This window comes from Bradyrhizobium daqingense (assembly GCF_021044685.1).
GTDB lineage: Bacteria > Pseudomonadota > Alphaproteobacteria > Rhizobiales > Xanthobacteraceae > Bradyrhizobium > Bradyrhizobium daqingense.
Genome location: NZ_CP088014.1, coordinates 1,477,111 through 1,530,954, shown reverse-complemented (window position 1 = coordinate 1,530,954; position 53,844 = coordinate 1,477,111). Strand labels below are relative to the sequence as shown.

The window sequence follows — 53,844 nt, the reverse complement described above, 5'->3', positions numbered from 1 at the left end:
CGAGCAGTAACGCCGTCGTGGTCTAGTCATCTGGAACGGAAGTTCGTGACATTAGTTGATCGCTCGGATCTCTAGAGAGGAGAGCGCTCGTGGCGAATGCAGGTGTGAAAGGCCGGCCGATCGCGCCGTTGGTGCTGAGTTCGCAGGAGCGGGCGTACTTGGAGAGGCAAGTTCGTCGTCATCGTGTAGCCCGATCGCTATCTGAGCGATGCCGCGCGATCCTGCGGTGTGCAGTTGGTCTGCCAAGCAAGTCTGTGGCTGCCGAACTTGGCATCCATGAACACACCGTCGGCAAGTGGCGCCGCCGATTCTTGAAGGATCGTTGTGATGGCCTGCTTGACGAAGCCCGCCCGGGCCGCCCTCGAACCATCGACGATGATCAGGTTGCCGAGGTAATCGAGCGGACATTGCGTACGACGCCGCCCGACGCAACGCACTGGTCGATCCGCTCGATGGCTGCGGATACTGGCTTTTCTCACACCACGATCCGCCGAATGTGGACGGCGTTCGGCTTGCAGCCGCACCGCAGCCAGACATTTAAACTATCGAGCGATCCGCTATTCGTCGATAAGGTGCGCGATATTGTCGGGCTTTATCTGTCGCCGCCTAACCGAGCCGTTGTCCTCAGTGTCGATGAGAAAAGCCAGATCCAGGCACTCGATCGCGAGCAGCCGGTCTTGCCGATGATGCCTGGGGTGCCGGAACGTCGCACGCATAGCTATGTGCGGCATGGTACGACCACGCTGTTTGCCGCGCTCGATGTCGCTTCCGGCTTCGTCATTGGCAAATGCTACAAGCGCCATCGGGCGCTCGAGTTCTTGAAGTTTCTCAAAGAGATCGACGCTCAAATCCCTGAGGGGCTCGCTGTCCATATCGTCATGGACAACTACGCTACCCACAAGACCCCCAAGATTAAAGCGTGGCTCGCTCGCCGGCCGCACTATCATGTCCACTTCACGCCGACTTCCGCGTCGTGGATCAATCAGATCGAGCGCTGGTTCGCTGAACTCACCAGAAAGCAGATCCGGCGAGGTGTTCACACCTCCGTCAGGCAGCTCGAAGCCGACATCCGTACCTTCATCGAATTGCACAACAACAACCCGAAGCCCTTCAAATGGACCAAGTCCGCAGACCAGATCTTGGCTTCCGTCAAACGCTTTTGCCACAAAGCCCAGCAGACTCTATGTGGCGAACTTTAGATTCATGTGACTAGCTGCTGTTGTTAGTTGGTAAACTCACCGCCGTTTGTCGTGCTGGTGATTGCAACGCCGTTAACGCATGTTGTCAACAGCCGTTAACGTAAGCGGATCAACTTTCCGGACACGATGCAACCGCAGGCATAAATACACGTTCGTCTGCCTATTTTATAAGGCAGGCCGATCGTCGCAGCCAAAAACCTTTCCGAACATCGAATAGCGGCGAACAAGCGTAAACATCGACACGCACTGCTTTTGGCGACAATCAAAACGACCATCGACTCGTGCTCGTGACGATGACGAACGATGGTCAATCAAGCCACATCGGCATGGGATTCTGAGGAGGTGTCGCTTCTGCAATGCATGTGGAGCGCGGGCCACTCGGTGTCTGCGAGGGGTGGCGATGCGTATCTCGCAACGCCATCATCGGCAAGGTCAAGCGCATGAGAGCTCGCCGAGGCCAAGCAACGCAACAGGGACAAACGACGGCAAAGTCAGCAGCAGTCGCTATCGACTTTGATCCGGCGCTCGTGCAGGAGATGCTCGCCAAGATCGATGGCTATCACGCCGATCTCGCATCCGAACGCGGTTCGTCGATGGCGCGGTGTCGCAACATCCGCGATGTCGATCAGCAACGTCTACAAGGAAGTCAAAGCGCGGAGCTCATCGGCAACCCAACCATCGGCCGTCGCCCCGCGCGAGGGCAAGCGCCTCGAACAGCCGCGGCAGCCGCTGACAGAGCACGGAGCGGTTGTCGCGGCAGGCCTTGTGGCCCAAGGCGCAAGCAATCCAGCTCTTGCAGACGCCGGTCGGGCCGATGATGAGCAGGTTCTGATGCCGGTCGATCCACTCGCCGGCGACGAGCTTTTGGAACAGCGGCTTGTCGAGCCCGCGCGGCGCCTTCATGTCGATAGTCGATCCAGTCCCAATTGATCTTGCCGGCGTGCTGAACCAGTTCGTGCTCCATGTTGATGACCTGCTTGAGCCTGGCCCGGAACAGATCACCTTCGTCCGTCGCCTTCGGCTTCTTCGGTCGCATCGGCTCCTCCCGATACGAGCGCCGAATCATGCCGTGCGATTCGAGGGAATCTCAAACTGCAAATTGCAGGTTCCGAGCTACCGCACTGTCAAAGCCTGCAATCACAAAATCGCCGCAGCCGAAAAACAACGACTCCAGATCAGCCCCTTACCTGTTCTTCACGGACGACTAAGGAGGCACGGATGAATCGATCCATGAGTCAAAAACCAGGCGCACGCTTTACCGAGAAGCAGGGCCATTATCTGGCGTTCATCTATACCTATTCGCACATGTCCGGACGGCCACCCGCCGAATCCTGCATCCCCAGAAGCATCGAAGTCCTTGTGCCGCCAGAAAACTTGCCTATCCTAAGCTGGCCGGTATCAAACCATCAAGATCACTGTGACGAGCCACTAGCTAGTTTCGCCCTCACCTCGTGGCAAGAGGTTAATCGGATGCGTGTGGCGAGAATAACATCAAGCCGAAAGAACACCGAATTCCAGAGTACGCCTAAAGGTTGCCTGGAAGATCGGCGCGAACGTTTGATCCGCGCCTTGGCGAGTCCGAGCCGTCACGGCGCAGGACAGCGCTTCTCTATCCGAGCGAAGCCGCAGCGTCCGCTGCCTTAATCACCTCAGGTGATATTTATTGAGTAGTTCGCCAAGCTCAGTCGCTTCAATCTTTTTTAGAATGAGCTCGCGCAGGAACGCAGGTCCCGGGATCTCAATTTCATTGCCGTCGCGCAGTCTACCCATTGCTGCAAGCAGCTTGCGAATATCATAGGTCGAGTTGAATACCTCGGGCACGCCACGTTCAATCTTGAGGAGGATATACACGGCTTCCATCGCGGTCCGAACGGAGTATTCCGTCGTGAAGATACAATCCCGTTCACCCGACTCCGCGAACTGGCCGATGAAGGCGAAATTGACCGCATCTTTCGGCACAACATCTGGCCGGTCGCCCGCCTGCCGCGGCATGAAGAAGGAAGTGACGTAGGGCATCATCACCGGGACCGTCTTGGCGGCCCCAGCGGCGAGTTCCGGTATACTCGCAACCGGCACACCGAGGTGATAAAGCCATTCTTGCGTGATTTCCTCGCCCGTACAATCTTGCATCGGTTTCCTCACGTAGTCGCCGGCTTTATCGACGAATAGCGAATAGACCCAGACGACGACTTGATCGCTGGGCTGGCGCTTGAAATGCGGCTGGCGATTTGTGGTCCAACTGAGCAACCAGCTCGAATCTTTCACCGTAACGATGCCTCCTGTGACAACCTTGCCGCTGAACGGATCGCGTTTGGCGATCTTGCGGATGTATGCTGGAATGCGTTTGTCCAGGGTCGTGATCGTCGCCGATTCCCATTTGCTTGCAGGAATATTGCCGCAAAAGACATTTGGGCGTCCAAAGGCCGCATCTTTGGCCGCAATACGCCGCCACAGATCCCAGGCGGGCGCCGGTCCTTCGTTGAGCCTGGCGGCCGTGTGATGGTCCCCCATGTCCGAGTTTTCGGTCAGCGACCCGATCGTCATGAAAACAAGATCGTCGGCGCCAATAATGAGACTGCCCTCAATGCCATTCTCCAGCCAGCGGATGGCTGTGGCTTGCTTGCGGCCACGCTTTATGTCGAAATCGATATCGGTGACTCCGACCCCGTAGCGAAAGTTGACGCCTTGCGCCAACAGCCATTTGGATAACGGCAGAACGAGCGATTCATATTGATTGTATTTGGTAAACTTCAGCGTACTGAAATCCGGCAGGCCGCCGATATGGTGGATGAATCGATGCAGATAAAGTTTCATCTCGAGGGCTGAATGCCATTCTTCAAAGGCGAACATGGTCCGCCAATAGAGCCAGAAATTGCTGTTGAAGAAATCTCTTCCGAACACTTCGTCGATGCGCTTGGTCTCCATCTGCTTACGAGTGGCAAGAAAAAGGGCAATCAGCTCTTTCTGGGCCTGTTCGCTCAGTGTGAAGAGGCCATCGGTATGGGCATCCTGCCCCTGCTTCACCGTCGCCCGCCGTAGTGTGTAGTTCGGATCATCCTTGTTCAGCCAGTAAAACTCATCGAGCACGCTGGCGCCTTCAAGTTCGAGCGATGGGATCGAACGAAACAGATCCCAGAGACACTCGAAATGATCCTCCATCTCTCTACCACCTCGAATCACGAATCCCCTTTCCGGATCCTGACAACCGTCCAACGCGCCCCCCGGAACCGTCTGTCGTTCGAGGATGGTGATACGGTCGCCACGCAACTGCCCGTCGCGGATCAAGAAGGCCGCGCCGGAGAGCGCAGCCAACCCCGAACCAACGAACCATGCTGTCTTGCTATCCACGCCGGCGGGTTTGCGGGGCCGAGCAAAAGCTTCGTAATTTCCACTGGTGTAATACATCGCGACATTCGATCTCGTTTGATGTGACAATCCGTCCGCTGATAGTCAGAAGATGTTTTCGACCGCCTGACCCTTCTGCGGGACGCCGATCGTCAGACCGCCATCGACGACGATTTCGGAGCCGGTAAGATAAGAGGACTCGTCGCTAAGCAGGAACAAGACTGCCTGTGACACTTCCTGCGGCTCGGCTGGCCGCGCGAGCGGAATTGGAAAACTGGAAAGATCGATGTTCTCTGTCATCCGAGTGTTGATGAAGCCCGGATGGATAGAGTTTATGCGAACGCCGGACGCGGCGGCCTCCAAGGCAGCGGACTTCGTTATGCCCCGCACGCCGAACTTGGAAGCAACATAGGCGTGAAGCCCAGGACTACCCCTCATCCCCTCGACCGACGAGATGTTGACGATCGAGCCTCCGCCCGCGCGGCGCATCGCAGGTAGGGCAGTCTGCATTCCCAAGAATACACCGGTGAGATTGACAGCCAGGGTCTTCTCCCACTGCTCGAGCGGGAACCGCTCGATGGGAGCCATACTCGCTATGCCTGCATTGTTGACGAGGCCGTGCACCGCGCCGAACTTGCCCTCCGCAGCCGCAATCGCCTGGCACCATTCCCCTGGCTGAGCGACGTCTTGACGCACATAGATCGCGGATGGGCCAAGTTCGGCCGCGAAAGTCGCTCCTTCATTGTCAAGAATATCGGTGATCACGACTTTCGCGCCCTCGGCTACCAGCAGGCGCGCATGAGCGGCCCCCATCCCTTGAGCCCCGCCGGTTACCAAAATGACTTTTTCGCTCACACGTCCCATAACTCTTGGTTCCCTCGATCAGTGGCGGTGCAGGGGTTTTCAGCATCAAAAAGGATGACGGGCGTGTTGATCAAAATGGTTGAGAACGAGCATTGAAAGTCGGGCAAGCCAAGAGTTGCGGTCTGCACCACGCCCCGGACTCTTGGCGATCTGCCCTCTGCTACGTATCATCTTTGATTCCCAAAGCCTGTGCGCAGTACCCGTGTAAATTGGCGCTAAAGCACTTCGATAACGATTTCACGTCGCGAACATGCTTCCGCCGCTCAGGCGTTAGCCATCCTTTGGATTATTGCATTGGCTTTGCCGAACTACCCCGCCTTCTAGACGCCGACAATTTGCGACCGAATTTCCTCCGGTTTCGGAGATAGGATCGGTACCCGCGAGCGGAGCGATACCGGTGCCGAACGGTGCTGAGCTCCTTGTGGATCGAAAAGTGGGGCGCAGAACGCATGAGGTTCTCCTTAGTCTTGCGAATTGGAGTATCCATTCCGTGCAATCGGCGCGCCGAGACTCTGATGGGAAGTCAGCCTCACGTGACTCTTGCACAGGCGCCGGAGGTCTTCCGACTCTCCACCGAGACGGCGATGTCAGGGCCTGCGTTTTCGACCATGCGCAGCGACAATGTTACGCTGATCTGGTTTAATCGAGGCTGTTGCGAAAACTCGTGAGAGAGCCTCATCGACTTTCTGTCCGGATACTTGATCATGTCGGGCTTTCGACATCGCGTCGTCAATCGGACAAGCGAGGAAGGCAACAGAACAAGGGTCGAAAGTTGTCGGGTCACTCGTACCCAATTTGACGTCAGCCAGTGAGCCGTATAAACCGCACGAGGTGCCTGGCATCGACGTTGCATAACGACTGATAGACAAATAGGAATCACCCACTCGCCTTGACGTCATCATCGGTGAGCAGGCTCCGCCGGAATGGATGCACAATCAGGCGCATCCGGCAGCACAGGACAGCTGCCGGCTTCTAGAATGGAAAAGGTCAAGCGTGTCGGATGTTTTCGGATCGTTTAATCCGGCGGATTGAGGTGCAAGGCGCAGAAACGGCACTGCGGCCTCGCGTAGCGAAGATCGCTATCACCGGATCGATGTGCCGCACGGACTACCGAACCCACATCGCTGCCAGCGCAGTACAGTCGCTTCAGGGGCGCTTCAACAACCGGAGAGGCGCGGTGAGATGAATAGCTCAATCTCCAACCGCGCGAATTGTTCTGAGATCAAGGAGGATGCGATGCCCGACGTCAAAGGCATTCCGCTTGATGCGCCTCTTTACCATGGGGGCAAAAATCGTGGCGGTGCGTTTCTCGGCTGCCAAGCCATAAACCTTATGTTCAGCGTGGGGCACGAGGCGAATTGTTTATTGCCGAAGGAACTAGCACCTGCAGCAAACCCTGCAATCGCCATTGTGGGGGTCGCGAGCTATCGCTCAAGCACTGTCGGGCCATACTTGGAGTGCTATTCAGGAATTCAAGTTCGTGATCCCGACGGCGAGACTGGCTACTACATCCCTTACATTTACGTGACGGTAAATGATGCAGCTCTCGCCTCGGGACGAGAGGTTCTTGGTGCTCCAAAAAAGCTGGCGCACATTAGACTGATCAGAGAAGGCGGTCTAATTCAGGGTACGCTCGAGCGTCCGAAAGGCAAGCGCCTGCTGACCCTTACCGCTCAACCAGACGAGCGCATGAGCTCGGATTCGCGGCAGATGTATTCTGCGCGGACGAATTTCTACTCGGTTCGGCAGCTGCCGCCCATCATTGAGTCCGGGAAGGGAGAGGTCACGCAACTCGTCAAATGGTGTACGGACCGAACGTTGCGACGCGACGAGCGTGGCGAAGAAGTTCTATTTACTGGACCAACCTCCCTAACTTACGACTCCCCCTCGATTATCGATCCCGTGCACAACTTGACAGTTGGCCAAGCCCTGCTCGGCACATACGAGGAGTATGACGCAAGGCTCGAGGCCATTGATATCCTTTCGGAGGAATCAAACCCGGTAAACGATGATCGACGAGCTTGAAGAATTCATCCAATCCTAAATTGCTGCCAGCGCTGTCGGTTTGCCAGCTGACGGGCGGTATGTGGGGTTCACCTCCCCGGCGACTCATTCTGGAAGATGGTCGACAAGGCCGGCTTCAAGACCCACGTCTACAACAAGAATAGCGGCAATAAGGAGAAGAAGGCCGACGTGGCGATCGCCACAGCCATGATGGATGGGCGTTCAACATCATCGACAAGGACAACGACGATATCCTGCTGGTTGCCTCGTCAGAAGCAGACGAAAGAGCTGCGCCGGACATGTCGGCTACGGGCCCAAAAGCGCAAACCCGCATTTCTCTGCAGCTCGCTTCGCCCGCCGCAACGTGCTTTCAAGAAAAACGACATAGCAGTTGACTCTTTCTGAATACACTTTCCGATGGCGCGGACTTGATGATGCGCCTAAATGGTTTGCGATGCGCAATACAGCGCGGCGCGATATAGCCGCGGGGAGGCAACATGGGGAACACCCTTGTTGTACACGCGAAACGTCTGCCTCAGTCGCAGAAAGCGCGACGGGCGGCGCAGTATGTCCGCATGTCGACGGATTACCAGCAATACTCGATTGAGAATCAGGCAGTGGTCATCGCGACCTACGCCGAACTTCACAAGCTAACCATCGTCCACACCTATCGTGACGAGGGAGAAAGCGGCCTCAGAATCGAAAACCGGGGGGGCCTTACCGAACTGGTTGAAGACGTGCAATCGGGACGCGCTGACTTCGCTCATCTGCTTGTCTTCGACGTGAGCCGATGGGGACGCTTTCAGGACGTTGACGAGAGCGCGCACTACGAGTTCATCTGCCGCAGGGCGGGCGTCGAGGTTGCTTATTGCGCGGAGCAATTCGACAATGACGGAAGCCTTCTCGCCAGCATCATGAAGAATATTAAGAGAGTGATGGCGGCTGAGTTCAGTCGGGAACTCTCCGCCAAAGTTTTCGCAGGGTCAGTCCGGCTGACGCATCGCGGCTTCAAAATGGGCGGCCCTACGGCTTACGCGTTCCAACGACGTCTCGTCGACGATCAATGCAGACCGAAGGGCATTTTAACGATCGGCCAGCGCAAATCTTTGCTTACCGACCATGTCAAGCTCATCCCCGGTGCGCCCGATCAAGTCGAGATCGTGAATTGGATTCTCCACGAATATCTCCGTCACAAATCGCAGGCCACCATTGCCCGAGAGCTCAACCAGCGAGGGATCTTGAATAGCCAGGGAAGACCGTGGCTTGGAAAGGCTGTCGGTGACCTCCTCCGGAACGAAGCTTATATCGGCGTTCTGACCTACAATCGCAAAAGCAGAAAACTTGGCGCCAAGGTGACGCGCAACCCAAGGGAGCTCTGGATCAGAAAAGAGAATGCCATCGAACCTATCGTCCATCGCGACGCATTCCGGCGCGCGCAAAAGATTATGGGTGAGGGGCGCGTCAGCATTCCCGAAGAGGAAATGTTGCTTCGGCTCCGTAAGGTCCTGATGAAGAAAGGCAAGCTTAGTAAGACGATTATCAATTCAAGTCCGGGACTGCCGTCCATGTCATCGTATGTTTTGCACTTCGGCGCGCTGCGGAACATCTACCGTCTTATTGGGTACAACGGCAATCAAGAATGGTTTGACAAATACGCGTCGCACCAACGGTGGGCCGCCCTTCAGCTTAGCAATGCTGCTCGCCTTCGAGACGCCTTCGAGAGACTTGGTCGCAGTGCCACCCTCAATGCTTCGACTGAATGTCTTCGAATCGACAATGTCGTGAATGTCGTCTTTCGGGTCGCGAGATGCCGCAACTATGAAAACCGGCCCTTGCGCTGGACGCTGCAATACCGCGTGAGGTGGCCGAAGGGATGGGTTGTCGCGGTTCGGCTGGACGAGAAGAACGAAGCGATCTTCGACTATGTCTTGATGCCCTCGGCGTGGCTCACCTTCAGTCGTCGCATGTTCTGGTTCTCAAAGGAAGTCTATAAGGGCCGCACCATAAACCGATTTGACACGTTCGAAGCGCTGTCACGCTTCCTCATCGAATGCGTCGGCAAGGAAAAGCCTTCGTGAGTCTAACACCGCAGATGAAGAAGCCGTTGAAGGCGGCAACTCGCCACGCGACATCGCAACTGCCTTGAACAAGAAAGGCGTACCCGGGCCACGTGGCGGCGCCTGGAACGCCTCGACCATTGACGGTAGCCGCAAGCGCTTGAACGGCATCCTTCAGTACGCCGGGCGGATCATCTGGAACCGCCAAAGGTTCATAAAGGTCCCGGAGACCGGCAAGCGCATCAGCCGCGAAAACCCGCGCGAGCAGTGGATGACTGCTGAGGCAAACGATCTGCACGCGCATGAAGGAAACTGGTTTCTGTGATAACCGGCGCACGGTGCCGCTCGAAGCGATTGAAGCCACGGTTCTAGAGGGGCATCGAGCAGATACTCGCGGTCTGCTGAGATCATGCGTCGGTTTCTTCCAGCTCGGCGATACGCTTGCGCAGCGCGGCGACTTGGCGGCCCAGCTTCCATATCTCGTCGCCGGCCCAGTAGGCGCCGCGCTGGGCGATTTCCTTGCGAACGTCGTCTGCTTCCGCGATCTCGCAGCGGATGACGCTGTCAAAGGCTTCGATGATCAGGTCTCGCACGGGTTATTACCACCTTTTCGGAGCGTGCCGGGGCCATCAGATGCCGGCTTTTGCCGGCCGCGTTGCTCAAATACGTAGAGCGCTCCCTACGGAGCGCTCTACGATCGTCAGTTACGCCTTCGGCAAACTGCCGGCGCGCAAGATGGCTTACGCCTGCCGTACGAGGTTTTCTGGATGCGACGATAGGAAATACCATTCGGCCATGTCAACGTTTAAGTTGTATTCTTTTGTATAACACGTATTGAGTCATTAATTATATCGACACACAAAGGTGCACCGTGTTTGAATCGCGCGATGAAGCGTAGAATCAAACCGAACTCGCAGATGGCGGACTATGAAGTCGTCCTCACCTTCGATGACGGACCGCGGCCGCCGAACACGGATAAGGTGTTGGCTGCGCTCGCACAGGAATGCGCGCGAGCCACGTTCTTTCTGGTGGGCCGATCCTCGGCGGAATTTCCCGAGCTCGTGCGGCGTATGGCCGCCCAGGGCCACACCGTAGCGCACCACAGCTGCCGATCGACGTGATAAGCAGATTGCCCATCCCGGGCCACGAAAACACCGTCTCAACAAGGATTGAGCCCGTGACCACTCCCCCAACAAGCAACCCGAGCACCGTCAATATGGCACGGCCGCGTTCGGCAACGCATGATGGATCAAGATACGCCAGACCGGGATGTCGCGTAGCGGACCGAGTTTGAGCTTCGTCATGGCGTTCCTCCCTTGCCGTAGGGTGCCAATACCAAATTGCCGCGCGGCGAACAGGATGGAAGTGGAGCGTCGACCATGATGAGAGGGCTACGCCGGGCTCGTGACGCAGGGAGGGCGTAGCCCGACCGGAGTTACGAGCCCGGCGTCGGCGCGATCCACAGCGGACCGCGCCGACTGGTGATCGCGGCCGGCTGGTTATGCAAGTGGTTCTTCCGCCAAGAGGAATCACTCGCGTGCCAGGCCGACACATTACCGATCACCAAATGAGGCTCTACATGAAGTACCGTCAGACCGATAGCCCACCCGTGGCCGCCGCCAAGGCTTCGTTCAGCACCTCGACCGCTTACCGGATCGAGAAGGATCGACGCCTTCCGTCGCAGAAGAAGGCTCCCCGCGGCCGTCGCCGGCCAGATCCCTTGGCCCGCGTATTTGAGACAGATATCGCGCCGATGCTGAAGGCCGCCCCCGGTGTGCGGCCGGTCACGATCTTCGAGGAGTTGCTCCGACGCCATCCCGAGCTCGGCGCCGGCATCCGTCGCACGCTGGAGCGCCGGATCCGGGCCTGGCGGGCGATCCACGGCGAGGAGCAGGAGGTCATCTTCCGCCAGACCCACGAACCCGGTCAGCGCGGCCTGTCCGACTTCACCGACATGGGCGAATTGGGTGTCACGATCGCGGGCGTACCGCTCGACCATCGTCTCTATCACTTCCGGCTGGCCTATTCCGGGTTTGAGCACGCCCATGTCGTGCTCGGCGGTGAGAGCTTCGTCGCTCTGGCCGAAGGCCTGCAGAATGCCTTGTGGTCACTCGGTGGGGCGCCACGGGAGCATCGCACCGACAGCCTGTCGGCCGCCTTTTGCAATCTCGACCGCGACGCCAAAGACGATCTGACGCGGCGATACGAAGACCTCTGTGCCCATTACGGCATGCGGCCTTCCCGCAACAATCGTGGCATCGCCCACGAGAACGGGGCGATCGAGAGTTCGCATGGTCATCTCAAGCGAGCGATCGGCGACGCGCTGTTGCTGCGTGGCACCGCCGACTTCGACGATCTAGCTGCCTATCGTGGCTTCATCGATGAGATCGCCAGCCGCCGCAATGCCCGCAACGCCAAGCGGATCGACAGTGAACGTAGCGCACTTCAGGATCTGCCGGACCGCCGCACGTCGGACTATGAAGAGGTGATCGTCCACGTGACGTCGTCCGGCGGCTTCACCTTGCGCAAGGTGTTCTACACGGTGCCGTCGCGCTTGATCGGCCATCGGCTGCGGGTGCGCCTGTATGACGATCACCTCGACGTGTTTGTCGGCGGCACGCATCTCCTCACCTTGCCGCGCGGGCGGCCGCATCCCAATGGCAAGCACGATCAGGTCGTCGATTATCGGCACGTGATCCATTCCTTGCGGCGCAAGCCGATGGCGCTCCTCAACCTGGTCTACCGCGACCAGCTGTTCCCCCGGGAAGCTTACCGCCGAGCCTTCGACGTCTTGCGCAAACGCTTACCGGACAAGAAGGCCTGCCGGATCATGGTCGATCTCCTCGCACTCGCCCATGAGCGCGGTTGCGAGGCCGAACTCGCCAATCAGCTCACGGCTGACCTGAACGACGGCCGGCTGCCCGACCTCAACCGGCTACGTACTCACTTCGCCCCGGATCCCGCCCAGGTGCCGAACGTCGTGGTACGCCTCGCACCGCTCGCCACCTATGAATGCCTCATCGGTACCGCCGAGATCGGAGGCGCCGCATGAGCACAACCAACGTAGTCGACACCGCGCGCCTCAATCTGTTGCTCAACGAGCTGCGGCTGCCCGCCATCAAGGCGCTGTGGCCGCAATTTGCCGAGCAATCCGATAAAGAAGGCTGGCCGGCGGCGCGCTTCCTCGCCACCATTGCCGAGCACGAGATCGCTGAGCGCGGCCGCCGCCGCATCGAGCGCCATCTCGTCGAGGCGCGGCTGCCTACCGGAAAGACCTTTGACAGCTTCGACTTCGAGGCCGTGCCGATGATCTCCAAGGCGCAAATGACCGCACTCGCCGCCGGCGACGGCTGGCTCGGCAAGGGCGCCAATCTGCTGCTGTTTGGTCCGCCCGGTGGAGGCAAGAGCCACTTGGCGGCAGCAATCGGCTTGGCCCTCATCGAGAACGGATGGCGCGTCCTGTTCACCCGCACCACCGATCTCGTGCAGAAGCTCCAGGTGGCTCGCCGCGAGCTCAACCTCGAGGGCGCCATCAACCGCCTCGATCGCTTCGATCTCGTCATCTTGGACGATCTTGCCTATGTCACCAAGGACCAGGCCGAGACCAGTGTGCTGTTCGAGCTCATCAGCGCACGCTACGAGCGACGCTCTTTGCTGATCACCGCCAATCAGCCCTTTGGAGAATGGAACAAGGTCTTTCCGGACCCAGCTATGACCCTCGCGGCGATCGATCGCCTTGTTCACCACGCCACCATCGTCGAGATGAACGTCGAGAGCTATCGCAGGCGGACTGCCCTCGAGCGAAAGCGTGGTCCAGGGCGGCCACCGGAGCACGCGACACAAAAAACGCTCGCTTGATTGACGCTCCGCGACAATCAAAGCAAACAAAACTCTTGCGCGCGACAATCATCGCGGCGATCATCATCGCGCCGCGACACTGACTCGCCATCCTGATCGCCGCGCTCTTCCGACCCAGATCGTCGCGCTATAACCAAATCGCGGGTAACGATGACCCGCACGGGGAAACCTGGCCGGATGGTCAGCGTCGGCTGGATGTTGAGCTGGCGCTGCAGATCTGCTGGCCAGTCTGGCTGATGCTGCTAGGTCGTCCAGCGACTCGGCATAGACGACGTATCGCTCCGGGGAGGACCGCCTTGTGCGGTTTGATGGAGGATGAAGACATAGGCGTATGACTGACCATATGCCTATGCCGAAGGTTTCCCGACTTGAAGTCGTCTCGACAGGCGCTCGACGTCGTTGGACATTGGAAGAAAAGCAGCGAATCGTCACCGAGAGCTATGGCGGGCCACGTCTGGTGTCGGTCACGGCACGACGTAACGGGCTGTCGACAAGCCAATTGTTCACGTGGCGCCGGTTGGCGCGGGAAGGCAAGTTGAGCGGGGATGCCGCGCCGGTGCTTGTTCCGGTTGAGATGACGCCTGCGGCGGCTCCGATCTCGAGTGGCGCGCCACAACCGGTGTCTTCACCGCCTGCGCAACGTGCACGGGCCGGCATTATCGAGATCGAGCTTGGGGGCGGCTGTCGCGTGCGCGTTGACCGGGACGTGGACGCGGAGGCGCTGCAGCGGGTTCTTGAGCTTCTGAGACGGCGATGATCCCGATCCCGAGCGGCGTCAGGGTCTGGATCGCCACCGGCCACACCGACATGCGCCGCGGGATGCAAAGCCTGGCGCTTGCGGTCCAGGAGAGCCTGAAGCGCGATCCTCATGCTGGCGATCTCTACATCTTCCGGGGTCGCCGCGGCGATCTGGTCAAGATCCTCTGGCATGACGGGCTGGGCATGTCGCTCTACGCCAAGCGCCTGGATCGCGGCAAGTTCATATGGCCTTCGGCGTCGGACGGCGCAGTATCGATCTCGGCGGCGCAGATGGGTCCAGAAACTAAAGGTCCCAAACGTGAAAATCCTAAACATCTCGAATTTTTCAGAAGGACTCTTGGCTGTCGATAGCGATCGCGCCGACGCGTTTTGTTCGGACGACGCGATCCTCTACACTTTGCGACAAAAGCCGGCTCGCGACCGTCTGGAGGTCGTCGGCCGCCCGCTCTCCTTCGAGCCGTACGGGTTAATGATGCGCCGTGACGACTCTGCGTTTCGCTTGGCTGTCAACAAGACGCTGGCCGAGCTCTTTCGCTCGGGAGAGATAACATCTCTCTACCACAAGTGGTTTGACCAATTTGGAATTCCACTGAGCGAGAAGCTCGAGACCGTTTTGCAAGCGCAAGCAGTCCCTCAATAGCGGCTGGGTCGAATGCTCTCCTACAATTGGAACTGGAGTATTCTCTTCCAGCAGCCGCAGCTTGGATGGCTGCTGGAAGGTCTGCGTCTCACAATAGTCATGGCGGTGGTGAGCTTCCTCCTAGCGCTTGCGATCGGAACCTTAGTCGGTACAGCCCGCACTGCTCGATCGAGAGCGGTGCGTGGAATAGGCTTCGTCTACACAGCTCTCTTTCGGAACGTGCCATTGCTGATCCAGATGTTCCTGTGGTTCTACGTCTTTCCGGAGCTCCTGCCCTCAAATCTTGGACGCTGGGTGAAGCGGGATTGGGCGTGCTTGTCGTCCCTTATGGCGATCGATACGTACGGTTGGTCATCTACGCTGGAATAGGACGGGATCAGATCGATGCGGTCTTGAGCGCTTTTTCGGAGATAGGCCAAAGCTTAGAGGCGAAATACCCCGATACACTGTCGACATCCTAAGCCGCGGGCATCGTGCGAAGCGCGTGGGACGCCGACTGCCCACGTGCATCGATCACGGTCCCGGCCGCGTTTGAGGCTAGATCACGTCGAGGAACACCGACCAAGAAATAATAGCGGGATTATAGCCAGTGTTTTGAGGCCTAGCACCATGGCATGAGTTGACGTATGAAAACTCGTGCGATTGTAGCCTGGAATGTGCGTCGGATTCGCGTGAATCGGGGTATCTCGCAGGAGCAATTGGCTTGGAAGGCCGGGATCGACCGCTCCTACATGAGTAGTCTTGAGCGGCAATCGAAGAACCCGACGATTGATCTTCTCGACCGCATCGCCGAAACGCTGGACGTGCAGTTGTCCGAGTTCTTTGTTCTGCCGCCCAAAGGTGCTAGGTCTCCGAAGACCTTGCCTAAAAGCCGCAAGCCAGCGGGTCCACGTCGCAAGAAAAAATAGCGAATTTCAACGGCTTCTACGTAGCCAATTGAGGGACTTAGAACACCAATTTCGCCCGACAAGCCTTCTTTGCCGGCCGAACAGGGCTGTGATTAAATTGGAGTGCGTTTCACAGCACGGGAGTGAGTGACGACTGGTTGCCGGATGCAGGTTCGCGAAATGCATTGGCGGGCGCGGTCGCATCGGAAGAGGAGACTTCGATAATCGCAATTGCCTCGACTTTTTCAACCATTTGTACGCAGCCGATTGACCACGGCAACCGGGTTCATCCCCACTGGGGCGATCTTTCGTAGTCCACGTGTGATGTGTCCGGAGGCGCAAAGGCGCGGAGATTACGCCTCATCAGGCAAGTCTATTGGAGCGCCAATTGAGCTTGAAGAATATCTGATCGATTCGCCGTGATCTCGGGATGCCCCGGCTGTGGGAAGTCCACGCTGCTGACCGAACTCGGCCGACGCGGCTACGCGACGATAGATGAGCCTGGACGCCCGGTCGTAAGGAAGGAATTGGAGTCGGGCGTTCCCGCGTTGCCCGGGACAGGTATTGAAGCGCGCCTGCACAGTGCGTTTGATCTTTCCCTTGAAAACCTGACGCGAGCGAGTGCGTTCGACGGCTGGGTTTATTCGATCGCGGCCTGATCGACGCCGCAGCGGGTCTCGAACGCGTGACAGGCGAGCCGGCGACAAGGAACTCGGACAGGCACGCCACTATCATCGACGCGTGTTCATCGCTTCCGCCTTGGCCGGCCATCCACGCGACCGATCAAGAGACGCGTCATGATTTCGAGGATGCCTGTCGAAAACGAGCATCTTCTGAAGGTTTTCCCGATGCTCGGCTATGAAGTGGCACTACTCCCAAACTCAGCGTGGTGGAAAGGGCCGATTTCGTTCTTTGAGTGCCGACGTCCAACGAACATCACCAATTATAAACACGTGCAGTCGAACGGAAAGTCCATGGCAAGGGCCGCTATGGCGAATCAATTGTCAGCCTGCTGCCGTGAATCTGCCGAACGGGCACTGAAAACGGATCGAAGTCCTTCAGGCAACGCACGTTCACTGCCCATCCGTCGAACGGCCGAATGCCGGCTTCGCGTTCTGCTGCGGTGGGCTGGCTTGGTTTGCGGAACGGCAAAATACCGCAAACCGGGCAAAAATAGTCAGCCGCAGTGAATAAACCCCAGCGATAGACCGACAACTCCTGGAGGGGCGTCAGGAGCCGGAAGTCGCCCTCGGCGACGCGATAAATCAGCGCGCCACGCTTCGAGCAGATAGAGCAGTCGCAAACCCGCACATGGTCGATATCGGCGTCGATCTCGAAACGGACGGTGCCGCAGTGACACGAGCCGGTGTACGTCTTCATCATCGGCGGTTTGTCTCTAGAAGCCCGACCGAAGATAGATCAACGGATGGGGCCTGACAAAATCTCGTTGATCCTGTTCGCAAACACATAATAGCCGCAACTCCGCCAGCAAGTCACGGGCGCGGCGCGCTGATTGGCTCCTGGCTTACTCGCTCGATTGGAGTCGAGAAGAACTCGGGTGGAAGAAATGCCAGTCGTCGCCTTGAGACACACACCGTCTAAAGATACGCCCGCTTCAATGGCGAGGTCATTGGTTAACCAGTCTGGGAAATCGAGCGTGAATGTGCGAACACTATCCGTGTCTTCGACTGAGGCAATCTTGGCAACGCTTGTACAATTGTCGCAAACACAGGATCCCCCCTCATCCCGTTGACATCACTCGCTAGGTCGCAGTCGATCCTGGCAGGCCGTCGAGGGATATAGCTCGCATCAGACGGTCGCATACGGGGCCAGGGGGTCGCCTCTGATCGAGTTGATCCAGGGGAGGGCATGCATTTCGCAGTTGAGCACGCGGGTCGCCTAACACTTTTTGGATGGTCCACGATCCGCTCGCCGTCGGCGGCGGACATCGTTCGTCCGCTATCCTCCAACCCGCCAGACAGCCAATCGATCCAGAGCCGACCGTCGGGGTTGAGCATCACTCGCCTGGGGACGAGTCAGTCTGCTGGGCATCCTCCGGGATTTCTTGCCGCAGTTTCGGCCCTTGATTGAGCCGGCGGCCCAATGCGGCAAGGAAATTATCATAACGCGCTCCGGCCTGTGCTCTCGCGGCCTTGGCGGCGGGTTCGGGGAGTGATGGTGTTGTCGTGAGCCAGAAGCGGATGAAGAGAGCGATAGTCTCGACCGAAATCCCGACATCCCGCTCAAGGCGCGCGATCCGGCGGTCGATCTGGTCAAGACGCTTGGCAGTAGCAGCCTCTCGCCGTTCATCGGCGTCCGGCGACAGAAAGGAAGCGATCGCGGCTTCCGCGATAAGCGACAGCGACTGCTCGCGCCGGGCGGCGTAGGCCGATAGCGCCTTCATGACATCAGGATCGAGATAGACCGACAGCTGAGCCTTCTTTTTTGTCCCGATCATGGCTACCTCACAATCCGAGATCGTCGCCGGGATCGAGGGAGGCTTGGCGCGCCACGCCCTGCATCATGTCGTTCATGCGCCTGATCCGCGGGACATCTTCATCGAGCTCATCCACGAGGTCCGAAGCGAACTCGTTCTCGAGTGGTTCCTTATTCTCCACCGTGTCTCGATCGAGTTCCGGCTGCTGCCTGCGGTCGGCGGCCTTTGGATCTTCGTCATCCGTCTGGTCGTCGTTCAACGTCTCCAATGCCCTTGGGCGCGGCGGCAATGGCCTTGAGCTCCAATCGTCCAACCGGCCGCCATTGGATTTCGTCAGCATCGGCGGCGCCATGATGCGCTCCTGGAAACGTCTATCTTCGTAATAGCGCGCCTTCTTCGCCCGAATCGGATGGAGGCCCGACATCATGACGATCTCGTCGGAGGGCGGGAGCTGCATCATCTCGCCGGGCGTGAGCAGCGGGCGGGCGGTCTCGGACCGCGACACCATGAGGTGGCCCAGCCAAGGCGCCAGCCGGCTGCCGGCATAGTTCTTCATCGCCTTCATCTCGGTCGCCGTGCCGAGCGCGTCGCTCACGCGCTTTGCGGTGCGCTCGTCGTTGGTCGCAAAGCTGACCCGGACGTGGCAGTTGTCAAGGATCGAGTTGTTGGGCCCGTAGGCCTTCTCGATCTGGTTCAGCGACTGAGCAATCAGGAAACTCTTGATGCCGTATCCGGCCATGAAGGCCAGCGCAGACTCGAAGAAGTCGAGCCGGCCGAGCGCCGGGAATTCGTCGAGCATCAGGAGGAGCCGGCGCCGGCCGGCCTTGGCTTGCAGATCCTCGGTCAAGCGGCGGCCTATCTGGTTGAGGATCAGACGGATCAGCGGCTTGGTGCGATTGATGTCGGAGGGCGGCACGACAAGGTACAGCGTGGTCGCTCGCTCTCCGCCAACGATATCGGTAATCCGCCAGTCGCAGCACCGCGTCACCTCCGCCACCACGGGATCTCGGTAAAGGCCCAGGAACGACATGGCGGTGCTCAAGACACCGGAGCGTTCGTTGCCGGACTTGTTCAGCAACTCGCGGGCAGCGGACGCGACGACGGGATGAACACCGGCCTCGCCGAGATGCGCGGTTCGCATCATTGCGGCAAGCGTCGTCTCAATGGGCCGCTTGGGATCGGACAAGAAGGCTGCGACACCGGCGAGCGTCTTGTCTTCCTCGGCATAGAGGACGTGGAGGATCGCGCCGACCAGCAGGGCGTGACTGGTTTTCTCCCAATGGTTCCGCTTCTCGAGGCTGCCCTCCGGGTCGACCAGAATGTCGGCAATGTTCTGGACGTCGCGCACCTCCCACTCGCCGCGGCGCACCTCGAGCAACGGGTTATAGGCCGACGACTTCGCGTTGGTCGGATCGAACAGAAGGACACGGCCGTGTCGGGCGCGAAAGCCGGCAGTGAGCTGCCAGTTCTCCCCCTTGAGGTCGTGGACGATAGCCGAGCCCGGCCACGTCAAGAGCGAAGGGATGACGAGGCCGACGCCCTTGCCCGATCGCGTGGGTGCGAAGCACAGGACATGCTCCGGTCCATCATGGCGAAGATAGGTGCGCTCGAACCGGCCGAGCACCACGCCGTCGGGTCCAAGCAATCCAGCCTGCTCGATCTCCTTTGCCTTCGCCCACCGCGCGGACCCATAAGTCTCGGCATTCTTCGCTTCGCGGGCGCGCCAGACCGACATACCGATCGCGACCGCCGCAGCGATGATGCCGCCGGATGCCGCGATGAAGGCGCCCTCGGTGAAGATTGAGGGCGCGTAAGCATCGTAGGCATACCACCACCAGAAGAAGGCAGGCGGAAGGTAGAACGGAAAATGGAGCAGCTCGAACCAGGGCTGCCCGAGCTGCGGCTGAAAGCCGAGGCGCCAAGCCGTCCATTCCGTCGCGGCCCAGATCGTGAGCAGGACGATGCCGAAGACCATGATGACCTGCCCCCAAAGAATCTTGGTCGCCGACATGGCGGCCGCCCTCTCCTGACGTCGGTGATTGGAAGGATCACTCACAAGCCGAGCCCCCGGTTGCGCCCAAAACCCCAATCGATGCCGCCATCCGCGCGCGCGACGCCAGAGACATGCCGGCCGAGCTGTTTATCGAGTGAGGGCGTCCAAGGCACGAGCTGGAAGCCGAGACCGTCGTCGATCATGGCGAAGCGGCCGGAGGCGAGCGCGAAGCGCTGCCGATAGGTGCCTGCCACATACTCGCCGCTAGCCGACGGGTTGAACGGCTGACCGGTCTCGGCGGCGAGCTGCTTGCCGAGATCCTCTAACTCCCGACGGCGCAGCGTGCCGATAAGGTTTTTCGCGAACACCAGTCCACGCGCCTGGCGTTCGGCGAGCCCCTGCCCGATGAGCTGCTCGGGCCGCCGTTCCATAGCGTCGCGGACCTCGGCGCCGAAGCCGCCCTGGCCAAGCGCCACAGGGTCGCGCGCGACGGCCTGCCGATCGAGCCATGTCGCGCCGCTCGCGGTCACCTGCGCTTCGATCGAGAGATCGGAGCGGACGGCAAGCGCCACGCGACGCTGCCCTCTTGCGTCATCGAATTTGCGAAGCTCGACGATTGAGCCTGGCGCGCTGTCGCCGGCAGCGTCGAGGTCGGGCAGCCGGATGTGGTGGGTGCGGCCGTCGACCCCGTCGACCACGGCATAGGCGGTCGCCTTGAGCTCGTCGTCGAGACCGCGATCAACGAGACGCCCGATGACGGGGACGTCAAGATTTTCGCCTGATAACACGTAACTCGCGCTCCCGCGCTCGATGCCGCGTTCGGTCAAGCTGCGGTGGATACGCTTGATGATGTCGCCGCGTTCGCCGAGCTCGCGCAAGGTCGTTTCGGCGGCCTCGTCCATGGACCATTGGCCGGGCCCGAGTTGATGAGCGAGGCCAAGACTTTCCAAGTGTCGCAGCCGGCCAACCTTCAACGCATGGAATTGATCGGGCTGCTGCTCGGGACGCGGCGCAAGGTCGATAACACCGTGCTGGTTTGCATCGCGAACAAGCTGGCGATCGAGCTGCGTCCAGCGCTCGGCTCCGATCTGGCTCTCGAGCGAGCGACGAATGTCGAGATCGGAGCGCAGTCCAAGTTCCTGGGTGACCAGGTCCTGGGCGCGGGCGCGCATCCCTTCCTTGATGTAGTCGCGGGAGATGACGAGGTCTTGGCCGTCCTCTGCGACGCCGCGCACGATGATGTGGACGTGGGGGTGCTGGGTGTTCCAGTGATCGACCCCCACCCAGTCGAGCTTGGTACCCAGATCCACTTCCATCTGGCCGACCAATTCGCGGGCGAAACCCTTGAGGTCGGCCATGTCAGGCGCGTCCTCGGGGGAGACGATGAAGCGGAAATGGTGGCGGTCATTCTGACAGCGCTCGGCGAAGGCCTTGGGATCGGCATCCTCGGTGCCCGGGCCGAACAGGTGGGCCTTCTCCCCGTCCCGGGTCACGCCTTCGCGCCGGAGATAGCCGAGATGCGTCGCGAGCGGCGCCGACCTCGCCCTGTGCCGGACGACCCGGGTCTTGATGGTCACCAGACGCGAGCGGCCGGTGAGCAGACGGTTTGCCCGCACGCTGGCGGCTCGGCCGCGGCCGAAGCGCGAATGACGGTGGCTGACGAGCTGGCCGGCTCGCGAAATGCCGCCGCCAGCGCGTTGAGCGGCGGCAAGCGCCTGGGCGATGAAGGGCTTGGCCCGCTGGCTCCTCGAGGAGCGGATGCGGCCGGGCCGTGGTTGAAAATCGCTGTCTTCAGCCATGGCCAGCCTCGACAATGTGCGGAATGCAGAATCCCTGCAACGGGTTGATAGTCGAGCGCACATTGCGCGCCGAAGCCGCACATTGCGGACCCGAGGAAAAATAGCAGCACAAACAACCAACCGACCGAGCCGCACATTGCGGCCTTTTATCTCGCCATCGTTCGGTCGGTACTCGCGGAAGCCCCCACTGTTTGCGAGTGTTTGCGATAGCGATCGTTACGCGAAGGGCCGAGACACCCGTAGGGTGGCTCGGTGAGGAGCGAAGCGACGAGTAGAGCGCGGGCCGAAGGCATCGCCCGTATGACTGTGTTGCAGCGTTTCGAATGCAAACCGAATGTTCGTCAAGGGGCGCCAGCGAACCTGGAAACTGACAGCTGATATCGCGAGCTGCCCGATGTGCAGCCGCCGCAACAAGGGTGCCTGCAGACGTACCGCGATCCGCGCATTGACGTTGAAGATGCCGTGCAGTCATTGCGATCGCCCCATGGCCGAGAGCGCGACGAACAGGCCCTCCGACTGCGGCGCAATCGCCGAAATATCGTGCACCGTAGTGCCGACTGAGCCGCCGTGCGCGGGTTGATCGAGCGCCGCTCGCGCGCCAGGGGACGGCCCGTCAGCGTGGTCGAAGAACAGCGGCGCCCGCGTCCAGGATGAACGAGAAGAAGCCGCGAGGAGAAGAGGTCCTGGCGCTCCCTCCGCGTCGACAAAAGGGACGATGGCCGCGACATAGGCTGTCGTCTCCGCGGGCAGTGGACGGTGTCTATCCCGAAACTCCTCGTAGCGGCCGGGACCTGCATTATAGGCCGCGAGAAAGCCCGGCGAGCCGTAACGGTCGTGCAGTTCGCGAAGAAAGGCGGCGCCGGCGAGGATGTTGTCACGGGGATCGAAGGGATCGCGCCCGAGACCATAGCGCGCGCGCATGTCCGCCCAAGTCTTGGGCATGAGTTGCATCAGGCCGAGTGCGCCTTTGGGTGAGACGGCACGCCGATCGCCATTGCTCTCGACCCGCATGACGGCTCGTATCCATGCAGCCGGAATGCCAAAGCGCTGCGCGGCCTCTGCCACATGAGATGCGTAGTGATCGCTCGCCGGTTGACTTCGTGCCGGTGCTCTCTGCCCGGACACTGCTGCCGTTGGCCCGCCAATCACCAGCAGGCCGGTAAGGAGGAGAACGGCAAGGCTCGCCCTGTCTCCGCCATCATGGCGAGGCGTCTTGCTGCCTACCGGCGGTGCGCACGGACCACCGGTTTGACCGCCGCTGTGCGTGGCGGCCGCCCGACGGTTGCGTGGACCCGAGTTATGAGAGGGCTTTTCCCCGAACAAGGGGGTGGACCGTTGATGCGCCTGGTTGGCGGCACGCGCGACAGGATCCTGCATGCAATCAGTCCCGCTCGGCGCGTTGGGGCTGACGATTCCAGTTCAGCGTCCAGGCCGCTTTGTCGTTGCCCGACTGGAAGAGATTTGCGCGGATCGGCCGCGGCAGCGCCGGGTCGTCGATGACGAGCGAAACGTAATCGCCGGCCTTCTCGCCGGTCCGCTTCCAACCTGCGCCGATCTCCGGGCCATCGGCATCGCCGAGGCGGATACGGTAGTCCGGCGCGTTCTCGGCATCCGAGGATTCGGCCGGGACGAGGGTGAGAATCCGCTCGAAGAACAGCGTTTCAACGCGACCGGTGAAGCCGGACTTATCGCGCGTGAACTGGCCGATTTGTGCCATGGGAAAGCTCCTGGGTTGCTGGGTTGGAAACGGGTCAATGAGTGGCGGCGCGCCAGACGAAACGGCCGTCGGCGGCTTCGTCCGTCCAAAGCGGGACTGCGCGCGCGACGATCGAGCTGACGGGGAGCGCGCCGAAATAGCGGCCGTCCAGGCTGTCTGGGACGGTCGGGTTCATGAGAAAGACCTCGCCCGGTTCGAGGGTATGGCAACCGCTCCAACGCGGCAGCGGACGGCCGCGATGATCGTGCTCGTGTGCGGCGCCGACATCGACAGCATCGACCGTGATGGCATCGCCCGACCGGCACACGGTTTGCCCGGGCAGCGCCATCACACGCTTCAGCAGCGGCAGACCTTTTGGAAGAAAGCCGCCATCGGCAAGGAAGCTGGCGATCGGTTCCGGCAGCCGTACCGCGACCAGTTCCAAGTCGCGCAGCTCTCCGAGCGGATGCAGCGCGTAGAGCCCTATTGGCGTGCTCGCGGTAGCGTTCCAAATCAGCCGCGGCGCAGGATGAACGAGGGCCAGGGCGCCGGCGACCAGCGCCGCAAGGTAGGTCAACATGAGATAGCCGAAGCGGGTCATGGCGTGACGCTCCGGCGCTTGAGCCAGGCGATATGCTGCTCGCGCGTGTAGGCGCGCGGCACATGGTCGGCGGCGAGACGGTTGTGGAGATGCCGCCAGTATTCGGGTGCGGCGTCAGCCGGATCGATGGAGAGCGCCTCGATGGCGTCGATGGCCTGCAACACGCGCTCGACCTTCGGCCAGCTATCAACGCGCAGCAGGATTTCGCCACCGGGGCGGACGAAGGGCAGCGTCTGATAGCGCTGCCCGGCTTCCACGGCACGCACGATGTCCATGCGCGACACCACGGTGCCATAGTCGTTCGATGCCCAGCGGACGAAGCCGAAGATGCTGCCCGGCTCAAAGCTCGAGATGCTGCGGCGACGGTCGAGAATCTTCTCCTCCGCGCGGCGGCCGAAGCGCAGCCAGTGCTCGATCCGCTTCTCGATCCAGGTCAGCTCGACATGGGTGAGCGCGACATCCCGTCGATGCGAGGGCGGCACTGCACGCGGCGGCAAGGCTTCATTGTCGTTCATGACGGTTCTCCGGGGCGTCAGCGGGGAACTCTCGCGCCAGCAATTCGCGCAGCATGTCGGCGACGGTCACGCCGCGCTGGAACGCGGCGACCTTGATGCGGCCGCGCAGCGTGGGCGTGACGTCAATCGTCAGGCGCGCGGTGAATGCGGCAGCATCATTCACGCTGCGTGGCGGCGTATCACTGGCTTTGATCCAGCTCTCGGCATCGCCCGGACGCGAGGCGAAGCCGCGTTTGATAGAGCGGTCGCTCATGGCGCGAACCTCGCAACTTCTGCCGCGAGCGCGGCGATCTCGCGGGCGGCGGCGCTCTGCTCGACGAACTCGAAGACGAGCCGTCCGGACTGAGCGGCGTCGGCGAAGACAACGCGTTGGCCGATGGTGCTGGCGAGCACCGGCGGATCGTGGTCGGCGAGAGTTTCGGCAGTCTCGCGGGCGATGATCGTGCGCGCGCCGCAGCGGTTGAGCACAAAGCGAGCAGGAAGCTGCGGACGATAGATGCGAGCCTCTCGCAGCAGAGCGAGCATCTCGGCCGAGGCCCAGCCGTCGAATGGCGACGGCTGCACGGGGATCAACACGAGATCCGCCGCCAGCAGCGCCGAACGCATCAGTCCCGCGACGCGCGGCGGTCCGTCAATGACGACATGATCGGCGGTGCGTGCGATTTCCGGCGCCTCGCGGTGGAGCGTATCGCGCGCGAGGCCAACGACGCCGAATAGCCGTGCGACATTCTCCCGCGCACGCTGCTGCGACCAGTCCAATGCGGAGCCCTGGGGGTCAGCGTCGATCAGCGTCACGCGCTTTCCGCGCAGCGCCCATACGCCGGCGAGGTGCAGGGCGAGCGTGGTCTTGCCGACACCGCCTTTCTGGTTGAGCACGGCGACGATCATCGCATGCCTCCCGTCTTGCGACCTGAAAGCGGCAGAGATGGTTGGCTTGGGTGCTCGGTTGGCGGCTGAGCGCGGATGTCGGTGTTATCCGCAAGACGCGCGGCCCCACTACAACAGTTAGATTCTAAGTTAGACTCTAAGTTAGGGCAGGCGATCGTGTTTCCTGGCCAAAGCGTTAGCTGTGGTTTGCACTCCCGGAATCCCGATACCGGCACGCCCGGAGTCCCGATAGTGTGAACGCCCGAAGTCCCGAGCTGATTCACAGCGCCGTCCACAGGAGCTGTGAATGACTTCGATGGCAGGATGCGCAATAGCTCTCGGCGTTCCCTGCGTTCGATGCTCAGGCAGTAGCCTGGCAGCGGTTGACGTGCCGCGATCCGGCGGAGATCAAAGGCGAAGTCTGCAGGCTTGGCGAGGCTGCCGGATTTCTCATGGAGGTGTGCGACCTCGAACAGCCAACCTCTCGGCTGGCGGCCAGCATGCTTGCGCGCGACGCGGTAGAGCCAGCGCTCGATCCCACCAGTCAGGCTGAAATAGGCCGGATCGATCGTGAGAACGAGTGAGCGATCGATGACGCCGCGATAGAGCCAGTCGGGAAGGACGAATTCCATTCCCTGCACCCGACCGTCGCGCGTCGCGCATTCCTCCCATTCGTTGATCCATGAGAACTGGTGGCGCCGCCAATGCTCCCCCTGCCGGATGCTGGTGCGGATGACGGTCGCCTGCAGGCGGGCCAATGCCCCCTTCAAGAGCTTGTAGTCGCGGGCGCCGGTCTGCCGGCCGACTGCGGTCAGAAGCTGGTAGGGTGTGAAGCGCAGGAAGCGCGAGGTCTTCAGACCGAGGTTCTCGGCCTCGACAATCTGGCTCGCCGCCCAAATCAGCACGTCGGCATCCCAAATGGTCGCCATACCGTGCTCAGGAACTGCATAGACTTCGACACACACGTCGCCGGTCTGGTAGAGGATCGGTCTTGTTCGCTTGGCCTTGGCGAGCGAAAAGAACGGGCGCTCCATCAGGTCGCGTTGATCACGCGGGCTGGCATCACCGGTGGCGACAACGAACGGGTCGAGCTTGCTTCGCTCGCTGGGTGTGATGAGGCGACGCGACGACATGACGAGCGTTGCCTTAGCGATGCGCGTTGCCGGCGGCGCGCGCTTCGAGGTAGCGCGGATCCGACGTTGAGCTGCAGGCGGCCTGATCGGCCCAGGCTTCGAGATCGCCGATGGCGTAGACAACGCGGCCGCCGAGCTTGCGAAAAGTCGGGCCATTGCCATGGCAGCGATATTTTTCAAGCGTGCGCGGCGAGATGCCGAGGAGGCGCGCGGCCTCGGGGGTGCGCACGTAACGGGTGGCGAGTTGCGCAGGCCTGTCGAGCATGGGAGATCTCCGTCTTGCCTCGAAGTGCCGCGGCCAAGTCGCGGCATGTCCGGGCCAGAGTGGCGGAGAGTTCAGGCGTTGGGGGTGGACGAAAATTGACGTACGTTTGTGTCCCCCCATCGTCGCAACCAGGCGAAGCCAGGCGTACTACCGGGGCGCAACTAACTCATCAGGTCGATGGCTTGAAGGAATCGGGGAGCCGATCAGAGGCCGCGTAGAAGTTTCAGATAGCCGCGCTCGACCAAAGCGATTGAATCGTGAATGAGCCGGTTCGCCTTGCGGCGGGCATGAGAATCCTTCCACTCGACCGAGCGGCGCTGAGCGTGGTCGGAGGCGAGCACCTTCGCTGCCACGTCTCGCGGGCCGCCACCCAGGTCGTGGACGTCGAAGGCGTGCAGGAGCTGAATCAGTCGCCGTTTCTGAAACGACGTCAGCCGCAGCGCCGCCGGGAGAAGACCGGTGCGCTGGCCGCTGAGGCGACGCACGAAGTGTAGCGCCACGTCGGCCCGCAGTTCGCCCATGCCGTCGAGCGGCACAAGCACGGCGGGACGGCGCGCGGCCTGCTCGTCGCGCAAACTGACATGGAGCTCACCCGAGCCGTCGGCGACAACCAGCTCGCGACCGTCAGCATCTGTCCGCCCGACGATCGACAGTCCGAAAGCGTTGCGATCAATCGAATGAACGGTCTCGAAGTCCGGCGGCGCGGGCGTCAGGATCAATGTTCCCGGTGATGCCTCGGGCAGCCAAATGGCTGGTTCGGGCCAAACCGGAGAGGCGGGGTCATGGGCGACACCGCAACCTCCATCGACGTGCGAAACTGGTTCGGATGGTGTTGGGATCGGATTCGCCGCGCGCGATCTGTCGCTCAGTGCGGGCGAAGTCGCGGCGGTAGTCGGCATTGCGACGAAGGAATTCGAGGGCAAAACCCGGGCGCTCAAGACGATTCAGGCGTTCGATGGTCTCCGGCGAGCGCCAGTACTGGGTCGGCATGGTCTGTCTTCTCGTCTTTTTGTTCTGTGCCCCGCACCACGATCCCTAAAGACGCTACAAGAGACCAGACCCGGAGGTTGCATCACGCGAGATCGCAATTTGCGTGATTGGGGCGCAAATCACTGCATCCGCGGTTCCAAAAGGCCCTGATATCCGGCTTCCACCATCCATCGCGCGCGGGCGAGATGGCTATCATGGACATTTTTGGCACGATCTGGTTCGCGCGTGGGGTCGAGGCCGAAGATCACGCTGACCACCTCGCGCCAGTCGGCGCCCTCCTCTTCGGCCATCAACAACCGAACGTAGATAGCAAGATGTTTCTCGTCATAGGCGTTGACGCGATCCGTTATTGGCGGCCGGTCCTGGAATGGCGCGCCGTTCATTGCAATTGCCCCTCAGCATTGATGCAGCAATTAGAATTCATCTAAGCTCCAGAACTTTGCAAGCTGGGAAATCGTCACACTCGAATTGTGCCGTGATGCGCAGATCGCATCGCGGCGCTCCCCGGAAGCGGCACACCAGGGCCTAGCCAGACGATATGAATAGCACAGTGACGCACGAATCGGAACGATCGTTCCTGGAACGATCATTCCGATGTGAGTTCCCTTGTGGCCATGGATCTCAAGGAGGTCATGGCGGTCAATCTGCGTCGGATACGTCATGTGAAGAAAATGACGCAGGAAGAGTTGGCCGATGGCGCTGGACTAAGCGTCCGTTACGTCGGCGCAATTGAACGCGCAGATGTGTCGGCCAGCGTGACCGTGCTTGGCCGAATCGCGGAGGCGCTCGGCGTCGAAGCAACCGATCTCGTCAAGCGAACGACGGTTCATTCCCATCGGGCTCGATGACGCGACAATTTTGTGCCCCACCGCAACACCGGCACGTCGTGAATCAACTCCGCATTGCCTCACGCATAAGTTGATAGTCGGCTTTACGTAAATCTGATCTGTCTCCAAAGCGCATGCCTAGTTCAGAAACGGACGAGCATGCTGGGGAGATGGAGTAGGCCTCATGACTCTGTACGAGCACTTGCCAGCCGACATTCGCGAGACAGTGGATGCTCTGGTCACGGAACTCAGGCCGCAACCTTGGCCAACGCGGTTCTTTGCGCTGATTGGCCTGCTCGGAGAGAAGTTGGAGGCGCGGCGCGAGGCGGAGCCGTGGCATCTGATCCAACAGTGGACCGGCATAGTGACGGCAACGATGGAGCACTTGCTCCCCGACAGTTCGGTTGTCGAATGCCTGGGACTGATGAGCATTAGTTTCAACGACCAGTGGCGCGCTCAGGCGCTTGGCCAGATCGAACGGGATCCCACAGTGCTGGATCGTCTCGTCGCCATTTGTCCGGACTGGGAAGACATCGTCGAGAGCGTGATCGAGGCCAACCAAAGACGTCCAATCAAATCGGCACGCGGCCGCTGATCGGCATCGGTTACGCCCTTGCCGCTTGCGCCGTCACGGCAAACGAGGTGCCTTCGCGCTTCCTCAGCGTGGCGGTGCCCCGCCCGGGCCAGCCGGGCGGGGCATTGCGGATCGGCTCAGTCGCCGTTGCGACGGTTGGGGCGAGACCAGATCAGGCTGAAGCCCTCGCCCTCTTCATCGGCGAAGAGGTTGGCGAAGATCGGGGCGGTGAAGCTCGGATCGTCGAGCTTGAGGCCGAGATAATCGCGGCCTTCGTTGGAGCGCTTGGACCAGGCGGCCCCGATCTCGACCCGGCCGACATAGATCCGGTGGCTGGGGGCGTTGTCGCCCGAGCGGCTGGTTTCGGGGACGATGCGGACGTTCCTCGCCTGGAGCGAGAGAGTGACGATCTCGCCGTTGAACTCGTTGTTGCCGGTCTTCTTGAAGGTGCCGATGGTCGCCATGGTAGTTCTCCTTGATCTCTGTTTTCGAGCCCGCACCTTGCGGCCTCGATGGTGATCGACAGGCCGGAGGCGATCGACGGCGCACCCCGAAGGGGCTGGACAGCAAAGGAGGAACTTTCTTGTCTCGCGCGAGGAATGGCGGCGCAGCCGGCAGGGGAAGAAAGTTGTGACGCCGCTGTTGCGCCAAAGGCGGTCGAGGCTTCAGCCGTCCTTCGGCCAGATCCATCCATCGAAGAGGCCGTTGGTGCGCTCGATCCAAACAGAGCTGACATCAAGGAGAACGTGGCGATTTGGGAGCCCACCGAGAGAGCTGGCCCAACGAATCCAATGCTGCTTAGCCCTCTGTAATCGAGACGGACGGATCTCCGCTTCCGCGATCGCGCGTCGGCAGCACGCCCCATTCACGAGAGCGGCTGGCCGTAGTTGTGATCCGTCACCGTTTGGTCGATGCCGCACAACGACTGCCACGAAACTGCCACTCTGCGATGATCGGTCGTGTCTCGATGCTTGGCCGCTCTGTGTGAAGCTCACAGACTAGAATGCGAGCACGCTGGATGTCTGATCGAGTCAGCCCCTTCCAATGGACGCTGCCGGCTTGCGCCAGGCCTTCCCGCCCCTACAGGGGTTACGACAATTCGCCGCGCGGACCCAGAGGAGGATCTCGCGCAAATGATGACCGCTAAGAGCTCGAGTGAGAAGAGAACCGGATGAGCGACAAAAGCGATCTTGAAAACAGAGCCATCGAAGCGATATGGAACTATCGTGAGGCCTTCGCCGTGGTCGGCCGCCTGGAGCGAAAAGAACGTTCCGCGCATCGAGCGGTGACCAGGATACTGCCTGAATTGGGGCGCGCCTTACGCAGCCAAGACACGCGGTGTCTTAAGAATAGCATTAAGATCGGCTCGGCAGCTGTCTCGCGGCAGAACGAAGCGTGGGCCAACCTAACTGAGGCGACCGCACGTTTGGATTCAGCCCACTCGACTTTGGCCGCCCTCGAGCGCCAACTAGGATATCTTCCAAAGGTCTCAAAACCACGAGATTCAGGCTAGCTCAAAGTATGCCAGGACGTCGAGCTGCGCCTTATCCTAGGCGGAGATTTTCTGCGGCTTGTTTGCCGCTGCGGTTCATCACCAGCTCGTAGCTGACCTTCGCGCCTTCAACAAGCGAGGTATAGCCGGCCTTCTCTACCGCCGAGATGTGCACGAAAACATCGTTGCCACCGTCGTCCGGCGCAATGAACCCATAGCCTTTGGTCGGGTTGAACCACTTAACAGTCCCTAACGCCACGTCATTTGCTCCAAAAAGAAAAAACACCTTCCCATCTAAATCATTGAACGAGCCGATCGCAAGTCTCCGCGCGAAAGCGGCTCGATGGGATCCGTTGTCCCGCCCGTTCGTAGGTCTTGGACAGAAGAAATAGAGTGCCCCACTCGATGAAATGAACGAGCACGCTGAAATCGGCCGGCATTCAAGAACGACGAGGCGAAGGTCACATTTTCTTCGAAAACTCCGTGCTAACTGTCGCCTGCTTGTCGCGGCCGGATGTACGTCGTGGCATCACGGGAGCCCCGGCTTTCATGCCGGGGTTTTTCGTTTCCGGCGCGAGAAGCAGCTTGACCGGATAGGCTCGTCAAATGGCGCAGCCCACTGCGACAATTCGACTTGGATGCGTAAGAATCATCCGGAGCGGCACAGAGCGAAAAGCCGAATAGCAGGCAGATATGGCGCAGAATATCTACGACAATCCCGATTTCTTCGCTGGCTACAGCCAATTGCCCCGGCAGGTGCATGGGCTGGACGGCGCTCCTGAATGGCCGGCGATCCGGGCCATGCTGCCCGATTTGGTCGGGAAACGTGTCGTTGATCTCGGATGTGGCTTCGGCTGGGCCTCGCGCTGGATGCGCGAGCAGGGCGCGGCCTCGGTTCTGGGTCTCGATCTGTCGCAGAACATGATCGAGCGTGCCAGGGCGGACACAGCGGATACGGCCATTGAGTATCGCATCGCCGATCTCGACACACTGGACCTCCCTGAGGCGGCTTTCGACCTCGCCTACAGCGCACTGACCTTTCACTATGTTCAGGACTTTGGCCGTCTCGTACATGTGATCCGCAAAACGCTCGTTCCTGACGGGCATTTCGTCTTTACGATTGAGCATCCGATCTTCATGGCCGCGGCACATCCGCACTGGATTTCCGATGAGGAGGGCCGCAAAACCTGGCCGGTCAATCGATATTCCGTCGAGGGCGAACGTCGGACGGACTGGTTTGCCAAGGGCGTTCTGAAATACCACAGGACACTTGGCACTACCTTGAATACGCTGATCGGCGCAGGCCTTCAAATTCGGCGGATCGAGGAGTTTGCCCCAACACGCGAGCAGATCCAGCAGATGCCGCAATTGGCCGAAGAACTCGAACGCCCCATGATGCTGATTGTATCTGCGTCCACATCGATCGGCGGTAAGCTTCGAAGCCTTCGTGATATCCGGCCGGATTAGGTTCCTGCCGGGCCCGCCCCGGTATTGATATCAGCCCGGCGTCAAGCGCTATCTTGCCGGCCCGTCTGCGGCCATGCCGGTGAAGCGAGCCAAGGCCGTGATGCTGACCGCAACGGCCCCGGCGATCGCGAAGACCGTTTGCCAGGTGGGCGAAGACATCGCCATCTGGGCGATTCCATGCGTCGCGCTGTAACCGGCGACGGTCGCGGGCGCGACATAGAGGATGATGATTAAGAGCCGCAGCCAAGCCCATGTCACGAGGGCGAGCGCGAGTTGGCCGATGCCGAAGGTTACGGCGCCAGCCGCGAACGCAACCGCGATTCCGCCCAGAGCGCCAGCCCCTGTGTGGAAGGCCCGAAGACCAATCGTCACGCCGGCGAAGACGGGCACCGCGAAGACCGCAAGCGTGAAGAGTAGCCAGGCGAAGAAGCCTATGGCGAGGAAAATAAGCAGTGGTCCCAAGGCAATCATGGTGGTGGGCTCCGTGAGATAGGGGTCTGACGGTCGCGCCTTCCACCACCACCACGGCGCAAACGCAGTATAGCAGCAAATGCCAGCGACCGGAATCGTCACAAATCCGGTTGCGGGCGAATGACAAAATGACCATATTGAGCGTCAGGAGCCGATCGCCCGGGCTGCAAGCGACCCAAAAGGCGGCATCTCGATTTCCCAATCGAACACCCGAACGGCAACCATTCTGCCGGCGCGCGGTGGTCATGAAGCGCTTGTGACTGCCACTAAGACGCCGGTGTGAAATGGATTTGCCATGTCTACCATCCAAAAGAAGTGCGCAGACTTTCTGCGTATGACCTTCAACGATCTGGCCGGCGGCAAGCTCGGATCAGGTCACGCCCACGAGATCGTGGCTGCGTATTTCGGCTATGGTACCGCGGCGGCTCTAAGGGCCGAGCCGAAGTATCAGCTTGCGGCTTTGGATAAAGCCGCGATCCTGATGCCTGATCTGCGCTTGATGGATCAGCGCGTGCAGCACCTCAATGGTCTCCCTGCAGGTCTACCCAATGTTGACGAGCTGGCTTCGCTGCTCTCGAGCTTTCTTAACGCAAACGGCTACTTTTCAGGTGAGGTTTGGTACACCCGAGATCTCGAGGAGTATATCGATGTATCCTTCATTCAAGAAGATCCCATGATGATCGAGGACGCTCTCTCGGGTGAGATGGCTATGACGAATGCTTTTTTTGACGAGCTTTACATAGACAAAGTAAGCCTAGACGTCGGAGACGATGTGCTCGTGGCAAATGTCTCAGGTTCTCTCAATGGAGAGAACGATCCGGATAAGCCGTTCCACGGGGATTCGATCGCTTTCACGACGATGATAACATTTGAGCGTGTGGCCGGTCGAACCGGCTATATGCGGCCGGAGCTGGAGACGTCGGGCGCCATTGATGACTCACATTACTATGATCAGGACGCCTGAGGGCAGCTAGGCATTTCATGGCACGATTGGGCTCTCATTTCGTCTGTCGTTCTGCACGACAAGGTACGGCGGCGCTCACGAGCCGCCGTACCTCCAGACCGGGATGCCTAGCTTCTTCGCTTTGTCAGCGAGATTGTCTTGGATGCCGGTGCCAGGAAAGTGCATCACGCCGATGGGTAGCGTCTCCAGCATCGCATCGTTGCGTTTGAACGGCGCGGCCTTGGCGTGCTTTGTCCAGTCGGGCTTGAAGGCGATCTGCGGGACCTTGCGATTGTCGGCCCACTTGGCGGCAATCAGCTCGGCGCCCTTGGGCGATCCGCCGTGCAGCAGCACCATGTCCGGGTGCTTGGCGTGCACCTGGTCGAGCTTAGCCCAAATTAGCCGGTAGTCGTTGAAGTCGAGTCCACCGGTGAGCGCGACTTTCGGTCCGCGTGGCATGAGCACCTGATTTTCGGCGCGCTTCTTCGCGGCCAGGAAATCGCGGCTGTCGATCATCGCTGACGTCAGATTGCGGTGGTTGACCTTCGATCCGTTGCGCGGCCGCCATGCGGAATGGGCGTGGCGTTCGAACTCGTCGGCGGCCTGGTCGCGCATCAGCTCGAAGGCGTTGCGTCGCTCGATCAGCGTTTGCCCTTCTGCCGTCAGACGCTCCAGCTCGACGGATTTGATTTCGCTGCCGTCCTGCTCCCGCTGCGAGCGCTGCTGGGCCAGCTCGTTATCGTCGAGCTCGCGCTCGATCCTGTCGATCGCACGATGGAAGACGTTTACCATCGACCAGAGCAGGTCGTCGAGGTCGGGCTCAAGACGGGTATCGGACAGCGCCACCACCAGGGCATCGAAGATGTCGGCGACGCTGCCGGCGAGGATTCGCGCTTCAGGAAGCCCCCGGGGATCGGGATCATCGTGGAAGGGACGGTAGCCATGGAGCTGGAGTTCCTGGAGGACCTGGTCGGTCGGGGATGAGCTGTGGTGCGGCTCGAAATCGTTGTCGTGGTCGGCGGTCATTGCGGTTTTCCCTCGTCGGATCGACCGCGCCCATCGCGGCCTTCATGGCGACGAAAGCGGCAGGCGGAACGGACTTGCACCCGCAGCGCAGCGGAGGGCCGGAGCCTTGGCGGAGGACCGAAGGGGGCCGACTATTTTGTCTCGCGATGTAAAGGCGGCTCTGCCGCCGACGGAAAATAGTCGGCCCACGAGGTTGCCGGTCCGGGCCGCCTGCCGCCCGATCGCCCTCTCAGAAGGCCGTGGGGCAGTCCTCTGGCGCCGAGGGGAAACACGTTCACCGACCGTGCGGTAACGAAGCGGCCGCGTCGCCCCTCATCCCGTTTCGGCTATGCCGCCAGCTCCATAAAGCGCGCGACGTCCTGCGCCGCGATCTGTACGCGGCTTGCGGCCCGAAGGGCGTCAAATCCGAGCAGGCGAAGATCCTCGTTGAAGTCGCCAAGCTGTGGCGAGATCACGATTGCCTCGATGCCGGCCTCCTGCGCCCGATCCATCAAGGTCGCCATGGCGCCGTCACCGGCAGGATCGTCGTCCCGGGCGATGTAGAGCCGGCGGAGCGTATCCGGAAGAAGGACGGCGGAGAGATGCGCTGCCGAGAGAGCTGCGACCATCGGCATGGTCGGCAGGGCGCAGCGGAGCGACAGCATCGTCTCGATGCCCTCACCGGCCGCCATGACTTCACCAGCGACGCCAAATCGAACAGCGTGACCAAGCAGGTCGCCCATCGCCCGCTTTGGCGTGTCGATTGGCGCCTTGCCCAGCGTCGCCTCGCTGAAACCATGCGGGTCGAGCCAGGTGCGGTGTACGCCAGCCAGCTCGCCGGACAGATCGGTGACGGCGGCGATCATCGCCGGCCAGGTCTCGGTCGGGCTGTGGTCGTCGGGCCGGTAGTAGCAACGTGGGTGAAAGCGCAGGCTTCCGGTTTCGTGCAAAGACGTAATGCCGCGATTGCGGAGATACGCTTCTATGAGTGTGCGTTCGATCGGCTGCGACATGGCAAAGAGCCGACGAGCGGCCTCCGGCGATCCTCGTGCCGCGCTGGAATTGCGGAGCCGCGGCTGATTGGGCTCGGGCTCTGGATGCGGCAAGCTGAGAAACAAGCGCGCCTCGTCGAGGACGTTCTTGAAGTCGACCAGGCGGCAACTCTCGCGAATGACATCGAGCAAATCGCCATGTTCCCCGGTGGCGGCATCGGTCCATTTGCCGGCGGCTCCCTTCGCCGACTGCTTGAGCCGCACGAACATTGAGCGGCCAGGCGTATTGCGGACGTCGCCGACGAGCCAATAGCTACCTTCCCGTCGTCCGGCAGAGAGGTAGTGACGGCACACGGACTCAGCCTGCCGGCCGAGACGCCGTGCGAGATCGTGTGCGTTATCGGCCATCGTCATCCCCAAAAAGAAAAGGTCCGCCGTCGCCAGCGGACCTTGTTGTTGCTCTCGACGGCTTATTCGGCTGCCATAATCTGCTCACCGGCTCGCTGATTGTGGGCGGTCCGCTCTTCTTCGTCTTCCAGTTTGTTTTCGCTAGGCTGCTCTGGAGTTTCCTCGACTATAGATTCGACCGCCGGTTCGTCGCCAATGGCTCGGCCCAGCGTGCGAAGCGGTTCGGGCAGCCAGGCCGTGTCGGTGAGCAAGGTCTGCGCCTCGGCAGCCATGTCACCCTTCTTCAGATGCTCGATCCGATCGGCGGCGCGCTGCCCTTTTGCCTCCACCACGGCCTGGAGGATTCGCGTCTTCGTCACCCGACCGAAGAAGTTGTCTACGGTCGGTTTCCACCCCGCCGCAGCCATGTCGAGATCGACAGCCCGGGCGAGACGGTCGGCGTGAGCGAGCGCACGCGGCCGCCGATTCCAGGGTTCATGCACGGCGTTGACCGACAGGCTGACGACATGGGCAAAGAGCATCGCCTGGCTGTCGCCGTCCCACGCCTGAAGTGCGTCCCAGAGGTCGGCCGATTCCTTCGGCAAAGCCTTCGCCCAGCGCTCGTGCCGAGCGCGGATCGCCTCGGCTAAGGCGCTGTCGTTCAGGCCGAGCGCCTGGGCGCCGAAACTCACGCTCTTCAGATCCAGCTCCAGGCAGCTATCCGAGCCGTAGTGGTAGAAGGTCTTCAATGTCAGAGCATGCAGGGCCGCATGAAAGGCGACCTGCGGCTGCTCACCGAGGGCATGACGCAGGCCGAGTGTCCGATGGGTGGTGAGCTCGGTCATCAGCCGGTCGGAGATGGGCGAAAGGCCCTCGTCCTCCTCCTGCTCGGCGCCGGGCTCGACCGACACGTTGCGCTCGCCGCCTTCGTAGCTCGCGGCCTTGGCCCGTTCGGCCTCACCATCTTCTTCAGCAAGACCGGGCTCCGGCTCCGCCGACGGTTCGTCTTCGGGCCGGACGTAGCCGCGCTCAACACGAAGCTCGCCTTCAGCGCCAATGCTGACGAAGACGCCTGCGCGCACGATCTCGGCCGGGTCGAAAACAACCGGCCGGCTCTCGAGCCCCTCCAAAGCTGTTTCCAGCTCGGACAACCGTTCGTCGACCTCGTCGGGCAGTTCATCGGCGTCCGCGTGTTTCTCAGACAGCTGATCGAACTCTGCTTGCAAGGCGTTGCGGGCCGCTTCCTCCTCGGCAGTGAGGGTGACGATCTCGCCGCGAAGTTGTCGCAGACCGAAAGCGTGGCCGTAAGCGAAATCGGGGGCGACCTCGGTCCACTTCCAACCCTCGGCGGCAATCGTCTCGGATTCCGCCTTCAGCTTGTCGGCCACCATCTGGTCGACGAGCGCGACATCCTGCATCCAGCCGCCATCGTCGCCCTGAAACAGATCTCGCAGCACCGTGCCACCGGCGGCAGTATAGGCGTCAACCCCGATGAACAGCGCCCGCTTGTCGGAAGCGCGGACCGCGCCTTCTGTCAGCATGCGGCGGATGACGTAGGGCTGCTTGTCGTGGGACGCCTTCAGCCGCTCGAACACAACTTCCTGACGCTCGTGGTCGCCAGATACAGCGAAGGCCATGAGCTGGTCGAGCGTCATGCCGTCCTCCGCATAGACGTCGAGCAGCGTCGGCGAAACCGACGCGAGCTTGAGGCGTTGCTTGACGACGTTGACGGAGACGAAGAAGGCGGCAGCGATCTCCTCCTCCGACTGGCCCTTTTCGCGCAGCGCCAGGAATGCCCGGAACTGGTCGAGCGGATGAAGCGGAGCGCGCTGGACGTTCTCGGCGAGCGAGTCTTCCTCAGCGATGCCGCTATCGCGGACGACGCAGGGCACCGGGGCGGTCTTGGCGAGGCGCTTCTGCTTGACGAGCAGCTCCAGCGCGCGGTAGCGCCGGCCGCCAGCCGGGATCTCGAACACGCCGGTCTCGGCGCCGACCTGGTCGACGACGGGCCGGACACTGAGGCCCTGCAGAAGGCCCCGGCGGGCGATGTCCTCTGCTAGCTCCTCGATCGAGACGCCGGCCTTCACGCGCCGGACGTTCGACTGACTCAGCACGAGCCTGTTGAAGGGGATATCGCGCGAGGGCGAAAGGGTGATCTTGCGAACGGTAGTCGCCATGGGATGATACTCCGCGACGGGCGCCGAGAGCCTCTCTCTCGACATCAACTCGTCACGAAGCGCAGCGCCGCCCTCTCACTTTGGAGGGCGGCGTCGCAAAGCCAACGAACAGGAAAGACGGAAAGCCTCGGAACCGGAAAAGCACCGTTCCGTATCTCCGGTTGTCCGGGAATCAGGCCGCGCGGTCGAGCAGCTTCTTCGCCCGTGCCTCCATGTCGAGTCGTGCGTCCTGATGAGTCTTGTCGCGCGCGACGGCTGTGATGCCCTGGACGAAATCAAACACGCTCTCGGGCTTCCGGCCTTCCTCGGACAGAACTGTGTCGATGATCTTCGCCGTCTCGGTCTTGGAGAAGCCGCCCTTGCGCAGAAACTCGCTGCGGTCCTCGTCGGTCCGGGCGACGATCCGCTCCCGCGCCGATTTGATGCCGTTGACGAAGGGCATCGGCGAAGAGTTCGCGAAGCGTGTCAGCGCCGGCGCCGCCTCATGGGCGAAGCGCGTCGCGGCGTATTTCGAATGGCGGATGGTGATCTCCTCGAAATCCTGAACACCCCACAAATTCCGATTCTGACAGACGGCGCGAAGATAGAAGCTCGCTATGCCGAGCGTCTTCGCGCCCACCTCGGAATTCCAGCAGTAGAAGCCGCGGAAGTAGAGGTCCGGCAAGCCGTCGGGCAGCCGGCCGGCCTCGATCGGATTGAGGTCGTCGACCAGAAACAGGAAGACATCGCGATCGGAGGCGTAGAGCGTCGTCGTATCCTGGGTGATGTCGACGCGCGGGTTGTAAACGCCAGTCGACCAATCAAGCACGCCTGGGACCTTCCAGCGCGTGTCACCCGTGCCATTGCCGGCGATGCGCTGAACAGCTGCCACGAGTTCGTGGTCAAATATACGCCCATATTCCGGACCCGTCGCGGCGCGAAGCTCGAGGCGACTGCCCTGCACCTCAAGCGTTTTTATCTGCTCGGCTCGATGAAAGCTGAGGCCGAACTGCAGGTTGATGCCAGCGAGCGGTGCCGGAAGCTGACGGAGGTAAGCCGCCGGCGCTCCGACCAAGCTGGCAAGTTGACCGAAGCTCCAATGAGTCGGCGCGATCGGCGCGTCGCAACCGGGTAGCATCAGCGTCAGGCGCTCGGCATCGTCGCGGTTGGCCTCCACTCGGATCGCGGTGCTCTCGACCGTTCGGGTCCGGCTGCGCTCGCTCCGGCTGCGCACGGCGGAGTAGAGATCCGACAAGGACAGATAGCGTTCGTCCGCCGGCCGCGAGAACCATTCGGATGAAACGCGGCCGATGCGCTCGCCGCGACTCACATCCACCTTGTAGCCGCCGGCGCAGTCGTGGGCAGCGATCAAAACTTCTGCTTGGGTCATGGGACAATCTCCATGACGGGCGCCGGAGGCCTCTCCTCCGATCATCAACCCGTCACGGCGAAGCCGATCCGTCCTCTCACTCTAATGGGGGCGTTGCGGGGTCTCCCCGCAGAAGGGGGTGCGTCGGCGACCGCGGCGCCGACCAGGGGGAAGGCTTTCCCCTCAAAGGCGCACCGCCGGAATTCGCCATATCATCGGAGCAACAGGCTGCGTAACCCGATGGACCAGCTCGGAAAGTTAGTGCGCGCGCAAACAAGGGGAACTGAACATCGGAGCCAACTGGCGGGTGCTTTCGCCATTTTCATACGACAGCTTGACTTGACGTCCCACACACCGGCAGAACGATCCTCCACAGACCACAACGTCAGCGATTGAAACGAAAATGACGTTCGATATCAGGGGCAGCATCAAGAATACGAAGATCAGCTCGAACCTGTATGTCGTTTTTGAGGAACCGATCTCAAATGCGACCGACTCATTCCTTATCCGCAAGCACGAAGACGCCTCTGAAACGGACATGCTGGTTGAAATCGACGTCTAATTTATTCGAGCTGACATGCTCGACGACCGAGAGTCCATGATCGTTTCCTGCAAAGACAACGGATACGGGTTGGGAGACGATCAGCTCAAGGCATTTCTAACCAAAGACACTTCCTACAAGGACGACCTTCCGATCTTCGCGATTGGTCAGTGTACCTGCGGCCGAGAGCCGCAAGTATTTTTGCTGCGCTCCGTTACGCTATCTTGCGGCTATCAACGCAGGCTGACGCGTTAACTCGCTCGCGTTTGACGCGAGCTATGCGGGGTCATCGAGAATATCGTTTTCTTCCGTCATTCTGGGTGCCAACATCTCAGTCATCTCGACCGTGACGTTTCGTGCGGCGGAGTGATGGAGAAGACGAATGACGGAGTCCAAATTCCTGACACCGGAGGAAGTGTCTGCACGATACCGTGGCGAGGTCTCCGTGGGTACGCTGCGGAATTGGCGCGCAATGCGAACTGGGCCTGCATACATCAAGATCGGCAAAGCCGTCTTATACCCGGTGGACGAGCTTGACGCATGGGATCGGGGAAATCTGGTGATTTGTAGTGCGTCGAAAGAACTGAACGTGAGCTAGCTTGAGAAAAACAAAATCGCGCTCTAATATGATGACTCAATCCGCTGGCACGCTCGAGACAACGACTCGGTTGCTGTGCTCGGAATGATAGGGAGCTAAAATCGCGAACCGCGCTGCGTTTCCCCTGTTCAGCGGTGCACCGTCAGACCACCGCTTTCATCATAAGTCGGCTCAACACTGACGCCATGTCCTCGCGGCACTCCGTCCGTGACCAAATACTCAGCGCAGAGAAGGCGACGTTGAGTTGAGCGCTCCGAACCGGTCGGTTCAGGCAATCAGCCGTGTCCGATAGGCCTCAAGCCGCGCCAGTCGATCCTGCAGATACGTGCGATATTGGATCAGAAGATCATCTGGACTGGCGAACTCGCCAAGCACCCTTTCCGTCTCTGCCATCGCCTGATCGATGGTGAGGCAGCCCGAACCGTCGCCTGTCATCTGATCGGTCAAGTAGCGCTCGACCTCCAATCGAGTAGGTTCGGGGAGAACCGAGCGCGCTTCGAAATAGATCAACCGGAGCCCGAACCAGCGCAGTCGCTCGTCCTCCATGCCCTGGACGATCGCGAGGCGGTCCTCCCATCGCGCATCGTGGAACGCGGCAATGCGTGCCTCATCAGCAGGACCGGGAAAGCCGCTATAGATGCGCTCTTCGAGGTGCGGAGATAATGCGTAGGGCTCGCGCGCAGCCATGTAAGCAGCCACAAGCCGCGCGCACAGACCAGTGTCCGCCTTCATGAGACAGGCCCGGTCTCCGGTGGCGCCCATCGAACCGCCATCCAGCATATGCTCGGGAGCGTCGTAGAACGCCGTCAGCGTGGGCGCGGCATTGATCCTGAAGCGACGAATCGGACTTGGCTTCTGCGTCAGATGAACTTGCAGTTCGAGATCGCTCATCGCGGCAAGCCGGCCCATGTCTTCGTTGAGACTCAAGCAAAGCCGGCCATTGGCCTGATCGGGATCCCTGCCGATGCAGACGACCGACGTATGATAAGCTTGGCCGCCGAAAAACTCGGTCAACACGAAGCCGTCTTCGACCTCAATGAAATCCGCGACGGTCGCTTTGTTCGAGAAGCGCACGAAGCGCTGCCACAACTCCGGAGACCTTCGATAGACCAATCGGCTCAGTTCGAGCGTCGCAAGCACATCGGACATCGCGTCGTGTGCCCGAGCATGTGCGACGCCATTTGCCGCCGCCAACTGTTGCAAGCGAAATGTCCGCCGCCCTTCTTCGCTGACCGGCACAACTAGTTGCGCAGGCGACACGGCATCGGCGGCCATCACCAGACTGAGCGCATCGGCGCGGCAGTTTCGATGATTACTTGTCAGATATGCCGGATATAGGCACTGGAAGAGGGCGTGGCGCAGCATCTCCTCGTCGAAGCGGATGGAGTTGAAGCCGACGAAAACCGCAGGGCTCCAGGAAATCAAGGTCCGGCGAATATCTCCTACCATGGTGTAGTGCGACGGCAGGCTGGAATCAGTCAACGACTCGATCGGCAATCCGTTCGTCCGAAGCGCCGAAGGATGGGGAAGCACATGTGGCTGAAGGCGCGAGCGCGTCTCGAACCGAGCCACCTCGTTCAGGTTTTCATCGGTGCGAACAGCGGCGAAGTGGAGAATCTGATCGAAGCCACGCTTAAGCCCCGTCGTCTCGGTGTCGAAAAAGACGAAGCTCATGGGTGTGCTACCAACGAGTCAACCGGAAACGCATCGCCGCCGGGCTTACCCTAAACCGGCGCGCGAGACCCTCAATCGCTGCCTCGTCCTCGAGATCCACACCACCGCCTTCCAAGACGGCGGCTAAGAGGTCGCCGGGGATCAACAGCTCTGAGGCGAAGGCGTTGGCTTCGATCTCTATCGGTTCGGTTCCGAGCGCTGAGATATCATCTCGGAAGAGAACGCGTATCCCCTTGTCGACGTGAACGGCTTGTCTGATGTCTTCGTCGTGCAGCACATGATGGGCGAGTTCATGGGCGGCGGAAAAACGCTGGCGGTTGGGATGATGTAGCGCATTGACGCCGATGATGCCGATGCCGTCCTTGATATAGGCCATGCCCGAAAGATCCTCCTCCAGCGGTGCGTACTGAAGGACGATCTTGCGCGATTTAATGATGCGTTCGACAGGGACGGGCGGCGCTGAAACGCCGAACTCCCGAAGGATCGAGCGCGCAGCTTCGCGCGCTCGACCTGGATCAGCGTCCCTCACGATCCGACCTTAGAGCCGCGGCGTGGCGCGAGCGCGCTGCTGATCAAATCAGCGACCTGGGCGCCCGCGTTCTCGGACAGCGACTCCTTCGAAAGCTTCTCATTGACCAGCGTCATCTTCAATTCCTCCCCGATGGACTTATGCGGCATTGGCGGCAGCAGGTCGGCGACCTTCGCGAAATCAAGCGCGGTGGCGAGGGCATAGACATGGTGCAGCAATATGTTCTGCCGGCCGCTCTCGATGTTGGCGATCGACGCGCGAGACATCTTAACTTTGCTCGCCAACTGGGCCTGGGTCAGCGAAAGAGCCTTGCGCCGCGTCGAGACCGCGTTGCCGAACGCTATATAGACCGGATTGCCCGCCATCGCCGATGTTTGCGCTGCTTCGGGCATAATGTCAATCCCGCAAACATTATGTGCTTATTACAAACTTACTAGTGTGATCATTACTTGACATATTGGCCAATCTCAGGAATCCATATCCCGCCGGAGAGCGCGACGCTCACCGACGAGGCGAAGGAACCGAGATGTCGAAGCGCATTCATGTCGTGCCGCACGAATCAGGTTGGGCAACCCGACGTGAGGGGGCGTTGCGGGTGGGGTCCACCCATCACACCCAAGCCGAGGCGACGGAGGCGGCGCGTAGCACTGCGCTTCGCGAGCACGGCGAAGTCGTCATCCACCGTCCCGATGGCCGCATTCGCGACGCCAACTCCTACGGAAACGATCCCTTCCCGCCGAAAGGATAACCCAACGGATCGCTCACCAGGGCGATCCGGTCGGATCGGCGCGCGGAGGTCATTCAAAGAAGAGGACCAATATCGATGTCGAATTTTCCGTCCCTGCGCCGCGATGATCGGCCTGATGATCCCTTTGCCGACCCGCTGGACGCGGTACTCGCCGAGCTTGCCATCAATATTCAGCTTCCGCCCGGCCTGCATGCCAAGGCGGTCGAGCGATATGAGGCGGTCCGACGCTACATCGAACGACCCGGTAGTCCGCTCGAAGGCAGGGTCGCCTGCTTCTATCCCCAGGGCTCCATGGCAATCGACGCAACCACGTCGACCCGCGGCACGGACGACGAGTACGATCTCGATATCGTCGCCGAGATCGAAGGCCCCGACCTCGGTCCCGAGGCGCTGCTGGATGACCTGGAAGCCGCACTCGAGAGCTACCCGGTAAGCAAGGTCGTGCGCCAAACTCGGTGCATCACGCTCTACTACGCCGACGGCATGCATCTTGACATTACGCCGTCGCGGCGGCGGGCGCCGAAGGAGAAGGAAGGCGAGATCCCGCATGCGAAGAAGGGGACTCGCAGCGACCCGGCGCGCTATGTGCCGATGAACTCATATGCCTTCGGGAAGTGGTATTGCGCCCGAACGCCTACCGAGGAGCGGTTCGCGCTGGCGCTGAATCGTCAGCTGTACGAACAGGCCGGAATCGCCTTCGCCGCAGCGGACGTCGAGGACGTTCCGCCGCAAACGCCGCTCATCATCAAGAGCGTGACGACGGTCGCGCTGCAGCTAATCAAGCGGCACCGCAACATCGCCTACGCGACCGAGACGGGCCGGATCCCGCCATCGGTGATGTTGTCGTGCCATGCCGGCCATGCCGCCCGTCCGGGCATGAGGCTTGCGGAAATGCTGATCCGGCAGGCGCGCTGGACGGCCCGCGCGATCGACGACGCCGCGAAGCGCGGCCAGCTCCTGGTCGTGCCCAACCCCGAATTTCCGGTCGAGCGTTTCACCGACCGTTGGCCAGAATCTCAGCTGCAACAGACAACCTATTCTCGCCACCTGCACACCCTCGCTAACGGGCTCGAAGCCGCCCGCACCGGCGACGTGCAGCTGGAGGACTTGCAGGAGTGGTTGCGCGGGCAGTTCGGGGACCGGGTCGTCACGCGTTCTGTCAAAGCTTTCAACCAGCGGCTCGGGCGCCAAGTTCAATCACGGCAGCATGGTTATACGCGCTCCGGCGGCCTGTTCGTTCCCGCCGCGCCGGCGATCATCGGCGCGGCGACCAGCCTGGCGCCAGTCGCGGCTCGCGCACACACCAACATGGGAGAGCGCCGATAAGTGGTGATGACGGTCGACGCCCAGATCACTGACATGGCTTCCTTGTGGCCGAACTTGAAACTCATCGGCCGCCACGGCGCAATCGCGGCGTGGCAGGGCCCTCTCCGGCCTTTGCTTCAGACGTTTCAGGTCGAGATCACTTATCGAGCGCCGCTGGTGATCGAACGGCTCGACGTGCGCATTCTCCAGCCATGCGTCAAAGTCTTGTCACCGCCGTTACGGCACCGTCCGGGCGACCCGGAGGGTAGGCTCCCTCACGTGTACTACGGTTCGGATGGCGAAGTGACGCTATGCATGCTCGATCCCGATTCCGACGATTGGTCGCCGTTCGACAGCCTCTCGCAGACAACTGTGCCCTGGGTGATCGAGTGGCTTGCCGCTTACGAGGGCTGGCGCGCAACGGGTCAATGGACAGCGAGCGGCCGCCACGTCGTAGCAGGTGGCGTCGGTGTCTAAGAGCAGCATTCCGCAAAAGGTCCAATCGGCGCTGTGGGCGCGGGCTGCTGGCCGCTGCCAATATCGTGGATGCAATACTGATTTGGTCGGCGACCTGGTGGCCGGGCGGCAAGACGGGATCTTCGGCTTCATCGCACACATCGTGGCTGACGTCGAAGGCGGCCCGCGCGGCGATCCGATCCGGTCGACTCAGCTCGCGCGTAGTCTGGAAAATCTAATGTTGATGTGCGCCCGACATCACAAGCTGATCGATCTTGACGCCGTCGCCGATCATCCGGAATCTGTTCTGCTAACTATGAAAGCCGAGCACGAGGGCCGGATCGCGATCGTTGCCGGCATCGACGAAGACCGGGCATCTCACGTCATCAGGTTTGGGGCGAGCATTTGTGACAACGAGGCGCTTGTATCGACGCAGGCGATCTTTTCGGCGATGCCGCCCGACCGCCACCCAGCCAGCGGCCAGAGGTTGGATCTTGAAATGGTAGGCTGTGCGTTTCGAGACAACGAGCCTGCCTATTGGACGGTCCAGCGCGAGAACCTGAGACGCCAGTTCGAAGCGAAGGTGCGAGGCCGCGTAGAGCGACAGGAGATTAGGCATCTAAGCGTATTCGCACTCGCACCGCAGCCGCTGCTGATCGAGCTTGGCCGGCTGCTCTGCGATATCGTTCCGGCCGTCGTTCATCAAAGGCATCGCGAACCCGCGAGTTGGCGATGGGCGTCCGATGGCCCCCCGATCACATTCCAGGTCACCGAACCGGATATCGGGCTGTCAGGCTCGGTCGCGCTAAAGCTCGGTGTCAGCGCTACCGTGACCGACGCGCGACTCCAGGCGGTTCTCGGCGACGAAGCCGCGATCTGGTCGCTCTGCGCGGATCAACCTCACAACGACGTCTTGCGGCGAGCTGACGATCAGGCCGCATTTCGGCGCGAACTCCGACGGCTCTACGACCGCATCAAGGCTCGGCATGGCGAGGGAACGCTGCTGCATGTTTTTCCCGCGCTTCCCGCCTCCCTGGCGGTCGAGGTCGGCCGCGTCTGGATGCCCAAATCGGATCTTTCCCTCCGGCTCTACGACAACAATCGATCGCACGGGTTCATACGGACCTTCGATATTCCCTAAACCCGATGCGACAAGCGCGCGGACATCTTCCTGTCCGCAATCCTCCTCGCCGCTGCGATTACCTGGTGGATCAATTAAGTCCGGACCCAAGCCCTCTCTCGTAGAGGCATGTATCCGAACGGGAGAAGCCTATTTTTTCAGGAGGCCACCAAGCCACTTTTGAAGGCTGTCACCGTTCATCAATTCGAGACGCGTCGGCAGAAAGGGAGTTATGAACGGATCAGATATTAGCCTTGGCGGAAAGTCCGACGTTGTAGTCAGGATTCCCTTAGAGGCATTCTGCTCCCCGCTGAGTACGCCCAGCAATGCACGAATGTCATCATATGAAACCTCGTTCCTCGGCTTATACGCCTTCACCGATCCTATGATCTTGATGCAACCAACCCCCTTCGAACAGCTATGACATCCCGTCCGTGATCCCCTGAGCGTGGCGTTAATGTCACCTCGTCGAACCCCGCTTTATCGAAGGCACCAGCGACGATCTCTTCCCAACGCGTCGCAGAAAGTGAATACGCTTGGCTCCAATCCGATTGCAGGCTTGCTACAATTTCATACCAAACCGCTGAGTTTGCCTTTATTAGAAATCCCTCTGCCGTTTTACGATCTGCCAGGACGATCTTGTGATCTGGTGTAATGATTCCCGCTACTCGCAACTCCGCTTGCTTATTCCCCTCGGAAAACCGCCGAGCGATAAACGACTCGAACACTGACGGAAGCCTGTCTTCGTAGATCAAGTCAGTAATTTTGATCTTCTCTGGTGGAATTTCCAGATTCCTAAAATCCACTAGTCGTGTGAACTCTAAAAGAATCGGAAACGCTAATTTCTGCGCAATAGGAAACAGCTTAACGGGCATGTAGAATATCAGTTGCTGCGCTAGGCGAACCCTTACCTCTTCCATCTGCTGCAAAGTAAGCATGGCACGCGCTCTTTACTACAACTGCGCATAGGTTAGCAGTCAGCCGGCTGTCGGGCCTTAACAGCCGGAATAGCCAAATCGCAGTTTCGAATACCGACTCCGTGATCAGCGCCTGCTAAGTTTGACAGATCACGTATCCATGTGCGTTCATTTCGGTACACGCCGAGAAGAATGACATCAACAGCCAATAGAGCTGAACGAAGTATGGGTCTGGCGCTTGGCCGGCTGCGACTTCCTTTAGCGCCTCTTCAACAGCACCGCGGCTCAGCGAAGAGGTCACGATGAAGACCCGACGAATTGCATCCGGCGCAAGCCGCACTTGAGCGAATTCGTTCATTAGCTCGTCGGCATCGCCTCGGACAATCCTCTTGATCCGGGTTTTGACTCCGCTACCGCTTACATACTTGTTGTTCCAACCACGAATTTTCGCTTCCATCGATTCCGGCGGAAGGCTCATACGCTGCAAGTTCTTAATTGCTTGGCTCACGGAGATATGGAACGGCCCAGCACCGAGCGATAGTGGACCATGCTTTGCGTGATAAAAGGTAATTCTAGGCGGGCTGCTGGAGTTGTTTAGCCCAATATAGTCCGCCCATTCGTCGCCAAGATCGTCGCACACAAGCACATCGTCCCCGTCCGCAACACTCGCTTCGATCACACCGAAAGTGGAGTCAGCATCAAAGGTGGCCTTTCGCGTCGAAAAGTTACCCTTTTCATCAGTCACTCCGTCTAGGAGCGGATCAGAGCGCAAATGGCGCAACAGGGCTGCGCCACCATCTACAAAGCCTTCGTCGCGGAACAAGGTCCCGTCGATGTAAGCTAAAGAGAGGGCGTCGAACAGCAATATGAACTTATCCTCGCGATCGATGTAGCGTCGGAGCGAGATCCGATTTGGATCGTGACCGAGAGCATACTCTGTACTTTCGACCTCGATGCCGGCAGTGATCGGCAATTGCAAGTCACGCAATGCTACGCGAGCTTGGTTGATTGCAATTGCTCCAACCGAATCAGCACCGTCGAAGATATCCATCCTCTTTCCGTCGCCGCTGACCCTAAACGCACGATCGAGCTCATTTAACGCTGCATCGATTTCATGCTTGGAGAGTTGAGTGAGTCTACCGCTATCTTCATGTACAAGTCTGATTTCGCGATCGACATGGATCGCATCAACAAATCCCGCAACGTCGACGGCAAAACTTGTTGGACGCGCGGTGCCGCCAATACTCGCCAAATCGATAGCGCGGGCTAAGGTACGGAGAAAGCTGGCAGGTGCAGCTCTTCCACCTACCAGCTCGTCAATTACAGATTTCGCGTACTCCACAAGTGCGAGGTGATCGACCCGATCAGACCGCTGCCCTATCCTGCCGGTGCTAGGAGTTGTAGAATAGTGGTCAGTTCCCGACCGGACCGCGTACGCCTGGGGCACATACCGGTTTGCGCCAGCAGGCCCGACAACATTTTGTAGGTCATCGGCTTCGAACGTTTTACTCCTCATCACGTGCTTGGAGACCGACATGTTTCGAAGCCGAATCTTTTCGAACACCGCTCCCTGCCGTGCGACCGCACGATCCACGCGTTCGGCTGATACTCGACCGAGATAGCGGGTGAAAAATCCTGCCGGAAGATCGAGCTTGGATTTAAGAATCGCGAGATGATCGCGATATTCGATCAAAAGAATAAATCCGCAGATTCGTTCTCGGATTCCTGCGTCTTCGGTTAAGAATGAAGGCGAGCGGTCATAGAGGAAGGAGATCGCAGACCAACGCGCGCGCCCAGCTTGGACGCGCCGATGGTAGAATATGTTTTGGGAGGCCGAGGGCTGGCTTGCCCGAACTTGGCGAAAAAGGTCATCCAATGCGGCATTGCTCATCTGCCGCTTAAGAATGTGAAAATTTGCTGTTTTTGCAACGCGAAGAGAGTCGATCATCCATCCCCCGTCGCGTTTCCGCGCGGAAGTACGCCATGTCAATTAAGACGGACCTTCAATATGATCAACTTAAGCGCGAATGCCTCCACGATGCAAATGGAAAGAACATGCCCCCCGCAAAGAAGAGTTAGAAGGCTACTCGATGTCGCGCAGCTCTAGACGGCCTGCTCAATAGCAACGTTAGCCACAAAGTGTCGGCTTATCGACACGTATCCGGTTGATGGGCGTTGAAGGCTATGATCTCTTGACTACGGGGCGACGGCATGCGGAGCGTGCTTGAGGTGCTATGCGACGACAACCCAGTGATCGTTCGATAAAGATTCTGTTCGCTTCTTCGGGGGGCCTATGCGCTTTCCCGGGATGTACAACGCAGCTCGTTCAGCCTCAATCTCGCGCATTACTGGGCGAACTCTGCCACATTCGTGCGGCCTCTCCCGGGGGGCCGAGATTCGATCCCGCGCAATCCGAAGAGTCGCGCAACGACGCAGACAACTTGATCATCCTATGTCCAACGCATCATCGTTTGGTCGATCAGGATCCGACCACTTACACAGCGGATTCGTTGCTTCTCATGAAACGGCGCCATGAGAGCCGCGTCGCAGCATTTCTCAGCTCGGTTGCTGTCGAGCTTACTGACAAGCAGGCTACCGACCTCTCGCGACAGGTGGAGGACGAATCAGTCGACTTCGCAGTTGTCGTCGCGTTGCGGAAGGAATTGGCTGCGCTTAAGCATTATTTTCCTGAGCTGGTACCGATTTCGTCGACATCGGATTCGACCCGCACGTACCTTCGCGGAACGATTCCAACAAGACGCGGCGGCTCGTATCGAGTTGTTGCCACTCTCCTTCATTCGATGGGAAATCTCGATGCCGCACATGCGACATCGGACCTCATCCACAAATGGAAGCCGCGATTTGTACTTGTGAATGGAATTGCTGGTGGAATCTCTAGAAAGGATCAGGGCTTCGGCGATATCGTGGCCTCGAACTCCATTTTCTATTATGAGCTCTCGAAGGTTCGACCCAATCATCAGGAGCATCGAGCTCGGCAATTTCAGGCGGACCCCATCCTCGTGGATGGAATACTGAACTTGACCGACTCAACGTGGCGCGCACATTTGCCTTCAAGGCCCGATGGGAAAAGCGCGAGCGCCATCGAGCCGAGAATTCATGTCGGACCAATTGCCTCTGGAGAGAAGGTGATTGCTTCAAGCGAGGCTGCCCAAGAGCTTCGGTCGTTGCAACGCGATCTCATCGCAATTGAGATGGAGAGTGCAGGAGTCGCTTCTGCGGCATTCAGCGCTGTCAAGAAGGTGGGATTCTTGACGATCCGAGCCATCTGCGACTTCGCCGACGGCAAAAAGAATGACATGTGGCAAGAGTACGCAGCGTATTCCGCGGCTTCGTGCTTGCGAAGCTTCATTGAGTCGCGCCCAGTTTCCCTCTCGGAGGGGGCGTGGCCGAAGTCCGTTGCTTCGGTAGCGGCAACGAAGTCGCGTATTTCGATAGCTCAACGTAAGAAATTGTTCGATGAGCTGTGTACGGCGTTCGATATGGAAGAGTTTAAGAACCTTTGCTTTCTCCTGGGCGTGGACATTGACGAAATTCCCGGCGACCGCAAATCGGCCCGGGTCAGAGAGCTAATTTTACTGTTCGAGCGGCGCGATACGTTGCACGTATTGGAGGAAGCCGTCGATGAAAGGACACGTTAACGGAAAACCTGAGCATTCAGGCTGATGCTTTCGGCGGTGTCCGTAAGCCGTCGATACGCACTGAAATGCATGTCACGGACAGATCGGGCATTGAAACAAGGACTCCAATCGAAGCGGCCAGGACCGAGCGTGAACTCTCGTGACTATCACGAACAATCACCCACTACATGCCCCAGTCTCCGCCTCCTACAGCTCGATCAGAATCTAAAATAACAGCAAACTCAAATAGATAATAGACGCCGCAGGCTCATGCACAATCATCCATCGGGCGATCCGTCACCCTCGCAGCCGACATCCAGGTGACGAAAGCCATCATCGACATCGCAAAGCCGCTGGGAGTTGCCGTGCACGAGCACATCATCGTGGGCAAGAACGGCATGCCAGCCTGCAGGGGATGCGGTTGATCCAGGCACGCGTCCCACCGCTTGGTACCTTGGTACCGAGAGGTTTGGTGCTGATGATCATGTCCATGCGCGTACAGTCAACTGATCCGGGTCAACGCCGACGTGCATCCGACGGCTGTTCGGCGCAATGCCGCTGACGCTTGCGGACTCTCATGGCTCGACCCAGCGCTGCACGGCTTCGGCGGTATCGGCCGGCGTGGTGTTGAAGCAAATCGCAGCATCGGGCGCGAGGCGATGGACGAGGTTGAGCACTTTCTCGAACAGCAGCAATCGCTCCTTCTGCTCGCGCAGGCCGGCGCCGATCACGATGCAGTCGAAGCGCTCGTCGCGCAGCGCCGCCGTGACGGCAGCCTCGGCGGTCGCATCGAGATCGATCAGGCAGCTCGTGACCTCGAAACCGAGACCGCGCAAACGCAGCAGCTGCGCCTCGATGTAGCTACGGACATTTTCGGGCGTGAGCTGCGGGAATGCGCTGTAATCCGCATTACCGGGCTCGATGCCGATCGCGAGGACGCGCTTGGCCATGCCGGATCTCCCAACGGAATCGCCTGTTCCGTCAACGGAATGCCCTGCCGACGAGTTCCGCGTGCCGTCCGTCGTTCGGCAGCGGCGGGCCGCCTATTGACGCAGCATGATCAGGGGATCGGCGGTGTCGGGGACGCGCCGCCATTGCGCGTTGTCGTCGGCCTCGAACTGCCAAGCATCGCCCGATTTCGACATCAGGATGATCTGGCCGCGCTCGAGCCGCCATTGCGTCGGGTTGAACTGCGCGATCGACGCGTCGCATCTCGGCTTGAGGAAGACCTGGAAATTGTCCGGCCCCGCCTCGGTGTTGGTCAGCGTCAGCCCGCACACCGGCTGGCCATTGCCGCGCACCATCGACCAATCACCGATCATCTGGTCCATCGACTTGGCCATGGCGCGGGCGGCGGCGAGGTCTTGCAGGATGTAGACGCCCTCGCCCTGGCGCAGGCCCTCGAAGATGCCGGCCTCGACCTCGGTGAAGTCGATCACGGCTTCACCGGTAGCGTCCTGCAAGCGGACGATGTCGAGTCCCCTGACGCTCCAGGCAACGATGTCCTTGGTGAAGGGCAGCGCGGCCTTGCAGGCGGGCTCGAGCTCGAGCTTGAAACCCTGGCCCGCGGCGTCGCCCTTGAGAGTGACAACGCAGGTCTTGCTGCGCTCGGTGGTCGAGAGCTCCCACTGTCCGGGCATCTGCTTCTTCAGGGCCGCCGCATCCTGCGCATGCGCGATGCCGATCGCGGCCAGGCAGGCCACGACGGCGCCGATCGCGGCCAAAGAGGCCGCGACGGCGGATGCTGCGACCCGAAGAGCTCTCATCAGCGTCCCTTGAATGGTGTTTCCGCAACCGGGGTCAGCGGGGCCTTGCCGCCGAACCAGGCCTTGAGATTGTCGACCACGAGCTGATCCATCGCGTTGCGCGTCACCACCGAGGCCGAGCCGATATGCGGCAGCAGCACGACGTTCTGCATGGTCTTGAGCTCGTCCGGCACGTTCGGCTCGGCCGCGAACACGTCGAGGCCGGCGGCGAGGATGGTGCCTGATTTCAGCGCCTGAACCAGCGCCGGCTCGTCCACCACCGAGCCGCGCGCCACGTTGATCAGTACGCCGCGCGGACCGAGCGCCTTGAGCACGTCGGCATTGATCATCTTGTTCGTGCTGGCGCCGCCGGGGACGATCACCATCAGCGTGTCCACCGCCTTGGCCATCTCGATCAAGTCAGGATAGTGCTTGTAGGAGACGTCCTTGGACGGATTGCGCGAGTGATAGACCACCGGCACCAGCGAGGCATCGAGCCGGCGCGCGATGGCCTGGCCGATCCGGCCCATGCCGACGATGCCGACCTTGCGGTCGCGCAGCGAGCCGACGCTGAGCGGGTAGTTCTGCGTCTGCCAGAGGCCGGAGCGGACATAGCGGTCGGCCTTGATGAATTCGCGCAAAGTCGAGATCAACAGGCCCATCGCGACGTCGGCGACCTCCTCGGTCAGCACATCAGGCGTGTTGGTGACGATGACGTTGTGCTCGGCTGCATATTTGACGTCGACGTGGTCGTAGCCGACGCCGAAGCTCGCCACCATCTCGACCTTGGGCAATTGCGACAGCGAGTCCTTGTCGGCGCGCACGGTGTGATAGGTCACGGCGACGCCGCGGATCTTCTCGCGGATCGCCGGCGTCAGCCGCTCGAGGTCACCGCGGGTCTCGGCCTTGTGCACGACGAAATGGTCGGAAAATCCGTTGTCGAGGATCGGCCGCACCGGTCCATAAATCAAAAGATCGATC

Annotated in this window: 62 protein-coding genes and 5 pseudogenes (1 of these 67 only partly in view); 28 read left to right on the top strand and 39 right to left on the bottom strand. The window is 60.4% G+C overall.

Features of this window, described 5'->3' with window-relative positions:
- Positions 1-89 precede the first annotated feature (89 nt).
- The gene (locus LPJ38_RS07100) at positions 90-1,199 is read left to right on the top strand and encodes an IS630-like element ISBj5 family transposase (RefSeq protein ID WP_011082855.1); all 1,110 of its coding nucleotides are present in this window, start codon (positions 90-92) and stop codon (positions 1,197-1,199) included.
- 491 nt (positions 1,200-1,690) lie between these two features.
- Here LPJ38_RS07100 and LPJ38_RS07095 read toward each other — a convergent pair whose 3' ends face one another.
- Together LPJ38_RS07095 and LPJ38_RS07090 are read right to left on the bottom strand one after the other, a co-directional pair.
- Positions 1,691-1,831, bottom strand: a complete 141-nt coding sequence (locus LPJ38_RS07095) for a hypothetical protein (protein WP_016841328.1) — start codon at positions 1,829-1,831, stop codon at positions 1,691-1,693.
- Positions 1,832-1,874: 43 nt separating this feature from the next.
- Positions 1,875-2,099, bottom strand: a pseudogene (locus LPJ38_RS07090) (ATP-binding protein); the annotation flags it as partial.
- Between the two features lie 318 nt (positions 2,100-2,417).
- Between LPJ38_RS07090 and LPJ38_RS07085 the strand changes: the two are divergent.
- Positions 2,418-2,843: a hypothetical protein gene (locus LPJ38_RS07085; RefSeq protein ID WP_223153801.1), complete on the top strand. Its 426-nt coding sequence runs from the start codon at positions 2,418-2,420 to the stop codon at positions 2,841-2,843.
- On the opposite strand, the gene LPJ38_RS07080 is transcribed toward LPJ38_RS07085, so the two are convergent.
- Positions 2,844-4,604: an oleate hydratase gene (locus LPJ38_RS07080; protein WP_011082857.1), complete on the bottom strand. Its 1,761-nt coding sequence runs from the start codon at positions 4,602-4,604 to the stop codon at positions 2,844-2,846.
- Positions 4,605-4,649: 45 nt separating this feature from the next.
- The gene (locus LPJ38_RS07075; RefSeq protein WP_011082858.1) at positions 4,650-5,408 is read right to left on the bottom strand and encodes a glucose 1-dehydrogenase; all 759 of its coding nucleotides are present in this window, start codon (positions 5,406-5,408) and stop codon (positions 4,650-4,652) included.
- 1,182 nt (positions 5,409-6,590) lie between these two features.
- Between LPJ38_RS07075 and LPJ38_RS07070 the strand changes: the two genes are divergently transcribed.
- The 4 genes from LPJ38_RS07070 to LPJ38_RS07055 all read left to right on the top strand — a co-directional run bounded on the left by LPJ38_RS07070 (position 6,591) and on the right by LPJ38_RS07055 (position 9,794).
- Complete coding sequence (locus LPJ38_RS07070; protein ID WP_011082860.1) at positions 6,591-7,433, top strand: acetoacetate decarboxylase family protein; 843 nt, start codon at positions 6,591-6,593, stop codon at positions 7,431-7,433.
- Between the two features lie 96 nt (positions 7,434-7,529).
- Positions 7,530-7,817 (top strand): hypothetical protein, encoded by a 288-nt coding sequence (locus LPJ38_RS07065; protein WP_011082861.1) that lies wholly within the window; start codon positions 7,530-7,532, stop codon positions 7,815-7,817.
- A 92-nt stretch (positions 7,818-7,909) separates the two neighbouring features.
- Positions 7,910-9,490, top strand: coding sequence for a recombinase family protein (locus tag LPJ38_RS07060; RefSeq protein ID WP_011082862.1), 1,581 nt, complete (start codon positions 7,910-7,912; stop codon positions 9,488-9,490).
- Between the two features lie 64 nt (positions 9,491-9,554).
- The gene (locus LPJ38_RS07055; RefSeq protein ID WP_014490262.1) at positions 9,555-9,794 is read left to right on the top strand and encodes a recombinase family protein; all 240 of its coding nucleotides are present in this window, start codon (positions 9,555-9,557) and stop codon (positions 9,792-9,794) included.
- Positions 9,795-9,876: 82 nt separating this feature from the next.
- On the opposite strand, the gene LPJ38_RS07050 is transcribed toward LPJ38_RS07055, so the two are convergent.
- A complete protein-coding gene (locus LPJ38_RS07050) occupies positions 9,877-10,062 on the bottom strand; it encodes a hypothetical protein (protein WP_011082864.1) in 186 nt (61 codons plus the stop codon).
- A 294-nt stretch (positions 10,063-10,356) separates the two neighbouring features.
- Between LPJ38_RS07050 and LPJ38_RS07045 the strand changes: the two genes are divergently transcribed.
- From LPJ38_RS07045 to istB, 3 genes are all read left to right on the top strand, one after another.
- A complete protein-coding gene (locus LPJ38_RS07045) occupies positions 10,357-10,590 on the top strand; it encodes a polysaccharide deacetylase family protein (RefSeq protein WP_011082865.1) in 234 nt (77 codons plus the stop codon).
- A 416-nt stretch (positions 10,591-11,006) separates the two neighbouring features.
- Positions 11,007-12,521 carry an IS21-like element ISBj11 family transposase gene (istA, locus tag LPJ38_RS07040; RefSeq protein WP_039228609.1) on the top strand — a complete coding sequence of 505 codons (1,515 nt, stop codon included), beginning with the start codon at positions 11,007-11,009 and terminating at the stop codon, positions 12,519-12,521.
- Positions 12,518-13,327, top strand: coding sequence for an IS21-like element ISBj11 family helper ATPase IstB (gene istB, locus LPJ38_RS07035; protein WP_018270204.1), 810 nt, complete (start codon positions 12,518-12,520; stop codon positions 13,325-13,327). Before istA ends, istB begins: the two co-directional genes overlap by 4 nt.
- 17 nt (positions 13,328-13,344) lie before the next feature.
- Here istB and LPJ38_RS38255 read toward each other — a convergent pair.
- Positions 13,345-13,583, bottom strand: a pseudogene (locus LPJ38_RS38255) (TrbI/VirB10 family protein); the annotation flags it as partial.
- 75 nt (positions 13,584-13,658) lie between these two features.
- Between LPJ38_RS38255 and tnpA the strand changes: the two are divergent.
- The 5 genes from tnpA to LPJ38_RS07010 all read left to right on the top strand — a co-directional run bounded on the left by tnpA (position 13,659) and on the right by LPJ38_RS07010 (position 15,634).
- On the top strand, positions 13,659-14,084 hold the full coding sequence (gene tnpA / locus LPJ38_RS07030; RefSeq protein WP_011082866.1) for an IS66-like element accessory protein TnpA: 426 nt from the start codon (positions 13,659-13,661) through the stop codon (positions 14,082-14,084).
- The gene (gene tnpB, locus LPJ38_RS07025) at positions 14,081-14,437 is read left to right on the top strand and encodes an IS66 family insertion sequence element accessory protein TnpB (protein ID WP_011082867.1); all 357 of its coding nucleotides are present in this window, start codon (positions 14,081-14,083) and stop codon (positions 14,435-14,437) included. The genes tnpA and tnpB overlap by 4 nt, the downstream gene beginning before the upstream one ends.
- On the top strand, positions 14,424-14,726 hold the full coding sequence (locus LPJ38_RS07020) for a transporter substrate-binding domain-containing protein (protein WP_014490263.1): 303 nt from the start codon (positions 14,424-14,426) through the stop codon (positions 14,724-14,726). The genes tnpB and LPJ38_RS07020 overlap by 14 nt, the downstream gene beginning before the upstream one ends.
- Positions 14,727-14,738: 12 nt before the next feature.
- Positions 14,739-15,095 carry an ABC transporter permease subunit gene (locus LPJ38_RS07015; RefSeq protein ID WP_011082869.1) on the top strand — a complete coding sequence of 119 codons (357 nt, stop codon included), beginning with the start codon at positions 14,739-14,741 and terminating at the stop codon, positions 15,093-15,095.
- 257 nt (positions 15,096-15,352) lie between these two features.
- The gene (locus LPJ38_RS07010) at positions 15,353-15,634 is read left to right on the top strand and encodes a helix-turn-helix domain-containing protein (protein WP_011082870.1); all 282 of its coding nucleotides are present in this window, start codon (positions 15,353-15,355) and stop codon (positions 15,632-15,634) included.
- 109 nt (positions 15,635-15,743) lie between these two features.
- Here the strand turns inward: LPJ38_RS07010 and LPJ38_RS37915 are convergent, their stop codons facing one another.
- Positions 15,744-15,866 (bottom strand): hypothetical protein, encoded by a 123-nt coding sequence (locus LPJ38_RS37915; protein WP_256379488.1) that lies wholly within the window; start codon positions 15,864-15,866, stop codon positions 15,744-15,746.
- 166 nt (positions 15,867-16,032) lie between these two features.
- Here LPJ38_RS37915 and LPJ38_RS07005 point away from each other — a divergent pair, with 166 nt between their 5' ends.
- Positions 16,033-16,272 (top strand): AAA family ATPase, encoded by a 240-nt coding sequence (locus LPJ38_RS07005; protein WP_011082871.1) that lies wholly within the window; start codon positions 16,033-16,035, stop codon positions 16,270-16,272.
- 328 nt (positions 16,273-16,600) lie between these two features.
- Here LPJ38_RS07005 and LPJ38_RS07000 read toward each other — a convergent pair whose 3' ends face one another.
- The 16 genes and pseudogenes from LPJ38_RS07000 to LPJ38_RS06925 form a co-directional block, all read right to left on the bottom strand.
- Positions 16,601-16,996: a GFA family protein gene (locus LPJ38_RS07000; RefSeq protein ID WP_014490264.1), complete on the bottom strand. Its 396-nt coding sequence runs from the start codon at positions 16,994-16,996 to the stop codon at positions 16,601-16,603.
- A gap of 536 nt (positions 16,997-17,532) precedes the next feature.
- Positions 17,533-17,634, bottom strand: a pseudogene (locus LPJ38_RS06995) (P-type conjugative transfer ATPase TrbB); the annotation flags it as partial.
- Positions 17,631-18,071 (bottom strand): ribbon-helix-helix protein, CopG family, encoded by a 441-nt coding sequence (locus LPJ38_RS06990; RefSeq protein ID WP_011082874.1) that lies wholly within the window; start codon positions 18,069-18,071, stop codon positions 17,631-17,633. The pseudogene LPJ38_RS06995 and the gene LPJ38_RS06990, both read right to left, overlap by 4 nt.
- Before the next feature lie 7 nt (positions 18,072-18,078).
- Entirely contained in the window at positions 18,079-20,061 is a 1,983-nt protein-coding gene (locus tag LPJ38_RS06985; protein ID WP_018269525.1) for a conjugal transfer protein TraG, read from the bottom strand.
- 41 nt (positions 20,062-20,102) lie between these two features.
- Positions 20,103-21,842 (bottom strand): relaxase/mobilization nuclease domain-containing protein, encoded by a 1,740-nt coding sequence (locus LPJ38_RS06980; RefSeq protein WP_018269524.1) that lies wholly within the window; start codon positions 21,840-21,842, stop codon positions 20,103-20,105.
- Positions 21,843-22,310: 468 nt separating this feature from the next.
- Positions 22,311-23,219, bottom strand: coding sequence for a lytic transglycosylase domain-containing protein (locus tag LPJ38_RS06975; RefSeq protein ID WP_011082877.1), 909 nt, complete (start codon positions 23,217-23,219; stop codon positions 22,311-22,313).
- A gap of 4 nt (positions 23,220-23,223) precedes the next feature.
- Positions 23,224-23,559, bottom strand: coding sequence for a DUF736 domain-containing protein (locus LPJ38_RS06970; RefSeq protein ID WP_011082878.1), 336 nt, complete (start codon positions 23,557-23,559; stop codon positions 23,224-23,226).
- A gap of 34 nt (positions 23,560-23,593) precedes the next feature.
- Complete coding sequence (locus LPJ38_RS06965) at positions 23,594-24,139, bottom strand: S26 family signal peptidase (protein ID WP_011082879.1); 546 nt, start codon at positions 24,137-24,139, stop codon at positions 23,594-23,596.
- On the bottom strand, positions 24,136-24,654 hold the full coding sequence (locus tag LPJ38_RS06960; RefSeq protein WP_011082880.1) for a DUF2840 domain-containing protein: 519 nt from the start codon (positions 24,652-24,654) through the stop codon (positions 24,136-24,138). The genes LPJ38_RS06965 and LPJ38_RS06960 overlap by 4 nt, the downstream gene beginning before the upstream one ends.
- Positions 24,641-24,907, bottom strand: coding sequence for a ribbon-helix-helix protein (locus LPJ38_RS06955; protein ID WP_011082881.1), 267 nt, complete (start codon positions 24,905-24,907; stop codon positions 24,641-24,643). The genes LPJ38_RS06960 and LPJ38_RS06955 overlap by 14 nt, the downstream gene beginning before the upstream one ends.
- Positions 24,904-25,542, bottom strand: coding sequence for a ParA family partition ATPase (gene parA / locus LPJ38_RS06950; RefSeq protein WP_011082882.1), 639 nt, complete (start codon positions 25,540-25,542; stop codon positions 24,904-24,906). Before parA ends, LPJ38_RS06955 begins: the two co-directional genes overlap by 4 nt.
- Positions 25,539-26,654: a replication initiator protein A gene (locus tag LPJ38_RS06945; RefSeq protein ID WP_014490269.1), complete on the bottom strand. Its 1,116-nt coding sequence runs from the start codon at positions 26,652-26,654 to the stop codon at positions 25,539-25,541. Before LPJ38_RS06945 ends, parA begins: the two co-directional genes overlap by 4 nt.
- Before the next feature lie 13 nt (positions 26,655-26,667).
- A complete protein-coding gene (locus tag LPJ38_RS06940; protein WP_014490270.1) occupies positions 26,668-26,919 on the bottom strand; it encodes a helix-turn-helix transcriptional regulator in 252 nt (83 codons plus the stop codon).
- 203 nt (positions 26,920-27,122) lie between these two features.
- The gene (locus tag LPJ38_RS06935; RefSeq protein WP_014490271.1) at positions 27,123-27,638 is read right to left on the bottom strand and encodes a DUF2285 domain-containing protein; all 516 of its coding nucleotides are present in this window, start codon (positions 27,636-27,638) and stop codon (positions 27,123-27,125) included.
- Positions 27,639-27,699: 61 nt separating this feature from the next.
- The gene (locus tag LPJ38_RS06930; RefSeq protein ID WP_014490272.1) at positions 27,700-27,909 is read right to left on the bottom strand and encodes a transcriptional regulator domain-containing protein; all 210 of its coding nucleotides are present in this window, start codon (positions 27,907-27,909) and stop codon (positions 27,700-27,702) included.
- Positions 27,910-28,028: 119 nt separating this feature from the next.
- Positions 28,029-28,292 (bottom strand): hypothetical protein, encoded by a 264-nt coding sequence (locus LPJ38_RS06925; RefSeq protein WP_011082886.1) that lies wholly within the window; start codon positions 28,290-28,292, stop codon positions 28,029-28,031.
- A gap of 231 nt (positions 28,293-28,523) precedes the next feature.
- Here LPJ38_RS06925 and LPJ38_RS06920 point away from each other — a divergent pair, with 231 nt between their 5' ends.
- Both LPJ38_RS06920 and LPJ38_RS06915 read left to right on the top strand, forming a co-directional pair.
- Positions 28,524-28,757: a helix-turn-helix domain-containing protein gene (locus LPJ38_RS06920; RefSeq protein WP_016841283.1), complete on the top strand. Its 234-nt coding sequence runs from the start codon at positions 28,524-28,526 to the stop codon at positions 28,755-28,757.
- Between the two features lie 163 nt (positions 28,758-28,920).
- Entirely contained in the window at positions 28,921-29,331 is a 411-nt protein-coding gene (locus LPJ38_RS06915) for a hypothetical protein (protein ID WP_011082888.1), read from the top strand.
- 116 nt (positions 29,332-29,447) lie between these two features.
- Here LPJ38_RS06915 and LPJ38_RS06910 read toward each other — a convergent pair whose 3' ends face one another.
- Positions 29,448-29,774: a DUF736 domain-containing protein gene (locus LPJ38_RS06910; RefSeq protein ID WP_011084751.1), complete on the bottom strand. Its 327-nt coding sequence runs from the start codon at positions 29,772-29,774 to the stop codon at positions 29,448-29,450.
- A 707-nt stretch (positions 29,775-30,481) separates the two neighbouring features.
- On the opposite strand from LPJ38_RS06910, the gene LPJ38_RS06905 reads away from it, so the two are divergent.
- Positions 30,482-30,823 carry a hypothetical protein gene (locus LPJ38_RS06905; protein WP_011082890.1) on the top strand — a complete coding sequence of 114 codons (342 nt, stop codon included), beginning with the start codon at positions 30,482-30,484 and terminating at the stop codon, positions 30,821-30,823.
- Between the two features lie 31 nt (positions 30,824-30,854).
- On the opposite strand, the gene LPJ38_RS06900 is transcribed toward LPJ38_RS06905, so the two are convergent.
- Positions 30,855-31,061 (bottom strand): cold-shock protein, encoded by a 207-nt coding sequence (locus LPJ38_RS06900; RefSeq protein ID WP_014490275.1) that lies wholly within the window; start codon positions 31,059-31,061, stop codon positions 30,855-30,857.
- A gap of 434 nt (positions 31,062-31,495) precedes the next feature.
- Here LPJ38_RS06900 and LPJ38_RS06895 point away from each other — a divergent pair, with 434 nt between their 5' ends.
- The gene (locus tag LPJ38_RS06895; protein WP_011082892.1) at positions 31,496-32,269 is read left to right on the top strand and encodes a class I SAM-dependent methyltransferase; all 774 of its coding nucleotides are present in this window, start codon (positions 31,496-31,498) and stop codon (positions 32,267-32,269) included.
- 48 nt (positions 32,270-32,317) lie between these two features.
- Here the strand turns inward: LPJ38_RS06895 and LPJ38_RS06890 are convergent, their stop codons facing one another.
- Complete coding sequence (locus LPJ38_RS06890; protein ID WP_014490276.1) at positions 32,318-32,740, bottom strand: hypothetical protein; 423 nt, start codon at positions 32,738-32,740, stop codon at positions 32,318-32,320.
- 295 nt (positions 32,741-33,035) lie between these two features.
- Here LPJ38_RS06890 and LPJ38_RS06885 point away from each other — a divergent pair, with 295 nt between their 5' ends.
- On the top strand, positions 33,036-33,704 hold the full coding sequence (locus LPJ38_RS06885) for a hypothetical protein (protein ID WP_011082894.1): 669 nt from the start codon (positions 33,036-33,038) through the stop codon (positions 33,702-33,704).
- Between the two features lie 75 nt (positions 33,705-33,779).
- Here the strand turns inward: LPJ38_RS06885 and LPJ38_RS06880 are convergent, their stop codons facing one another.
- From LPJ38_RS06880 to LPJ38_RS06865, 4 genes are all read right to left on the bottom strand, one after another.
- Entirely contained in the window at positions 33,780-34,709 is a 930-nt protein-coding gene (locus tag LPJ38_RS06880) for a DUF2493 domain-containing protein (protein WP_011082895.1), read from the bottom strand.
- 326 nt (positions 34,710-35,035) lie between these two features.
- The gene (locus LPJ38_RS06875) at positions 35,036-36,094 is read right to left on the bottom strand and encodes a DUF7146 domain-containing protein (RefSeq protein WP_011082896.1); all 1,059 of its coding nucleotides are present in this window, start codon (positions 36,092-36,094) and stop codon (positions 35,036-35,038) included.
- 56 nt (positions 36,095-36,150) lie between these two features.
- Positions 36,151-38,244: a ParB/RepB/Spo0J family partition protein gene (locus LPJ38_RS06870; RefSeq protein WP_014490278.1), complete on the bottom strand. Its 2,094-nt coding sequence runs from the start codon at positions 38,242-38,244 to the stop codon at positions 36,151-36,153.
- 172 nt (positions 38,245-38,416) lie between these two features.
- Positions 38,417-39,613 carry a hypothetical protein gene (locus tag LPJ38_RS06865; RefSeq protein WP_026192137.1) on the bottom strand — a complete coding sequence of 399 codons (1,197 nt, stop codon included), beginning with the start codon at positions 39,611-39,613 and terminating at the stop codon, positions 38,417-38,419.
- Between the two features lie 902 nt (positions 39,614-40,515).
- Here LPJ38_RS06865 and LPJ38_RS06860 point away from each other — a divergent pair.
- Positions 40,516-40,731 carry a helix-turn-helix transcriptional regulator gene (locus tag LPJ38_RS06860; protein ID WP_011082899.1) on the top strand — a complete coding sequence of 72 codons (216 nt, stop codon included), beginning with the start codon at positions 40,516-40,518 and terminating at the stop codon, positions 40,729-40,731.
- Positions 40,732-40,998: 267 nt separating this feature from the next.
- Here the strand turns inward: LPJ38_RS06860 and LPJ38_RS06855 are convergent, their stop codons facing one another.
- The 3 genes from LPJ38_RS06855 to LPJ38_RS06845 are packed head-to-tail and all read right to left on the bottom strand — an operon-like array spanning position 40,999 to position 43,326.
- A complete protein-coding gene (locus tag LPJ38_RS06855; protein ID WP_011082900.1) occupies positions 40,999-42,405 on the bottom strand; it encodes an exodeoxyribonuclease I in 1,407 nt (468 codons plus the stop codon).
- Positions 42,406-42,412: 7 nt separating this feature from the next.
- Positions 42,413-42,934, bottom strand: coding sequence for an ImmA/IrrE family metallo-endopeptidase (locus LPJ38_RS06850; protein ID WP_011082901.1), 522 nt, complete (start codon positions 42,932-42,934; stop codon positions 42,413-42,415).
- Positions 42,931-43,326, bottom strand: a complete 396-nt coding sequence (locus LPJ38_RS06845; RefSeq protein ID WP_011082902.1) for a helix-turn-helix transcriptional regulator — start codon at positions 43,324-43,326, stop codon at positions 42,931-42,933. The genes LPJ38_RS06850 and LPJ38_RS06845 overlap by 4 nt, the downstream gene beginning before the upstream one ends.
- Before the next feature lie 134 nt (positions 43,327-43,460).
- Between LPJ38_RS06845 and LPJ38_RS06840 the strand changes: the two genes are divergently transcribed.
- The 4 genes from LPJ38_RS06840 (at position 43,461) to LPJ38_RS06825 (ending at position 46,584) form a co-directional block, all read left to right on the top strand.
- Positions 43,461-43,682: a DUF2188 domain-containing protein gene (locus LPJ38_RS06840; RefSeq protein WP_011082903.1), complete on the top strand. Its 222-nt coding sequence runs from the start codon at positions 43,461-43,463 to the stop codon at positions 43,680-43,682.
- A 75-nt stretch (positions 43,683-43,757) separates the two neighbouring features.
- Positions 43,758-45,008, top strand: a complete 1,251-nt coding sequence (locus LPJ38_RS06835; protein ID WP_011082904.1) for a nucleotidyltransferase domain-containing protein — start codon at positions 43,758-43,760, stop codon at positions 45,006-45,008.
- A 6-nt stretch (positions 45,009-45,014) separates the two neighbouring features.
- Positions 45,015-45,464 (top strand): type II CBASS E2 protein, encoded by a 450-nt coding sequence (locus LPJ38_RS06830; protein ID WP_231088585.1) that lies wholly within the window; start codon positions 45,015-45,017, stop codon positions 45,462-45,464.
- A complete protein-coding gene (locus LPJ38_RS06825; RefSeq protein ID WP_011082906.1) occupies positions 45,448-46,584 on the top strand; it encodes an SAVED domain-containing protein in 1,137 nt (378 codons plus the stop codon). Before LPJ38_RS06830 ends, LPJ38_RS06825 begins: the two co-directional genes overlap by 17 nt.
- 129 nt (positions 46,585-46,713) lie before the next feature.
- On the opposite strand, the gene LPJ38_RS38250 is transcribed toward LPJ38_RS06825, so the two are convergent.
- From LPJ38_RS38250 to LPJ38_RS06815, 3 genes are all read right to left on the bottom strand, one after another.
- Positions 46,714-46,941: a restriction endonuclease gene (locus LPJ38_RS38250; RefSeq protein ID WP_071908403.1), complete on the bottom strand. Its 228-nt coding sequence runs from the start codon at positions 46,939-46,941 to the stop codon at positions 46,714-46,716.
- Between the two features lie 5 nt (positions 46,942-46,946).
- Positions 46,947-47,501, bottom strand: a complete 555-nt coding sequence (locus LPJ38_RS06820) for a restriction endonuclease (RefSeq protein ID WP_011082907.1) — start codon at positions 47,499-47,501, stop codon at positions 46,947-46,949.
- A gap of 115 nt (positions 47,502-47,616) precedes the next feature.
- A complete protein-coding gene (locus tag LPJ38_RS06815; protein ID WP_011082908.1) occupies positions 47,617-49,428 on the bottom strand; it encodes a hypothetical protein in 1,812 nt (603 codons plus the stop codon).
- A gap of 286 nt (positions 49,429-49,714) precedes the next feature.
- On the opposite strand from LPJ38_RS06815, the pseudogene LPJ38_RS38245 reads away from it, so the two are divergent.
- The 3 genes and pseudogenes from LPJ38_RS38245 to LPJ38_RS06805 form a co-directional block, all read left to right on the top strand.
- A pseudogene (locus LPJ38_RS38245) lies at positions 49,715-49,903 on the top strand (hypothetical protein); the annotation flags it as partial.
- A gap of 96 nt (positions 49,904-49,999) precedes the next feature.
- Entirely contained in the window at positions 50,000-51,139 is a 1,140-nt protein-coding gene (locus LPJ38_RS06810; protein ID WP_223153803.1) for a phosphorylase family protein, read from the top strand.
- 246 nt (positions 51,140-51,385) lie between these two features.
- Positions 51,386-51,545, top strand: a pseudogene (locus tag LPJ38_RS06805) (JAB domain-containing protein); the annotation flags it as partial.
- A gap of 148 nt (positions 51,546-51,693) precedes the next feature.
- Here LPJ38_RS06805 and LPJ38_RS06800 read toward each other — a convergent pair.
- The 3 genes from LPJ38_RS06800 to LPJ38_RS06790 all read right to left on the bottom strand — a co-directional run.
- The gene (locus LPJ38_RS06800) at positions 51,694-52,068 is read right to left on the bottom strand and encodes a hypothetical protein (protein WP_145639050.1); all 375 of its coding nucleotides are present in this window, start codon (positions 52,066-52,068) and stop codon (positions 51,694-51,696) included.
- 93 nt (positions 52,069-52,161) lie between these two features.
- Positions 52,162-52,884: an AprI/Inh family metalloprotease inhibitor gene (locus LPJ38_RS06795; protein WP_145639052.1), complete on the bottom strand. Its 723-nt coding sequence runs from the start codon at positions 52,882-52,884 to the stop codon at positions 52,162-52,164.
- Positions 52,884-53,844 carry the 3' portion of a 2-hydroxyacid dehydrogenase gene (locus LPJ38_RS06790; protein ID WP_145639054.1) on the bottom strand. The gene runs 29 nt beyond the window's last position, so only the last 961 of its 990 coding nucleotides appear in the window; its start codon lies off the right edge, out of view; it ends in the stop codon at positions 52,884-52,886. Before LPJ38_RS06790 ends, LPJ38_RS06795 begins: the two co-directional genes overlap by 1 nt.

Excerpts from the sequence above, each read along its gene's own strand:
- LPJ38_RS06955 (WP_011082881.1), bottom strand. The coding sequence starts at position 24,907 with ATGAGCGACCGCTCTATCAAACGCGGCTTCGCCTCGCGTCCGGGCGAT.
- LPJ38_RS07010 (WP_011082870.1), top strand. The coding sequence starts at position 15,353 with ATGAAAACTCGTGCGATTGTAGCCTGGAATGTGCGTCGGATTCGCGTG.
- LPJ38_RS06915 (WP_011082888.1), top strand. The coding sequence starts at position 28,921 with ATGACTCTGTACGAGCACTTGCCAGCCGACATTCGCGAGACAGTGGAT.
- LPJ38_RS06865 (WP_026192137.1), bottom strand. The coding sequence starts at position 39,613 with ATGACCCAAGCAGAAGTTTTGATCGCTGCCCACGACTGCGCCGGCGGC.
- LPJ38_RS06875 (WP_011082896.1), bottom strand. The coding sequence starts at position 36,094 with ATGACGATGGCCGATAACGCACACGATCTCGCACGGCGTCTCGGCCGG.
- LPJ38_RS06845 (WP_011082902.1), bottom strand. The coding sequence starts at position 43,326 with ATGCCCGAAGCAGCGCAAACATCGGCGATGGCGGGCAATCCGGTCTAT.
- LPJ38_RS06795 (WP_145639052.1), bottom strand. The coding sequence starts at position 52,884 with ATGAGAGCTCTTCGGGTCGCAGCATCCGCCGTCGCGGCCTCTTTGGCC.
- LPJ38_RS07080 (WP_011082857.1), bottom strand. The coding sequence starts at position 4,604 with ATGTATTACACCAGTGGAAATTACGAAGCTTTTGCTCGGCCCCGCAAA.
- LPJ38_RS07070 (WP_011082860.1), top strand. The coding sequence starts at position 6,591 with ATGAATAGCTCAATCTCCAACCGCGCGAATTGTTCTGAGATCAAGGAG.
- LPJ38_RS07075 (WP_011082858.1), bottom strand. The coding sequence starts at position 5,408 with ATGGGACGTGTGAGCGAAAAAGTCATTTTGGTAACCGGCGGGGCTCAA.
- LPJ38_RS07065 (WP_011082861.1), top strand. The coding sequence starts at position 7,530 with ATGGTCGACAAGGCCGGCTTCAAGACCCACGTCTACAACAAGAATAGC.
- LPJ38_RS06980 (WP_018269524.1), bottom strand. The coding sequence starts at position 21,842 with ATGGCTGAAGACAGCGATTTTCAACCACGGCCCGGCCGCATCCGCTCC.
- LPJ38_RS06860 (WP_011082899.1), top strand. The coding sequence starts at position 40,516 with ATGACGGAGTCCAAATTCCTGACACCGGAGGAAGTGTCTGCACGATAC.
- tnpB (WP_011082867.1), top strand. The coding sequence starts at position 14,081 with ATGATCCCGATCCCGAGCGGCGTCAGGGTCTGGATCGCCACCGGCCAC.
- LPJ38_RS06945 (WP_014490269.1), bottom strand. The coding sequence starts at position 26,654 with ATGTCGTCGCGTCGCCTCATCACACCCAGCGAGCGAAGCAAGCTCGAC.
- LPJ38_RS06905 (WP_011082890.1), top strand. The coding sequence starts at position 30,482 with ATGAGCGACAAAAGCGATCTTGAAAACAGAGCCATCGAAGCGATATGG.
- LPJ38_RS06960 (WP_011082880.1), bottom strand. The coding sequence starts at position 24,654 with ATGAACGACAATGAAGCCTTGCCGCCGCGTGCAGTGCCGCCCTCGCAT.
- LPJ38_RS07085 (WP_223153801.1), top strand. The coding sequence starts at position 2,418 with ATGAATCGATCCATGAGTCAAAAACCAGGCGCACGCTTTACCGAGAAG.
- LPJ38_RS06895 (WP_011082892.1), top strand. The coding sequence starts at position 31,496 with ATGGCGCAGAATATCTACGACAATCCCGATTTCTTCGCTGGCTACAGC.
- LPJ38_RS06940 (WP_014490270.1), bottom strand. The coding sequence starts at position 26,919 with ATGCTCGACAGGCCTGCGCAACTCGCCACCCGTTACGTGCGCACCCCC.
- LPJ38_RS07060 (WP_011082862.1), top strand. The coding sequence starts at position 7,910 with ATGGGGAACACCCTTGTTGTACACGCGAAACGTCTGCCTCAGTCGCAG.
- LPJ38_RS06880 (WP_011082895.1), bottom strand. The coding sequence starts at position 34,709 with ATGACCGCCGACCACGACAACGATTTCGAGCCGCACCACAGCTCATCC.
- LPJ38_RS06820 (WP_011082907.1), bottom strand. The coding sequence starts at position 47,501 with ATGCTTACTTTGCAGCAGATGGAAGAGGTAAGGGTTCGCCTAGCGCAG.
- LPJ38_RS06975 (WP_011082877.1), bottom strand. The coding sequence starts at position 23,219 with ATGCAGGATCCTGTCGCGCGTGCCGCCAACCAGGCGCATCAACGGTCC.
- LPJ38_RS06815 (WP_011082908.1), bottom strand. The coding sequence starts at position 49,428 with ATGATCGACTCTCTTCGCGTTGCAAAAACAGCAAATTTTCACATTCTT.
- LPJ38_RS06830 (WP_231088585.1), top strand. The coding sequence starts at position 45,015 with ATGACGGTCGACGCCCAGATCACTGACATGGCTTCCTTGTGGCCGAAC.
- LPJ38_RS06910 (WP_011084751.1), bottom strand. The coding sequence starts at position 29,774 with ATGGCGACCATCGGCACCTTCAAGAAGACCGGCAACAACGAGTTCAAC.
- LPJ38_RS06855 (WP_011082900.1), bottom strand. The coding sequence starts at position 42,405 with ATGAGCTTCGTCTTTTTCGACACCGAGACGACGGGGCTTAAGCGTGGC.
- LPJ38_RS06970 (WP_011082878.1), bottom strand. The coding sequence starts at position 23,559 with ATGGCACAAATCGGCCAGTTCACGCGCGATAAGTCCGGCTTCACCGGT.
- LPJ38_RS06835 (WP_011082904.1), top strand. The coding sequence starts at position 43,758 with ATGTCGAATTTTCCGTCCCTGCGCCGCGATGATCGGCCTGATGATCCC.
- LPJ38_RS06800 (WP_145639050.1), bottom strand. The coding sequence starts at position 52,068 with ATGGCCAAGCGCGTCCTCGCGATCGGCATCGAGCCCGGTAATGCGGAT.
- LPJ38_RS37915 (WP_256379488.1), bottom strand. The coding sequence starts at position 15,866 with ATGGTTGAAAAAGTCGAGGCAATTGCGATTATCGAAGTCTCCTCTTCC.
- LPJ38_RS06990 (WP_011082874.1), bottom strand. The coding sequence starts at position 18,071 with ATGATCGGGACAAAAAAGAAGGCTCAGCTGTCGGTCTATCTCGATCCT.
- LPJ38_RS06985 (WP_018269525.1), bottom strand. The coding sequence starts at position 20,061 with ATGTCGGCGACCAAGATTCTTTGGGGGCAGGTCATCATGGTCTTCGGC.
- LPJ38_RS07045 (WP_011082865.1), top strand. The coding sequence starts at position 10,357 with ATGAAGCGTAGAATCAAACCGAACTCGCAGATGGCGGACTATGAAGTC.
- LPJ38_RS06930 (WP_014490272.1), bottom strand. The coding sequence starts at position 27,909 with ATGCCGACCCAGTACTGGCGCTCGCCGGAGACCATCGAACGCCTGAAT.
- LPJ38_RS07000 (WP_014490264.1), bottom strand. The coding sequence starts at position 16,996 with ATGATGAAGACGTACACCGGCTCGTGTCACTGCGGCACCGTCCGTTTC.
- LPJ38_RS06810 (WP_223153803.1), top strand. The coding sequence starts at position 50,000 with ATGAAACGGCGCCATGAGAGCCGCGTCGCAGCATTTCTCAGCTCGGTT.
- LPJ38_RS06890 (WP_014490276.1), bottom strand. The coding sequence starts at position 32,740 with ATGATTGCCTTGGGACCACTGCTTATTTTCCTCGCCATAGGCTTCTTC.
- LPJ38_RS06920 (WP_016841283.1), top strand. The coding sequence starts at position 28,524 with ATGGATCTCAAGGAGGTCATGGCGGTCAATCTGCGTCGGATACGTCAT.
- LPJ38_RS06885 (WP_011082894.1), top strand. The coding sequence starts at position 33,036 with ATGTCTACCATCCAAAAGAAGTGCGCAGACTTTCTGCGTATGACCTTC.
- tnpA (WP_011082866.1), top strand. The coding sequence starts at position 13,659 with ATGACTGACCATATGCCTATGCCGAAGGTTTCCCGACTTGAAGTCGTC.
- LPJ38_RS06840 (WP_011082903.1), top strand. The coding sequence starts at position 43,461 with ATGTCGAAGCGCATTCATGTCGTGCCGCACGAATCAGGTTGGGCAACC.
- LPJ38_RS06870 (WP_014490278.1), bottom strand. The coding sequence starts at position 38,244 with ATGGCGACTACCGTTCGCAAGATCACCCTTTCGCCCTCGCGCGATATC.
- parA (WP_011082882.1), bottom strand. The coding sequence starts at position 25,542 with ATGATCGTCGCCGTGCTCAACCAGAAAGGCGGTGTCGGCAAGACCACG.
- istB (WP_018270204.1), top strand. The coding sequence starts at position 12,518 with ATGAGCACAACCAACGTAGTCGACACCGCGCGCCTCAATCTGTTGCTC.
- LPJ38_RS06965 (WP_011082879.1), bottom strand. The coding sequence starts at position 24,139 with ATGACCCGCTTCGGCTATCTCATGTTGACCTACCTTGCGGCGCTGGTC.
- LPJ38_RS06925 (WP_011082886.1), bottom strand. The coding sequence starts at position 28,292 with ATGAACGGCGCGCCATTCCAGGACCGGCCGCCAATAACGGATCGCGTC.
- LPJ38_RS07015 (WP_011082869.1), top strand. The coding sequence starts at position 14,739 with ATGCTCTCCTACAATTGGAACTGGAGTATTCTCTTCCAGCAGCCGCAG.